The 57,671-nt window shown below is 56.6% G+C and carries 54 protein-coding genes; 49 read left to right on the forward strand and 5 right to left on the reverse strand.

From position 1 onward, the window contains the following. The 6 genes from JUE30_RS03990 to JUE30_RS04015 form a co-directional block, all read left to right on the forward strand. A partial coding sequence (locus JUE30_RS03990) for a hypothetical protein (protein WP_203623735.1) occupies positions 1 to 231 on the forward strand: 231 nt, incomplete at its 5' end. A 35-nt stretch (positions 232 to 266) separates the two neighbouring features. Then, on the forward strand, positions 267 to 1,145 hold the full coding sequence (locus JUE30_RS03995; protein ID WP_203623736.1) for an LPXTG cell wall anchor domain-containing protein: 879 nt from the start codon (positions 267 to 269) through the stop codon (positions 1,143 to 1,145). 2,006 nt (positions 1,146 to 3,151) lie between these two features. Next, a complete protein-coding gene (locus JUE30_RS04000; RefSeq protein WP_203623737.1) occupies positions 3,152 to 4,018 on the forward strand; it encodes a sortase domain-bontaining protein in 867 nt (288 codons plus the stop codon). 605 nt (positions 4,019 to 4,623) lie between these two features. After that, a complete protein-coding gene (locus tag JUE30_RS11225; protein ID WP_239061354.1) occupies positions 4,624 to 4,890 on the forward strand; it encodes a hypothetical protein in 267 nt (88 codons plus the stop codon). Between the two features lie 405 nt (positions 4,891 to 5,295). Further along, positions 5,296 to 6,594, forward strand: coding sequence for an LPXTG cell wall anchor domain-containing protein (locus JUE30_RS04010; RefSeq protein WP_203623739.1), 1,299 nt, complete (start codon positions 5,296 to 5,298; stop codon positions 6,592 to 6,594). 598 nt (positions 6,595 to 7,192) lie between these two features. Continuing rightward, positions 7,193 to 7,465, forward strand: a complete 273-nt coding sequence (locus JUE30_RS04015) for a hypothetical protein (RefSeq protein WP_203623740.1) — start codon at positions 7,193 to 7,195, stop codon at positions 7,463 to 7,465. Positions 7,466 to 7,676: 211 nt separating this feature from the next. Here the strand turns inward: JUE30_RS04015 and rpmB are convergent, their stop codons facing one another. After that, positions 7,677 to 7,862, reverse strand: coding sequence for a 50S ribosomal protein L28 (rpmB, locus tag JUE30_RS04020; RefSeq protein WP_054665539.1), 186 nt, complete (start codon positions 7,860 to 7,862; stop codon positions 7,677 to 7,679). 183 nt (positions 7,863 to 8,045) lie between these two features. On the opposite strand from rpmB, the gene JUE30_RS04025 reads away from it, so the two are divergent. The 10 genes from JUE30_RS04025 to ftsY all read left to right on the forward strand — a co-directional run bounded on the left by JUE30_RS04025 (position 8,046) and on the right by ftsY (position 22,675). Beyond that, complete coding sequence (locus JUE30_RS04025) at positions 8,046 to 8,411, forward strand: Asp23/Gls24 family envelope stress response protein (protein WP_054665536.1); 366 nt, start codon at positions 8,046 to 8,048, stop codon at positions 8,409 to 8,411. A 25-nt stretch (positions 8,412 to 8,436) separates the two neighbouring features. Next, positions 8,437 to 10,110, forward strand: coding sequence for a DAK2 domain-containing protein (locus tag JUE30_RS04030; RefSeq protein ID WP_203623741.1), 1,674 nt, complete (start codon positions 8,437 to 8,439; stop codon positions 10,108 to 10,110). A 216-nt stretch (positions 10,111 to 10,326) separates the two neighbouring features. After that, a complete protein-coding gene (recG, locus tag JUE30_RS04035; protein ID WP_203623742.1) occupies positions 10,327 to 12,366 on the forward strand; it encodes an ATP-dependent DNA helicase RecG in 2,040 nt (679 codons plus the stop codon). A gap of 27 nt (positions 12,367 to 12,393) precedes the next feature. After that, positions 12,394 to 13,398, forward strand: a complete 1,005-nt coding sequence (gene plsX, locus JUE30_RS04040; RefSeq protein ID WP_203623743.1) for a phosphate acyltransferase PlsX — start codon at positions 12,394 to 12,396, stop codon at positions 13,396 to 13,398. Positions 13,399 to 13,452: 54 nt separating this feature from the next. Next, positions 13,453 to 13,698, forward strand: a complete 246-nt coding sequence (gene acpP / locus JUE30_RS04045) for an acyl carrier protein (protein WP_125754792.1) — start codon at positions 13,453 to 13,455, stop codon at positions 13,696 to 13,698. Between the two features lie 424 nt (positions 13,699 to 14,122). Continuing rightward, positions 14,123 to 16,411: a 5-methyltetrahydropteroyltriglutamate--homocysteine S-methyltransferase gene (gene metE, locus JUE30_RS04050; protein WP_203623744.1), complete on the forward strand. Its 2,289-nt coding sequence runs from the start codon at positions 14,123 to 14,125 to the stop codon at positions 16,409 to 16,411. After that, positions 16,389 to 17,261: a methylenetetrahydrofolate reductase [NAD(P)H] gene (metF, locus tag JUE30_RS04055; protein ID WP_203623745.1), complete on the forward strand. Its 873-nt coding sequence runs from the start codon at positions 16,389 to 16,391 to the stop codon at positions 17,259 to 17,261. Before metE ends, metF begins: the two co-directional genes overlap by 23 nt. Positions 17,262 to 17,397: 136 nt before the next feature. Continuing rightward, entirely contained in the window at positions 17,398 to 18,096 is a 699-nt protein-coding gene (gene rnc / locus JUE30_RS04060; RefSeq protein ID WP_203623746.1) for a ribonuclease III, read from the forward strand. Between the two features lie 10 nt (positions 18,097 to 18,106). Next, on the forward strand, positions 18,107 to 21,670 hold the full coding sequence (smc, locus tag JUE30_RS04065; RefSeq protein WP_203623747.1) for a chromosome segregation protein SMC: 3,564 nt from the start codon (positions 18,107 to 18,109) through the stop codon (positions 21,668 to 21,670). Positions 21,671 to 21,679: 9 nt separating this feature from the next. Continuing rightward, positions 21,680 to 22,675, forward strand: a complete 996-nt coding sequence (gene ftsY / locus JUE30_RS04070) for a signal recognition particle-docking protein FtsY (RefSeq protein ID WP_203623748.1) — start codon at positions 21,680 to 21,682, stop codon at positions 22,673 to 22,675. Between the two features lie 47 nt (positions 22,676 to 22,722). Here ftsY and JUE30_RS04075 read toward each other — a convergent pair whose 3' ends face one another. Next, positions 22,723 to 23,040: a hypothetical protein gene (locus JUE30_RS04075; protein WP_203623749.1), complete on the reverse strand. Its 318-nt coding sequence runs from the start codon at positions 23,038 to 23,040 to the stop codon at positions 22,723 to 22,725. 152 nt (positions 23,041 to 23,192) lie between these two features. On the opposite strand from JUE30_RS04075, the gene JUE30_RS04080 reads away from it, so the two are divergent. Further along, complete coding sequence (locus tag JUE30_RS04080; protein ID WP_203623750.1) at positions 23,193 to 23,534, forward strand: putative DNA-binding protein; 342 nt, start codon at positions 23,193 to 23,195, stop codon at positions 23,532 to 23,534. Positions 23,535 to 23,545: 11 nt separating this feature from the next. Beyond that, the gene (gene ffh / locus JUE30_RS04085) at positions 23,546 to 24,979 is read left to right on the forward strand and encodes a signal recognition particle protein (protein ID WP_203623751.1); all 1,434 of its coding nucleotides are present in this window, start codon (positions 23,546 to 23,548) and stop codon (positions 24,977 to 24,979) included. 48 nt (positions 24,980 to 25,027) lie between these two features. Here the strand turns inward: ffh and JUE30_RS04090 are convergent, their stop codons facing one another. Continuing rightward, the gene (locus JUE30_RS04090) at positions 25,028 to 25,363 is read right to left on the reverse strand and encodes a hypothetical protein (RefSeq protein WP_203623752.1); all 336 of its coding nucleotides are present in this window, start codon (positions 25,361 to 25,363) and stop codon (positions 25,028 to 25,030) included. A gap of 210 nt (positions 25,364 to 25,573) precedes the next feature. Between JUE30_RS04090 and rpsP the strand changes: the two genes are divergently transcribed. The 13 genes from rpsP to JUE30_RS04155 all read left to right on the forward strand — a co-directional run bounded on the left by rpsP (position 25,574) and on the right by JUE30_RS04155 (position 35,686). Beyond that, a complete protein-coding gene (rpsP, locus tag JUE30_RS04095) occupies positions 25,574 to 25,849 on the forward strand; it encodes a 30S ribosomal protein S16 (protein ID WP_125754782.1) in 276 nt (91 codons plus the stop codon). Positions 25,850 to 25,859: 10 nt separating this feature from the next. Beyond that, entirely contained in the window at positions 25,860 to 26,114 is a 255-nt protein-coding gene (locus tag JUE30_RS04100) for a KH domain-containing protein (protein ID WP_125754781.1), read from the forward strand. A gap of 41 nt (positions 26,115 to 26,155) precedes the next feature. After that, a complete protein-coding gene (gene rimM / locus JUE30_RS04105) occupies positions 26,156 to 26,674 on the forward strand; it encodes a ribosome maturation factor RimM (RefSeq protein WP_203623753.1) in 519 nt (172 codons plus the stop codon). After that, complete coding sequence (gene trmD / locus JUE30_RS04110) at positions 26,664 to 27,419, forward strand: tRNA (guanosine(37)-N1)-methyltransferase TrmD (RefSeq protein ID WP_203623754.1); 756 nt, start codon at positions 26,664 to 26,666, stop codon at positions 27,417 to 27,419. Before rimM ends, trmD begins: the two co-directional genes overlap by 11 nt. Positions 27,420 to 27,772: 353 nt before the next feature. Then, positions 27,773 to 28,120 (forward strand): 50S ribosomal protein L19, encoded by a 348-nt coding sequence (rplS, locus tag JUE30_RS04115; protein ID WP_125754778.1) that lies wholly within the window; start codon positions 27,773 to 27,775, stop codon positions 28,118 to 28,120. 47 nt (positions 28,121 to 28,167) lie between these two features. Next, entirely contained in the window at positions 28,168 to 28,338 is a 171-nt protein-coding gene (locus tag JUE30_RS04120) for a hypothetical protein (RefSeq protein WP_164506125.1), read from the forward strand. 12 nt (positions 28,339 to 28,350) lie between these two features. Continuing rightward, positions 28,351 to 28,596 (forward strand): DUF896 domain-containing protein, encoded by a 246-nt coding sequence (locus tag JUE30_RS04125; protein WP_203623755.1) that lies wholly within the window; start codon positions 28,351 to 28,353, stop codon positions 28,594 to 28,596. 68 nt (positions 28,597 to 28,664) lie between these two features. After that, a complete protein-coding gene (locus tag JUE30_RS04130; protein WP_125754776.1) occupies positions 28,665 to 28,889 on the forward strand; it encodes a YneF family protein in 225 nt (74 codons plus the stop codon). A 155-nt stretch (positions 28,890 to 29,044) separates the two neighbouring features. Further along, positions 29,045 to 30,811, forward strand: a complete 1,767-nt coding sequence (locus JUE30_RS04135; RefSeq protein ID WP_203623756.1) for an ABC transporter ATP-binding protein — start codon at positions 29,045 to 29,047, stop codon at positions 30,809 to 30,811. Continuing rightward, positions 30,804 to 32,591 carry an ABC transporter ATP-binding protein gene (locus tag JUE30_RS04140; RefSeq protein WP_239061355.1) on the forward strand — a complete coding sequence of 596 codons (1,788 nt, stop codon included), beginning with the start codon at positions 30,804 to 30,806 and terminating at the stop codon, positions 32,589 to 32,591. Before JUE30_RS04135 ends, JUE30_RS04140 begins: the two co-directional genes overlap by 8 nt. A gap of 176 nt (positions 32,592 to 32,767) precedes the next feature. Continuing rightward, positions 32,768 to 34,432 (forward strand): acetolactate synthase AlsS, encoded by a 1,665-nt coding sequence (alsS, locus tag JUE30_RS04145; protein ID WP_203623757.1) that lies wholly within the window; start codon positions 32,768 to 32,770, stop codon positions 34,430 to 34,432. 12 nt (positions 34,433 to 34,444) lie between these two features. After that, entirely contained in the window at positions 34,445 to 35,149 is a 705-nt protein-coding gene (gene budA, locus JUE30_RS04150) for an acetolactate decarboxylase (RefSeq protein ID WP_203623758.1), read from the forward strand. Between the two features lie 90 nt (positions 35,150 to 35,239). Next, positions 35,240 to 35,686 (forward strand): GNAT family N-acetyltransferase, encoded by a 447-nt coding sequence (locus JUE30_RS04155; protein WP_203623759.1) that lies wholly within the window; start codon positions 35,240 to 35,242, stop codon positions 35,684 to 35,686. A 54-nt stretch (positions 35,687 to 35,740) separates the two neighbouring features. On the opposite strand, the gene JUE30_RS04160 is transcribed toward JUE30_RS04155, so the two are convergent. Both JUE30_RS04160 and JUE30_RS04165 read right to left on the reverse strand, forming a co-directional pair. Continuing rightward, a complete protein-coding gene (locus tag JUE30_RS04160) occupies positions 35,741 to 37,123 on the reverse strand; it encodes an APC family permease (protein WP_203623760.1) in 1,383 nt (460 codons plus the stop codon). Then, on the reverse strand, positions 37,120 to 37,773 hold the full coding sequence (locus tag JUE30_RS04165) for a 1-acyl-sn-glycerol-3-phosphate acyltransferase (RefSeq protein WP_203623761.1): 654 nt from the start codon (positions 37,771 to 37,773) through the stop codon (positions 37,120 to 37,122). The genes JUE30_RS04160 and JUE30_RS04165 overlap by 4 nt, the downstream gene beginning before the upstream one ends. A gap of 96 nt (positions 37,774 to 37,869) precedes the next feature. Here JUE30_RS04165 and JUE30_RS04170 point away from each other — a divergent pair, with 96 nt between their 5' ends. The 18 genes from JUE30_RS04170 to rbfA all read left to right on the forward strand — a co-directional run bounded on the left by JUE30_RS04170 (position 37,870) and on the right by rbfA (position 57,588). Further along, the gene (locus JUE30_RS04170; protein WP_203623762.1) at positions 37,870 to 38,610 is read left to right on the forward strand and encodes a tRNA1(Val) (adenine(37)-N6)-methyltransferase; all 741 of its coding nucleotides are present in this window, start codon (positions 37,870 to 37,872) and stop codon (positions 38,608 to 38,610) included. Continuing rightward, the gene (locus JUE30_RS04175; protein WP_125754768.1) at positions 38,603 to 38,887 is read left to right on the forward strand and encodes a GIY-YIG nuclease family protein; all 285 of its coding nucleotides are present in this window, start codon (positions 38,603 to 38,605) and stop codon (positions 38,885 to 38,887) included. Before JUE30_RS04170 ends, JUE30_RS04175 begins: the two co-directional genes overlap by 8 nt. Beyond that, positions 38,874 to 39,332: a GNAT family N-acetyltransferase gene (locus tag JUE30_RS04180; protein WP_164506124.1), complete on the forward strand. Its 459-nt coding sequence runs from the start codon at positions 38,874 to 38,876 to the stop codon at positions 39,330 to 39,332. The genes JUE30_RS04175 and JUE30_RS04180 overlap by 14 nt, the downstream gene beginning before the upstream one ends. 184 nt (positions 39,333 to 39,516) lie before the next feature. Beyond that, positions 39,517 to 40,320 carry a 30S ribosomal protein S2 gene (rpsB, locus tag JUE30_RS04185; RefSeq protein WP_125754766.1) on the forward strand — a complete coding sequence of 268 codons (804 nt, stop codon included), beginning with the start codon at positions 39,517 to 39,519 and terminating at the stop codon, positions 40,318 to 40,320. A 93-nt stretch (positions 40,321 to 40,413) separates the two neighbouring features. Next, positions 40,414 to 41,289, forward strand: a complete 876-nt coding sequence (gene tsf / locus JUE30_RS04190) for a translation elongation factor Ts (RefSeq protein ID WP_203623763.1) — start codon at positions 40,414 to 40,416, stop codon at positions 41,287 to 41,289. A 120-nt stretch (positions 41,290 to 41,409) separates the two neighbouring features. After that, positions 41,410 to 42,129, forward strand: a complete 720-nt coding sequence (pyrH, locus tag JUE30_RS04195; RefSeq protein ID WP_125754764.1) for a UMP kinase — start codon at positions 41,410 to 41,412, stop codon at positions 42,127 to 42,129. 2 nt (positions 42,130 to 42,131) lie between these two features. Continuing rightward, entirely contained in the window at positions 42,132 to 42,689 is a 558-nt protein-coding gene (frr, locus tag JUE30_RS04200; RefSeq protein ID WP_203623764.1) for a ribosome recycling factor, read from the forward strand. Between the two features lie 162 nt (positions 42,690 to 42,851). Beyond that, the gene (locus tag JUE30_RS04205; protein WP_239061356.1) at positions 42,852 to 43,589 is read left to right on the forward strand and encodes an isoprenyl transferase; all 738 of its coding nucleotides are present in this window, start codon (positions 42,852 to 42,854) and stop codon (positions 43,587 to 43,589) included. Between the two features lie 11 nt (positions 43,590 to 43,600). After that, a complete protein-coding gene (locus JUE30_RS04210) occupies positions 43,601 to 44,395 on the forward strand; it encodes a phosphatidate cytidylyltransferase (protein ID WP_203623766.1) in 795 nt (264 codons plus the stop codon). A gap of 26 nt (positions 44,396 to 44,421) precedes the next feature. Beyond that, on the forward strand, positions 44,422 to 45,663 hold the full coding sequence (rseP, locus tag JUE30_RS04215; RefSeq protein WP_203623767.1) for an RIP metalloprotease RseP: 1,242 nt from the start codon (positions 44,422 to 44,424) through the stop codon (positions 45,661 to 45,663). 18 nt (positions 45,664 to 45,681) lie between these two features. Further along, complete coding sequence (locus tag JUE30_RS04220; protein ID WP_203623768.1) at positions 45,682 to 47,391, forward strand: proline--tRNA ligase; 1,710 nt, start codon at positions 45,682 to 45,684, stop codon at positions 47,389 to 47,391. 142 nt (positions 47,392 to 47,533) lie between these two features. Then, positions 47,534 to 51,841 carry a PolC-type DNA polymerase III gene (locus JUE30_RS04225; protein WP_374706443.1) on the forward strand — a complete coding sequence of 1,436 codons (4,308 nt, stop codon included), beginning with the start codon at positions 47,534 to 47,536 and terminating at the stop codon, positions 51,839 to 51,841. A 174-nt stretch (positions 51,842 to 52,015) separates the two neighbouring features. Further along, positions 52,016 to 52,489 carry a ribosome maturation factor RimP gene (gene rimP, locus JUE30_RS04230; RefSeq protein WP_164506123.1) on the forward strand — a complete coding sequence of 158 codons (474 nt, stop codon included), beginning with the start codon at positions 52,016 to 52,018 and terminating at the stop codon, positions 52,487 to 52,489. A 32-nt stretch (positions 52,490 to 52,521) separates the two neighbouring features. Beyond that, positions 52,522 to 53,721, forward strand: a complete 1,200-nt coding sequence (gene nusA, locus JUE30_RS04235; RefSeq protein ID WP_203623770.1) for a transcription termination factor NusA — start codon at positions 52,522 to 52,524, stop codon at positions 53,719 to 53,721. 9 nt (positions 53,722 to 53,730) lie between these two features. After that, a complete protein-coding gene (rnpM, locus tag JUE30_RS04240; RefSeq protein WP_125754756.1) occupies positions 53,731 to 54,030 on the forward strand; it encodes an RNase P modulator RnpM in 300 nt (99 codons plus the stop codon). Next, the gene (locus JUE30_RS04245; protein ID WP_203623771.1) at positions 54,027 to 54,326 is read left to right on the forward strand and encodes a ribosomal L7Ae/L30e/S12e/Gadd45 family protein; all 300 of its coding nucleotides are present in this window, start codon (positions 54,027 to 54,029) and stop codon (positions 54,324 to 54,326) included. The genes rnpM and JUE30_RS04245 overlap by 4 nt, the downstream gene beginning before the upstream one ends. Before the next feature lie 24 nt (positions 54,327 to 54,350). Then, positions 54,351 to 57,209, forward strand: coding sequence for a translation initiation factor IF-2 (gene infB, locus JUE30_RS04250; RefSeq protein ID WP_203623772.1), 2,859 nt, complete (start codon positions 54,351 to 54,353; stop codon positions 57,207 to 57,209). A 25-nt stretch (positions 57,210 to 57,234) separates the two neighbouring features. Continuing rightward, the gene (gene rbfA / locus JUE30_RS04255) at positions 57,235 to 57,588 is read left to right on the forward strand and encodes a 30S ribosome-binding factor RbfA (protein WP_203623773.1); all 354 of its coding nucleotides are present in this window, start codon (positions 57,235 to 57,237) and stop codon (positions 57,586 to 57,588) included. Positions 57,589 to 57,671: the final 83 nt, after the last annotated feature.

Genomic DNA, 57,671 nt, shown 5'->3' on the forward strand with positions numbered 1-57,671 from the left:
TCCATTTCTAATTTCTTTGGTCGGAGAGCAGACAAGGGACAGTGTAATGTCCTCTTTGTGTGCTCAGACATAAAAATGGTATATAAAAAGGAGTTTCGAGGCAAGATGCCTTTCAACTCCAAATATCGTAGCGCCACTTTTCACAGCTGGCATCAGCTGCAGCTGAAAAGGCTGCGCAGAATGATGTCACAAGCAAGCAACAAGCTGCGTTTGCTGCTACTGGTGCTCTGAATAGTGCTAAGTACAAGCTTGCAGCTGCTAACACTGTGGCTGCTAAGGCTGCAGCACAAAAGGAAGTCGACGTTGCGGCCAATGCCCAGAAAGCTGCCGTTGATGCTTATAATGCTGCACAAGCAGCATTCACTGCTGCAAAGTCAGCTGTGAAGAATGCTCAGACTACCGGGGCAAACGATCAGAAGTTTGGTGACACTGGTCACTACACCACGAAGAACAGTTCCGTAGCAACTCAGGACAATGACATTAAGTTTGGTGGCTCAGGTCACTACACCACAAAGAACAGTTCTGCGGCAACTCAGGACAACGACATTAAGTTTGGTGGCTCTGGCCATTACACCACAAAGAACAGTTCTGCGGCAACTCAGGACAACGACATCAAGTTTGGTGGCTCTGGCCATTACACAAATGTTCCAGCCATCGACACTAATGCCCCACTGTCACACCGTACCCGTCCTAGCTCCGCTGACGTAAACTTCTCGACTCAGTCTTCTGCTGAAGCTGAGAAGGCTGCTAATCTGTCACACCGTACTCGTGTAAACTCACAGGACGTCAACTTCTCGACCCGCGAATCCGAAGGCCGTCGTGAAGCAGCTTCTGTTCTTTCACACCGTACACGTCTTAACTCACAGGACTTCAACTTCTCCACGATTGCTTCTGACAACGCTGCTAAGGCAGCTGCTGACAAGGCTGCGGGGAGCAAGGATAACGGCGCTAAGGTAACACCAGTTGACAACAAGACAACCGGCACCAAGACAACTGGCGTTGCTACAAAGACTTCTGCTTCTGCTGGTAAGGCTTCTCTGCCAAAGACCGGTGACAGCAACAATGTTGTTGCTGCTGGTGTTGGTGCCGTTGCCGTTCTCGGCGCATTGTTCGGCTTGGCCGGCGATCGTCGCAAGCGTGCTTAAGTTTTAAAATCTACAGCTTTTAGAGCTACTCAACCCTGAGTATCATCAGGTGCAGATTCATCAGATTCATACATCTATCACCCCTGATAGGTTGTGAGAAGACTCTCCGAGATTTCGGTCTCGGGGAGTTTTTGTGTTCCACGGTAATTGTGTTTCAGACGATGGCGGGCCCACCTCGTCTTGTTGAGTCATTGCGCGAATGGTTTTGGCTGCTGGTGATCATCAACAGGGAGTCACCAAATTTTTCGTGCTGAGTCGTATTTCTTGCGAGTGTGATTAACAGCCCTTAGAATTGGCAATTGGGTGGGGGAAGGGTTGTTAGTTCGCTACCTCAGCCCTTCCCGCCGCTCCGCTCAAAGGGGGTGATGATCACCGAAAACAAAGCGTCGGCTGCATCATCCAAGTGGCCGGCAATGAAACAAGCCAGTTGGCGTCCAGCTTGACTACTGTTGGATGTCACTTGTGGGTCTCACGGATTCGAGACCCACATCAAAATCTGTGTGCAGCCCATGAATGAGCAATTCCCCCAAGAATCGCTATTCATGCAAGAAGGACGTCCACGGCTTGTTTCACCATTCTGATCGGAGATACGAAGACCTTGACCGGCATCGGTACAATGCCGGTCAGGGTCTTTTTGTTTGGGAAGGATGTCTGGCTTGTCTGATGGTCTGAAGGGATTGTCAGCCGAAGCTCAGGAGTCAGAGATTTCGGGGCTGCGCGGCTGGCACAGCAGGTGGCTGGCTGACCGGACATGTGGTGATTGCGATCAAGTCCCCAAGCGAGGGTGCCATGATCAACATCGATTGAAAGCGGCTAATCGTCACAGTAGCGGGGGCGTCTGCAAAATGTTTAGGGCCATTTCTGCGTTGACGGCGGAATCTCTTAACGGCCGAGTTGATGATGGGTGGTTGTCGGTTGAAGCCTGACTTCGGACAACAAGGGGGTGATTGTCAGTCGAATTGGCGGCCGAAAGCAGAATATTTGCGAAATGCGACGAAAAGATTGAAAAAGCCTGTTATTGGACAAAAATAACAGTTTTGTCCAGCCAACTCATGCGAGCGTAATCCGTTCATGGGTCCATGCTGAGTCAGACACTGAAGGAGCTTGAAGGAACGCTAAGGGTGAGAAAGCTAGCAGATCGTCACTGATTCGACACTCAGAAGTGTTTTAAAGGTGGTTGATTGTGGCACGGCGGGCAATATCAGGGAATTAGACGCTGGTTGACTTGGAACTAAGCGAGGTATGGCGATTGTTTAGACACAGGGAGTGGATAGCGGCTGTCGGTTGTGAAAGTAGCGCCCCTGAATGTTTGGCTCGGCCCGGGTTCCCAATCCTGATAGATTCCCACGGCGTGTGATCGCGCAACTTTGCGCCCGCTGAAGCTGGCCGACTGAGCGGCAAGAACAGGCAACTATCCTTGACGTTCTTTGTTCGCCGGAATTGATTTGCGCCTTGGTGAGATCTGTCCAGACGGGGGTAAAAATAACAGCTGAGGGAAACGTTATTTACTGAAAACGGCCTCGCCTGTTTTAGCTTGCTGGTATTATTTTACCCTGAATGGTGTACCATCACTTTCCGCTATTGCCTTTTTCCCAGAAAAGCGGTGATTGACCCTTGATTACTGTAATCCTTTATTCATCAGGTGCTTAGCGCTTTCACCCTAGCCTTTCAGAACGGTTTTGTATAATGCTAATACCCCAATTTTTTCACCCCACTCTTCGTCAATTCTGATATTTGCCGCCGAAATATTTTCTGAAAATGTTCTTGCGCTTTTCTGCAAATCCCTGTATATTGGTCAGGTTGTCAAAAACACGGAAACAAATGGTTATCGGTTTTTCGAGTGAGTAGACAGGTTAATTGTTTCACGTGACCATTTGGGTCATATCGGAGTTGTAAGTCAGTAATAGCGGTAGGACGATCTCTGCTGGGAAAAGAAGAGAACGTCAGCATTTGACCGCGCATTATGTAGGAGACCGGGGGGCTTCCTGCAGGTTAGGGGAATCTTTTTGAAAATCAATATGAAATTCTTGTCTCTTGGTGCCGCTGTCGTGATTGCGGGGGGCTTTGGTGCGGTGAACATCGTGACCAATGCAAGCAATGGCGATGTGGTTGACGCGTTAGAGCTGTCGACTACTGGCCACGGCAAAAGTGCCGCAGCGAGTGCCAGTGCTCACAGGGCAATGCCTGCTTCCAGCAAGCAGGTCTCGGTCGCTGCAGCCAAGGACAAGAAGACGGCGCACCAGGCTGCAGCTAAGGCCGCTAGTGCTAAGGGTGCCAGTGCGAAGCCAGCGACCGTAAAGCCGGCGACGCCTAGCACCACTGCCGCCAAGCCAGTTGCGGCTGCTCAGTCGCATCCGGCTGCACCAGTGCGTCACGTCGCAGCCCCAGTCCAGCACACGGCGGCACCAACTGCCGCTCAAAGCGCTGCGGCCAAGGCGGCCAGTATTCGTGCCACCACTGGGGAAACCTATGTGGGGACGATTTCTGGGTTGGGCCATTCGACGGTCGTCGTTCAAGGCAGCCGCAGCCGCACGAAGGCGCCTGCGCAGGCCGGCATGGCTATGACCTGGGGTGGGGCAACTCACATGACCACCACGGATGGTTTGACCTCTGAGATCGCGGGCCACGCGAAGAGCAACACTTTTTCCTGGATCATGGGCCTCGGCATTGGCAGCCGCGTCTCTGTGACTGATGCCAATGGCCAGTCGCGGACTTACACGGTATACATGACCGATGACGTCAACGATGAGAGCTATTCCGTCAAGAACGGCGCAGACCGCTTGAACGCGATCCTCAGCCCGAACCAGGGCGAAGCCGTTGTCTTGCAGACCTGCATCTCACAGACGGTAAACCGGCTAGTCTGGGCCCACTAAGGACTTGGTCGACGCTGTCTCAAAACTCAAAATAGGATATGTTATCAGCCAACTTAAATCCCGTTAATGCTTACTCGCAAAAAACTCTTCGAGAATAACTTCTCGAGGAGTTTTTTGCTTTTACTAGATGTATGCGCCCGTGGAAAGGCGCTGGGCGGGCATCTGCGGATCGAGGCTGAGTTTGTGAAGAGCCTGAATTTGAAATATATTTGAGTCAGATATGCACATTACCTGACTTTTTCGGTGTTTGATTGTACAGTATAGGTTGAGTGTATGACAATTAGCGTCAACGACGAACAGTTGAACTAGGTGTGAGCTGCAGATGCGGTAATTGTGGTCGCTGTGGGGGGGCCGCTTGATGGAATCATCCTAGTCGGGATTATAGATAAGAGGGGAATGCAATGGGCAGAGCGATTGACATCACCGGTCGGCGGTTTGGCCGGCTGGTCGCCTTGCGAATGACGGGGCATTCGCAAAGTGGTAATGCGTTGTGGTTGTGTCAGTGTGACTGTGGCAATCAGATTGTGACGGATTCGAACCATCTGCGGCACGGACTGGTGAGAAGTTGTGGGTGTCTGCGGCGAGAGCGTTCCCGGGAGAATATCTTGACCAATCTGAAGACCTTAGTCAGGATGAAGTTTGGGTCACCGACGCCTTACGACCCAGAGAAACCGATCCGCATGAATTCCCGCAACGTCTCCGGGGTGACCGGTGTCAGCTGGGATGCGGTCGCCAACCGCTGGTTCGCCCGGTTGATGGTGGGCGGAAAGCTGGTTTTGAACAAGGCCTTTGCGACCTTCGGCGACGCGGTTGCCGCGCGGCGGGCCGCGGAAGCCAGCTATCACGTTGCGCCGCGCAAGCCACGGCATTAGGCTGATAGGCCAAAAATTAGATTCGTGTGATTAGCTGATAAGAGAAAAATAATTTACTCTCCGGAACTCAAGCAGGCGAAATAAAGCTTGGGGGCTGGGGAGTTTTTGCTGGTATCAGTGAATTTATAGGCTGAGCGGGGATTGCATGCTTAATGGGACGTGAGGACAACGTTATTCGCATAATTTATTGATTGCGGCCAGGAATTTCTCATTCAGATGGAGAATTGATTATCCTGAGTGACCGGCCGCATTTTTATACTTACTTTTTCATGGTTTCAATCATCATTTCTCCCCGATATACTCATTGGGACAGGTGATGCAAAATAAAGACTGTCGTATATGCCTGTCAACAGAAGTATGACGCGACTTGTACCGACGAGTTATCACTTTATAGGGGGAATTTTGATGAAAAATCGTTCCAACACGCTGAAAGCCGCTCGTTCCAATAAGGCCTGGTTCGCCGCTGGGGTCGTTGCAGCTGGCTTGTTCAGCGTCTCTGCGATTGGGAGCACAACTGTCTCGGCTGCGACGCTTGCGCAAGCCTCTGCGGCAAATACGCTTGCGGCGCCGAACCAGACAGGTAAGGTACAAGCCGACCTTGACGCTTACGCCAAGGGTATGCAGATTGGAAGGACTGGTGCGATCTCGCTCCCGGCCCACTTTACGAATGGTCAACGCGCCGACTACATTGAGGCCATCACGGCCGGGTTCAAGGCCGGCCAGCTGATGCACCAACACAAGCTGAACCACATTGACACGATTGCCGAGACGCCGAACAAGTCGACTCAGGCCTCAGATGACGCCGCAGCCAAGGCCAACAACGATGTCAATAATCAGAATCCGACCGATCCAACAGGTAAGGTCAGTGAAGATCTTGACGCTTACGCCAAGGGGATGCAGATCGGCAAGACTGGCGCGGCTTCTTTGCCGGCTCACTTTACCGATGGTCAGCGTGCCGACTACATTGAAGCAATCACTGCCGGGTTTAAGGCCGGCCAGCTGATGCACCAAAGCAAGCTGAACCACATTGACACGATTGCCGAGACACCAAACATGTCGACTCAGGCTTCAGATGACGCCGCAGCCAAGGCCAACAATGATGTCAATAATCAGAATCCGACCAACCCGACCGGCAAAACCGAGGAGGACCTTGATGCCTACAACAGAGGGCTGCAGATCGGCAAGACCGGCGCAGCCTCGCTGCCAGCCCATTTTACGGATGGAAAAAGCGCGGACTACATCGAAGCAATTAAAGCCGGGTTCAAGGCCGGCCAACTGATGCACCAAAGCAAGCTGAATCACATTGACACGATTGCCGAGACCCCGAACAAGTCGACAGAAGCCTCTAACGCGATGGAACAGGCGGTCAACAGCAATCTGAACAAGATGGAAAACCTGCCGAACCTGTCGACCTTAGCCTCTGAGAAGGCCCGTTCAGAAGCGGAAAAGAACGGCGAGGACGGGGCAGAGGAGCCTGATTTTCCGGCCGCGCTGATCATGCCAGCTGCGGACATCACCACGCCGCGGCCGACCCCTGCACCAAAGCCAGGTCAACAGTCTCGCCAACCAGGCAAGAAGACCGCAAGCCAGCGGGTTTTACCGCACACTGGCGAAGCGTCAAACGTGGCCGCTGCTGGGCTGGGCGTCTTCGCGACACTAGGGGCACTGTTGGGCCTGAGCGGGATTGGCCGCAAGCGCGCCTAACTGAAAGAATTTCATGGCCCTCAAGTGCTTTCAACTCTCTGACATGTCCGCTTCGGTGGGCATGTTTTTTGCTGTGAGGCGGGCCGCAAAAATATTGTAAAATATTAGCGAGAAAAATAGTTGACAGCGGTTTCATTGCGTGCAATACTAACTATGGATGACGAGTGGGTAGGGAAGGAACAACCCCATCAGCACTACTCGCCGACTACCGGGCGATCCGACCGTACCAGGGTTGACCCGGCATGCTGAGCCGCCAGCTGGTTGGCTATGAAGACCCTATTCGAATATAGGGGGTCCTTTCAGGACGCATGGCAGGATGCTGCTATCACTTTCCTAACTTAATAAAGAGACTCGAAGCGGCAACGCAACGGGGATAGCAGGCAGGGGCAACCCTGCAATAAAAAGCCACCGGGGCAACCACGGTGGCAGGGGACACCATTTCGAATAGAATGGTGTTCTTTGCGTGCCTTTTTTCGTCTGCGCCGCATTTGACCGCCAATCATTGATCAATTAATTAGGTCAGTTATGCCCGTTTTGAACTATATTCGGCATTTTGACTGTAAACTGATGATGATTAATGATCCAAGGAAGGGGCCCCATGATGAGTGCGCCATTAGACATTACTGGAGAACGTTATGGCCGGCTAGTCGTGCTTGAGCGAGCCGGGCATAGTTCAAATGGTAATCTGCACTGGCTGTGCCAGTGTGACTGCGGCAACCAGACGGTCGTGGATTCATATCGGCTGCGGCACGGCGGCGTGCGCAGTTGTGGATGCTTGCGCCGCGAACAGTCGCGGAAGAACATTCTGGCCAATCCCAAAACGGCGGCCAAGATGCGCCGTGGTGACGCCCACAAGAAGCGCATGGGCTAATGGCGGCCGCGCCTGACCCTCAGGCCCGTCAGCTAGACGCCCGAGAGGAAAAAGCAATTTAGCTCACTTCGAATCATGAGTTGAGCCGTTATTTTAGCATGTCCAGTCACCTGGCATGCTTTTTTTGGCGACGCAAAAGCCCCACTCGCATGACACGAGCAGGGCTGAGCGGACAAAAAAAGCGCCACATGGACGCGATTTTTAATTGGGATTAAACCCGGGTCACTTTACCTGACTTGAGGGCACGAGCTGAAACCCAAACGCGCTTCGGCTTGCCATCGATCAAGATGCGGACCTTCTGAAGATTGGCCTTCCAGGCACGACGGCTTGAGTTCAAAGCGTGTGAACGCTTGTTGCCAAAAGTCGTGTGACGGCCGGTAATGACGTCTTTTGCCATAACGAGGGACCTCCTTTGCAATCGCATGTTGCGATTTTTTTCACTCATCTAATTTATCATACGGCCGGGCCGAATACAAGGGCTAGCAAGGAAAATTACTTGACAGCTGCCGCCTTCCTTTCAAATAATGGGTTGCTATGCTAAACTATTTGGGAAATACCTAGTCAAATAGGAGGTTATCGCATGGCGGTAAAAATCAAGACCAAGTATGGCACCATCGATATTTCGAACAATGTCATCGCAACGGTCGTCGGCGGTGCAGCCACTGATATTTATGGCATCGTCGGCATGGCTTCGCGCAACCAGATCCGCGATAATTTGAATGATATTTTAAACCGGGAAAACTACGCCCGCGGGGTCGTCGTTCGCCAGGCGGACAACGGCGTCACGATTGAAGTCAACATCATCGTCGGTTACGGCACCAAGATCTCGGAGGTCTGCCGCAACGTCCAGGAGAAGGTCAAGTATAACCTGGAAACCATGCTCGGGGTCACCACTAATGAAGTGACGGTCATCGTGCAGGGCGTACGGGTGTTGGCTAACGACTAGCAGCGGCGCGAGGAGGACTGAACAGGTGGAAGTCACAGAAATTACAGCAGCGAAGTTCCAGGACATGATCCGCGTCGCTGCACATCGCATTAAACAAAACGCAGAATTCGTCAACTCACTGAACGTGTTCCCGGTGCCGGATGGCGACACGGGGACCAACATGACGCTGACCTTCCAAAGCGGTGCGAAGGCCGTGCTGGAAAGCGATAGTCAAAGCGTTGGCGAGTTGGCGCAGCATCTGGGCAAAGGGTTGCTCATGGGGGCACGGGGCAACTCAGGCGTCATTTCTTCGCAACTGTTCCGCGGGTTTGCCAAGAACGTCGAGAAAAAGTCGACGCTGTCAGCGCAGGACCTGGCGGATGCTTTTGCCGCCGGGGTCGAAACGGCGTACAAAGCCGTCATGAAGCCGGTCGAAGGGACGATTCTGACCGTTGCGCGTGAGGCGGCCAAGGCCGGCCTCAAGTCTGCGGCGTCAACTGATGATGCAGTCGTCGTGATGGCGGCTGTCACCAAGGCGGCCAAGCGCGCGCTGGCAAAAACGCCGGAGCTGCTGGCAGTGCTGAAGGAAGTCGGCGTCGTTGATTCCGGTGGCCAAGGGCTGGTCTTCTTATATGAAGGCTTCAGCGAAGGGCTCTCCGGCGAAGCGGCCGACGACGCCTATGTGCCGGACGAAGAAGAGATGGACGAAATGGTCAACGCCACGCACCACCAAGGCGCCCAAACCCAGCTCAATCCGGATGACATCGTCTATGGCTACTGCACGGAAATGATGGTCGAACTTGGCAAGGGGGATAACCCGAAGTCGTTTGACTATGAAGCCTTCCGCAATTACCTGAACACGCTGGGGGACTCCACCCTGGTCGTGGCCGATGACGAAGTGGTCAAGGTGCACGTGCACACGGAGCACCCGGGGACCGTTTTCCGTTACGGCCAGCAATACGGGACGTTGGCGAAGATCAAGGTCGACAACATGCGGCTTCAGCACGAGTCAATCATTGAGCGCGAAGAAGCGATTCAGCAGGACGACAAGCCGCAGCCGCTGGCAGAAATCGGCGTCGTCGCCATCGCGGCCGGCTCTGGGCTCGGCGACTTGTTCAAGAGTCTGGGCGTCACCACCGTGCTGAGCGGCGGGCAGACGATGAATCCAAGCACCAACGACATTTTGGACGCAATCACCAAGGCCCACGCCAAGAACGTGATCGTGCTGCCGGATAACTCTAATATTTTCATGGCAGCTGATGAGGCGGCCAAGGCGGCGGAGGTCAACGTGGCAATCGTCAAATCCAAGACGATCAACCAGGGGATGACCGCGATGCTCGGGTTCAACCCGGACGCGCCGCTGGCAGAAAACCAGGAGCAGATGACCGAAGAGCTCGCAAATGTGGTTTCCGGCTCGGTGACCCAGTCGATTCGCGACACGGTGATTGACGGCCTCGAAATTAAAAAGGATGACTGGATGGGCATCATTGATAACAAGATCAAGGTGTCCGAAAAGAATCGCCAGCAGGCGGCTATCGACATGATTGAAGCCATGCTGGACGAAGATTCCGAAATCATCACGCTGATCATCGGTGAGGACGGCAGCGGGGAAGAGGCCGACGCCATTTCCAAAGCCATCACAGAGGCGCACGAGGACCTGGAAGTCGAAATCCACGAAGGCGACCAACCCGTTTATCCATATTTGGTTTCAGTTGAGTAGTTTGATGCAGACCGGAGACCACGTCCGGTCTGTTTTTGTTCAAGGTGCAAAGGGTTCGCGCACTTAGGGGGACAGCTAGCCTAGCTCAAGGCATTGCCAGCGTCTTTTGCTGGCGAGGCCTTGAGCGTAGCTAGATGCTCCCCCGTTGCGAACCCGTGCCCGATTACGCCAAGCCGCAGCCCGATTCCGTCGCCTGTTCAGAAAGGAGGGAACCCCATGTCACTAACCGATCCAGTCACCGTCCTGCCCGGCGTTGGCCCCAAGCGTCAAGCAGCACTGGCCAGCTTAGGCCTGGAAACAGTCGGTGATGTGCTGTTTTATTTTCCCTTCCGTTACGATGATCTCCAGGTCAAAGATTTGGCTGAGGCGGCGGACCAAGAAAAGCTGACCATCAAGGGCGTCGTCGTGGCGCCGGCGGTGGTGGCCCGGTTTGGGGCGCACAAGAACCGGGTGAACGTGCGCTTGCAGGTCGACCGCAGCGTGGTGATGGTCACCTTCTTCAACCAGCCGTGGCTCAAGGACAAGTTTGAGCAGGGCAGCGAGGCGGCCATCTACGGCAAGTGGGACGCCAAGCGCCACACGATGACCGGGATGAAGGTGCTGGCTACGCAAACGCAGGACGCGCCATCGCTGGCCGGCATCTATCCGGTCAACAAGAACATTCGTCAAAGCACGCTGGTCCAGCTGGTCAAAGACGCCTGGGCGCGCGATGCCGACAACATTCAAGACGTCGTGCCCAGCGCGGTGCGGGCCAAGTTCAAGCTGATGTCGGACCGCGAAATCGTCCACGGCATGCATTTTCCCGATACACCGCTTGAGGCCAAGGCCGCCAGGCGCAGTGCCGTGTTCCGCGAATTTTTCCTGTTCGAAACCCAGATTCAAGCGCTGCGCGAGGATAACCAAGGTGAGGCCAACGGGCTGGCGATTCCTTACGACAACCAGGCACTGCGGGGGCTGATCAAGACGCTGCCGTTTGAGCTCACCACTGCCCAGAAGCGGGTGGTCAACGAGATCTGTGCTGACATGCGTTCGCCGCACCACATGAACCGCCTGCTGCAAGGCGACGTTGGGTCAGGGAAAACCATCGTGGCGGCCATCGTCATGTACGCCGCGGTCACGGCGCGCTACCAGGCGGCGCTGATGGTGCCGACCGAAGTGCTGGCCGAGCAGCATTACGCCAAGCTGACGAAGCTGTTCGCCGATTTTCCCGTCAAGATCTCGCTGCTGACCGGCGCGACAACCGTGGCGGCGCGCAAAACCATCAAGGCCGATCTGGCCAGTGGGGCGTCCGACATTGTCATTGGCACGCACGCGCTGATTCAAAAGGATGTCGACTTCGCGAACCTCGGGCTGGTCATCATCGACGAACAGCACCGCTTTGGGGTCAACCAGCGCAAAATTCTCCAAGAAAAGGGCCTGAAGCCGGATCTGCTGGCGATGACGGCCACGCCGATTCCCCGGACGCTGGCCATTACGGCGTACGGTGAAATGGACGTGTCCACAATCGACGAGCTGCCGGCAGGCCGCCAGCCGATCACGACCACCTGGGTCCGCAAGAATCAGCTGCGCGAGGCGCTTTCGCGAATCAGCACGGAACTTGCCGCTGGTCACCAGGTGTTTGCCATCACGCCGCTGATCGCCGAATCGGAGAAAATCGATCTGCAAAACGCCGAGCAGCTCTACGAGGACCTGAACAAGGCCTTTGGGGCCAAGTACCAGGTTGCACTGCTCCATGGTCAGATGAAAAACGACGAAAAAGATGACATTATGCGCCGCTTCAGTCAAAATGAGATTCAGGTGCTGGTGTCGACCACGGTCGTTGAAGTCGGGGTCGATGTGCCGAACGCGACGGTAATGATGATTTTTGATGCCGACCGGTTCGGGCTGGCCCAGCTGCATCAGCTGCGGGGCCGAGTCGGGCGAGGCAAGTCTGCCGCGTACTGTATTTTGGTGGCAGACCCGAAAAATGACGCTGGCGTTGAACGCATGACCGTCATGACGGAAACCACTGACGGCTTTAAGATCGCTGAAAAGGACTTGGAACTGCGCGGGTCGGGTGATATTTTCGGTGAGGCGCAAAGTGGGCTGCCGGAATTCAAGATCGCCGACCCGGTTGCGGACTACGCGACCTTGAATGCGGCGCAGCAAACGGCGGTGGGCCTGTTCAAGGCGGACCCGACGCTTTCGGCGCCCGAGTTTGCCCCGCTGCGCGCGTATCTGGCACGGCGCCAGCAGGCAGTCGGCAGCTTGGATTAAGAACAGTGTGAAGAGGAGATTAAAACGATGAAAATTGCTATCGATGCGATGGGCGGCGATCACGCCCCTGAGGTTGTGATTCAAGGGGTTGAACAGGCCCGCGACGAGCTTCAAGACGTCGACTTTCTGCTTTACGGGGACGAGAACAAGATTCGGCCCCTGCTGAAAAACGATTCTCACGTGACGATTATTCACACCACTGAGAAGGTCAACTCCGACGATGAGCCGGTGCGCGCGATTCGCAGCAAGAAGCAGGCCTCCATGGTCCTGGCTGCCCAGGCCGTCAAAAGCGGTGAGGCCGACGCGATGATCTCGCTGGGCTCAACTGGGGCGCTGCTCGCTGCCGGCCTGTTCATTGTGGGCCGCATCAAGGGCATCGACCGGCCTGGCCTGATGCCGACTTTGCCGACCACGGACGGCGCGGGTTTTGTGATGCTTGACGTCGGCGCCAATGCCGAGAACCGGGCGTCACAACTGGTTCAGTACGCGGTTATGGGCGACTTTTACGCGCGGGATCTGCGCGGGCTGAAAAATCCCAAGGTCGGCCTGCTGAACAACGGCACCGAAGCCAATAAAGGCAATGAGCTGCATCAGGAGACTTACAAGCTGCTCAGTGCGCTGGATGGGATCAATTTTGTCGGCAACGTCGAATCTGACTCGATTCTCAAGCACACGGCAGACGTCGTGGTGACTGACGGCTTCACCGGCAACGCGGTGCTCAAGACCATCGAGGGCTCTGCGCGCACCATTTTGGGGCTGGTCAAGCACGCCATCATGGATAACGGCGTGAAGGCGAAGCTCGGCGGGCTGCTGCTGAAGGATGGCATTCAGTCCGTGGCCAGCACGTTTGACGTGTCCAGTTACGGTGGGGCTGTCTTGCTGGGGCTCAAGGCCCCGGTGGTCAAGGCGCACGGCGGTGCGGATGCCAAGGCGGTTTACTACACGGTCAAGCAGGTCAAGCAAATGGTGGAAACCGGCACGGTCCAGAAAGTGGTCGATTACTTCCAGGCCCATCCAGCGACCAAGGCGTGACAAAGCACCCCAAATCAGGTATGCTAAATTGCGTGAAAATCAAGGAGGCGCACTATGTCAGAGCAGGAAGTATTTGATAAAATCGCCGGGCTGATCGAGGACCACTTCCAGGTCCCGGCGGCCAAGGTCACCAAAGAGTTGAATTTTAAGACCGACCTCGATGCCGACTCAATTGATTCCGTTGAGTTTGTGCTTGAGCTCGAGGATACCTTTGGGGCCGAGATCCCAGACGAGGATGCCGAAAACATTCAAACCGTCGGGGATGCGGTGCAGTACGTACTCGATCACCAAAATAAGTAAGCAACCGATGACCACCTGGCAGGCCCGCGCTCACCAGGTGGTTTTTTAGTGCCGAAGTTCATGGTTTTTTAATTTTCGCTGGGTTTATTGTTGACAGGGTCTTGCATTCAGGGTTAGAATTTTCACAACATTAAAACGCGATTAAAAGATGAGTAACCGACGAGTCTGGGACAGAAAGCCGCAGGGGATGAGAAGCGGTGCAGGCAACTCGGCGAAGATGGTCTTTGCTGCCGCGGCCGGCTGAGCAAAAGCAAAGTTGGTCTGGGTGCGCCCATTACAGCGCCGAGTCTCACCGCAAGGTCGGACTGATCGAGGCGGCTGGCGTGAGTCAGTCGTGTATACAAGGTGGTAACGCAGCCAAGCTGCCCTTGCACTCTCTAGGAGTGTGGGGGCGGCTTTTTTTATCGCAAAAAGGAGCAAAATCATGACAACAACAATTATTGGTTATCCGCGCATCGGGGCCCACCGTGAGCTCAAGTTTGCGACCCAGCACTATTTCAAGCAGCGCATCTCCGCCGAGGAGCTGCAGGACACGGCGAAAAAGCTGCGTCAGGCCAACTGGGCAACCATCAAGCAGGCGGGGATCGACCAAGTGCCGACCGGTGACTTTTCATTCTTCGACACCACGCTGGACACGGCCTTTCTGCTGAACATCGTGCCAAAGCGTTACCAGGACCTGAAGCTGGCGCCCTTGGACGAGTACTTTGCGCTGGCCCGCGGCTACCAAGGCGCAGCGGGCGACGTCAAGGCGCTGTCCATGAAGAAGTGGTTCAACACGAACTACCATTACCTGGTGCCTGAATTTGACCGGGACACCCAGATCAAGGTGCGCGACTGGCAGCTGTTTGCTCAATTCAAGGAAGCCAAGGAGCAAGGCATCAACGCGCGACCAACGCTCGTGGGGCCGTACACGCTGCTGCACCTGAGCCGCTTTCTCGATGGCAAACAGCCAGCGGACTTTGTGGACGCGCTGGCGGCGGCGTACGCCGAAATCATCAGCCGGCTGGTCGGCGAAGGGGCCGAGTGGATCCAGCTGGATGAGCCGGCGCTGGTGTTTGACCAAACGGACGCGGACCGAGCCCTGTTCAAGCAGCTTTACACGGCAATTCTGGCGCAAAAAGGGTCGGCGAAGATCCTGCTGCAGACGTACTTTGGCGACGTCACCGATTCCTACCAGAATCTGACCAGCCTGGCCTTTGATGGGTTGGGCCTGGACTTCATCGAAGGGAAGGTCAACTTGGACCTGCTGACGACGCAAGGGTTCCCGAAGGACAAGGTGCTGTTTGCCGGGGTGATCAACGGCAAAAACATCTGGCGCACCAACTACGATAAGACGCTGACGTTGCTGTCTCAGCTGGACGAGGTGGCCGACCAGATCGTGCTGTCGACCTCGACGTCGCTGCTGCACGTGCCGTACACCACCAAGAACGAGACGAAAATCGACCCGGCGGAACTGCGCTACCTGGCGTTTGCTGAAGAAAAGCTGACCGAGCTGCGCGAGCTGGACGAGGCGCGGAAGGCCAAGCGCGACACGCCGGCGGTGCTGACGAACCGCCACCTGTTTGCTACGCCGCGCTACGATGAAGACCCGGCCATCAACGCCAAAATTGCGGCCTTGAAGCCTGAGGATTACAAACGGCTGCCGGCACGCAAGGAGCGCCTGGCGATTCAGGCCAAGGAGTTCAACCTACCGATTTTGCCGACCACGACGATTGGGTCATTTCCGCAGACGGCGGCGGTGCGCAAGAATCGCGCCGAGTTCCGCAAGGGCAACATCACGGAAGAAGAATACACCGCCTTCAACCACAAGGAAGAACGGCGCTGGCTGAAGATTCAAGAGGACCTCGGACTGGACGTGCTGGTTCACGGCGAATTTGAACGCAATGACATGGTCGAATACTTTGGCGATAACCTCAAGGGCTTCCGCTTCACCGAAAACGGGTGGGTGCAGTCTTACGGCACCCGCGGGGTCAAGCCGCCGATCATTTGGGGCGACGTGGTGCGCACGCATCCGATTACCGTGGCGGAGTCCGTGTACGCCCAGAGCCAGACGGACAAGCCGGTGAAGGGGATGCTGACCGGGCCGGTGACGATTCTCAACTGGTCGTTCCCGCGCGAGGATGTCTCGCCTAAGGTTTCCACGGAGCAAATCGCACTGGCGCTTCAAGGCGAAGTGCTGGATCTGGAAAAACATGGCATCAAGATCATCCAAATCGATGAGCCGGCCTTGCGGGAAAACCTGCCGCTGCGCAAAAAGGACTGGAACAGTAAGTACCTCGACTGGGCCGTGCCGGCATTCCGGCTGGTCGGCGCGAAGGTGCAGCCAGGGACGCAGATTCACACCCACATGTGCTACTCCGAATTTGGCGACATCATCGAGGCCATTGACGCGCTGGATGCGGATGTGATCAGCTTTGAAGCCGCCCGTGCCGATATGACGCTGCTGGATGTGTTGCACGACGTCCACTTTGAGACCCACGTCGGCCCTGGCGTTTACGACATTCACTCGCTGCGCGTGCCGTCCAAGGACGAAATCGTCAAGATCATTCACGAGATTCTCCGGCGCATTCCTAAGGAGAACGTCTGGATCAATCCTGACTGTGGTTTGAAGACCCGCGAGGAGCCCGAAACGGTCGCGAGCCTGCGCAACATGGTCGAGGCGACCAAACAGGTACGAGAGGAGCTCGCGCATGAAAGTCAACCGACTGTTTAATGATCATCAGGTCTTGTCCTTCGAGCTGTTTCCGCCGCGCCGCCGGAACACTGATGATGACTACCGCCGCATTGATGACACCATCAGTGCCGTTTCCGAGCTGAACCCGGATTTTGTTTCGGTGACGCTTCACACCGGGGCCAAAGATCAGCGCCGCGTGACGCTGGAACTGGCTGACCGGATCCAGCAACAGTACGGCCTGCCGGCGGTTGCGCATCTGCCTGCGGTGCAGCTGACGACGGCCGAGGTTGACAGCCTGCTGGATGACTTCAAGGCGGCTGGCATTGAAAATATTTTGGCCTTGCGCGGCGATATTCCTGATGGCGGCCGGGTCGCCAACGATTTTCCGCATGCCAGTGACCTGATCACGCACATTCACGAGTACGGCGACTTTAACGTCGTCGCGGCCTGTTACCCCGAGACACATCCCGAGGCGACCAGCCCCGAGGCCGATCTGCGCCACCTGAAGGAAAAAGTGGACGCTGGGGCCTCACAGCTGATCTCGCAGCTGTTCTTCGATAACCACGTCTTTTACGACTTTGTGGCGCGGGCGCGGGCCGCGGGCATCCAAGTGCCCATCGAGGCCGGGATTATGCCAGTGCTCAGTCAGCACCAGATCGACACGATGGCCTTGACCTGCGGGGTCAGCTTGCCGGAAAAGTTTCTCAGCATGATGAAACACTACGAGGGGCGCCCCGAAGCCATGCGTGACGCCGGCATTGCCTACGCCATCGATCAAATCGTTGACCTGATGGTGCACGGGGTCGATGGCATCCACCTTTACACCATGGACAACCCGACGGTCGCCAAGCGCATTGTTGAGGCGACGCGGTCCCTGGTGCGTCAGTAATTTAGCTTAAACGGCACGCTTGCACACAGCAGGCGTGTCTTTTAAGCTCATCCGCGTCATTGGGCGGCTGGTGTTAGACCCAGTCGTTCTGTATAATGGATTAGAGTATGTTTAGCCAAATTACAGGAGGTCAACAATGGTCGCATCTGAGTTCGTCAGTGAGTTACGCCAGCGGTACGAAATCGAGTTCAAAGACTTGAGCCTGCTCGACGAAGCGTTTACGCATTCGTCCTACGTCAACGAGCATAAGGAGCTCGGCCTCAAGGACAACGAGCGGCTCGAATTTCTCGGGGATGCCGTGCTTGAGCTGACGGTCTCAGATTACTTGTACCGGAAGTTTCCAGACCTGCCGGAAGGCGACCTGACGCGGATGCGTTCGGCGGCAGTCCGCACGCGCGCGTTTTCAGGCTTTTCCAAAGAAGCGCACTTTGACCGCTACATTAAGCTGGGCAAGGGCGAGGAGCGCGCCGGGGCCCGCAAGCGGTTGACCTTGCTGGAAGACCTGTTTGAAGCCTTTAACGGCGCCTTGTACCTGGACCAGGGCCGTGAAGCCAACATTAAGTTTGCCAAACAGATCATTTTTCCTAAAATTGACGCCGGCGAGTTCTCAGCCGACATGGATCACAAAACCGCGCTGCAGGAGTATGTCCAGCAGGATGGGGAAGTCGACATCGAATACCACTTGCTGGCGGAAACCGGCCCGGCGCACGCGCGGCAGTTCCAAGTGGACGTTGCGGTTGACGGCACCGTGCTCGGTTCTGGTGTGGGTAAGAATAAAAAAGCGGCGGAGCAGGCCGCGGCCGACGATGCGTTGACCAAGCTTCGCGCAAAGTGAGTGAAAGTGCATGCAGTTAAGACATCTGACAATCAACGGCTTCAAATCGTTCGCGGATAAAACCGAGATCGATTTTGTGTCCGGGTTGACCGGCATCGTTGGCCCAAACGGCTCCGGTAAAAGCAACATCACCGAGGCCATTCGCTGGGCACTCGGCGAACAAAGTGCGAAGTCTTTGCGCGGCGAGAAAATGGGCGACGTGATTTTTGCCGGCACCGCCACCCGGCCGCCGCTCAACCGCGCCGAAGTGACGATGACGTTCGATAATTCAGACGGCTATTTGCCGAAGCAGCCGGCCGCGGTCACAGTGACCCGGCGGCTTTTTCGTGATGGCGAATCGGATTTTCTGATCAACAATCAAAATGTCCGGCTCAAGGACATCGTTGACCTATTCATGGATTCGGGTCTGGGCAAGGAGAGTTTCTCGTTCATTTCTCAGGGCCGCGTCGAGGCCATTTTTAATTCCAAACCAGAGGACCGGCGCGGCATTCTTGAAGAAGCCGCCGGCGTTTTGAAGTACAAACAGCAAAAAACCAAGGCCCAGGCGGAGCTCAAGGAAACGCAGGACAATCTGGATCGCATCAACGACATCGTGTCCGAGTTGCACAAGCAAGTCACGCCTTTGGCCGAGCAGGCCTCACTGGCCCGCGACTACGAACGCCAGACGAAAGACTACCAGCGTATTCATAAAGAAATCCTGGCACTAGAGATCCAGCAGCTGGCTGATGAGCAGACCAAGACGCAAGGGGAAGCTAAGGTTACCAAGGAGACCGTGGCCGCGCTGACCGCCAAGGCCAAGCACCTCGAGGGCCAGTCGGAAACCCTGACGGCGACTGATCAGGAGCTGGACGCCAAGCTGACCAAGCTGAACGATTCGCTGCTGTCTCAATCGATGAAGCTGGAAAGTCTCACCGGGGAGGTCAACGTGTCGTCAGAGCGCGCTAATAACGCGCAGGAGACGCTGAAGGATCTGCAGGCGCAGTTGGCGCAGGCGCAAACTGACCTGGCCGACGCGAAACAGCGCGTGGCAAATCTGACGCGAACTCAGACCGAACAAGCGGCGCAGCGCAAGCAGTTAGCCGAAAAGTTGACGGCTGCCCGCGCCGGCGCACAGTCCCCTGAAGCACTGGCCAAGCAGCTCGATGAAGCCCAGGCAAAGTACATTGACCTTCTGCGGCAGCAGGCGGATACGAAGAATGCCCTGGCGGCCGCGCAAAAGGATCAGCAGGTGGCGCAGAACCAAAGCGCCGCCGACCGGGCGCGGCTTTCCGAGCTTAACAAGCGCCAGCAGGCTCAGCAGGAGACCGTCGATCAGCTGATCGGGCAAGTGGCCAAACTGACCGCGGCCAGCGAAGATGCGCGCACTAAAGCGGCCGCCGCGCATGAACAAGCGGAAACCGTTCAGCAGGCGTTTGCGGACGCCCAAGACCGCCTCAACCAGGCGACCACCCTGTACCAACGCGCCAACTCGCGTTATGAGACCCTGCAGGAGCTGAAAGATGATTACGCCGGATTCTATTCCGGCGTGCGCGCCGTGCTGAAAAACAAGGCGCAGCTCGAAGGCGTCATCGGCGCTGTGGCCGAGCTGCTGGCAGTGCCAAGCAAGTACCAGCAGGCCTTTGATGTCGCATTGGGTGGCAGCTTGCAGGCGATCGTGACGACCACTGAGCAGGCTGCCAAGCAGGCCATCACGTACCTGAAGCAGACGCGCGCCGGGCGGGCGACCTTTTTGCCGACCGCTGTGATCCGGCCGCGGAACCTGCCGGCGAGTGTTGCCACCGAACTGGCCGGCCAGCCTGGGTTTATCGGCATCGGTGTCGAGCTGGTGCGTTTCCGGCCCGAAGTGGCGCCGGTCATGGCAAACCTGCTCGGCAGCCTGATTGTCGCCGAGACCTTGGACGCCGGGATCAAACTGGCTAATTTGACGCATCATCGCTACCGCATTGTGACGCTTGACGGTGATATTCTGACTCCCGGCGGCGCCTTGACCGGTGGCCAGACGCGCAAGCAAGGCGTATCGCCGCTGGCGCGCACCCAGGAGGTCACGCAGTTGCACGCGCAGCTGCGGCAGATGAAAGATGCTTTGGCCAAGCAAACCGACTTAGTGAATGGCCTGCAAGCCAAGCTGACGACAGCCCAGACTGCAGCCACGGAAGCCGACCGCGCGGTCAATCAGGCGCTGGCGGATCTTTCCGCCCAAAAAGCCCAGCTGGATGCCCAGCAGGCTAGTTTGACCCAGCTTGACCGGCAGCGCCAAGCCGCTAAGTTGGCAACCGGGACCGCAGACGATTATGATCAAAAGATCGAGACGTTGACCGGTCAGGCGGAAGCAGTGGACAAGGCGTTGACCGAGACGCAAGATCAAATCGACCGCACCAAGGCGCAGCAAAGCCAGGCCGAGGCCAGTGCGGCTGAGATCCAAGCAAAAGTCAACGACTTGCAGACGCAACTGGCGGTGCTTAAAAGCACGGCCGAAACCACCAAGACCCAACTGGCGCAGTGGCAAGATCAAGTGCAAACCAGTACCCAATCCTTGGCTCAGCTGAAGGAACGGATCGCCAAAATTCAGCAGGCGGCTGAGGAAAGTGCGACTGACAAGCAGACCCGCACGCAGACCATCGCGCAGTTGAAAGTCAGCACCAAGGCGCTGCGCGAGGAGCAAGACAAACTGACCAAGGAAAAAGCCGCCAATCGCGGCAAACTCAGCAGTGTGTCGGCCGAAATCACGACGACCTACACCCAGCAGCACACGGCGATGGCACAGGCCGAACAGCAAAGTGCCTCGCTTTCGCGCATCAAGGTCAATCTGGATAATCGGCTGGCCACATTGTCGGAAGATTACCAACTCACTTATGAAGCGGCCCTGAAGGCCACAACCAGCAAGGCGGCAGAACTGCCGCAGCTGAAGTCGCAGCTCAAGCTGTTAAAGCGCGGGCTGGACGAGTTGGGACCAGTTAATCCGAATGCCATCACGGAGTACGAAAACGTGAAGGAACGCTTTGACTTTCTGACGAAGCAGCAGGACGACTTGATCGCCGCGAAAACCCAGCTGGAAGCCACGATGGGTGAGCTGGACGAAGAGGTCAAAAGCCGCTTTAAAGACATGTACGAGGCCACCAACGCCGCCTTTGAAACCATTTTTCCGCAGATGTTTGGCGGCGGCGAGGCGCACCTGACCCTGACCGATCCAGACGACTTACTTAACACCGGCATTGAGATCTCGGCGCAGCCGCCTGGCAAGAAGCTGACGCGGCTGTCCCTGCTGTCTGGTGGGGAGCGCGCGCTGACGGCCATTGTGCTGTTGTTCGCGATTCTGAAGGTGCGGCCGGTGCCATTTTCCATTTTGGATGAAGTTGAGGCCAGCCTCGACGACGTTAACGTCGATCGGTTCGGCCACTTCTTGCGCGATTATAGTTCGGACACGCAGTTCATTGTCATCACGCACCGGCGCGGCACCATGCTCGCGGCCAACATGCTGTATGGCGTGACGATGCAAGAATCCGGTGTGTCCAAGATGGTCGCCGTGTCCTTGGATCAGGTTCAAGATGAAAATACCGAGCCAGTTTCAAAATAGGAGGCAGTCATGGGATTATTCGATTCGCTGAAGAAAGCATTCGGCGGCGGCCAGCAGGAAACCGCTGAAGAAGAAAAGTACGACGCTGGGCTGGAGAAAAGCCGCAGCACGTTCGGCGAAAAGCTGAACGCGCTGTTTGCCAATTTTCGCACGGTCGATGAGGACTTCTTCGATGACCTCGAGGAAATGCTGATCGGCGCCGATGTCGGCTTCGAAACCGCCGAAAAACTCACTGATGAACTGCGCGATGAGGTCAAGCTCAAGAACGCCAAGAGCAAAGATGAAGTCTCCCAAGTCATCGTGCAAAAACTCGTCGACATCTACGGCGAGGCAGGCGAAGGCGAAGATAACTCGCTGCACTACGCCGAATCCGGGCCGACCGTCTTCTTGTTTGTTGGCGTCAACGGTGCCGGCAAAACGACGACCATCGGCAAACTCGCCCACCAGCTGCAGCAGGATGGCAAAAAGGTTCTGCTGGCGGCCGGTGACACGTTCCGGGCTGGAGCAATCCAGCAGCTGCAGGAATGGGGCAAGCGCGACGAGGTGCCGGTCGTGGCGACAGAACCCGGCGGTGATCCCGCCGCGGTGGTGTTCGATGCGGTGAAGCGCGCCAAGGACCAAAACTTCGACGTGCTGCTGGTCGACACCGCCGGCCGCCTGCAGAACAAGGTTAACCTGATGAAGGAGCTCGACAAGATCAAGCGGGTGATCGTGCGTGAGCTGCCAGATGCGCCACAAGAGGTGCTGCTGGTGCTTGATGCCACCACCGGTCAGAACGCGCTGAGCCAGGCCAAGGAGTTCAACCAGACCACCAAGATCTCCGGCATTGTCCTGACCAAGCTCGATGGTTCTGGCAAGGGCGGCATCGTGCTGGCGATTCGCAACTCGCTCCACGTGCCAGTCAAGCTGGTTGGCCTGGGCGAAAAAATGGACGACTTGCAGGTGTTTGATCCAAACAAGTTCGTGTATGGGTTGTTCAAGGGCCTGATCAAGGAAGAAAATTAGCATAAAAAAACCGCTGTGAGTTTCACAGCGGTTTTGTGTTCAGCAGACTATGCGGTAGCCGCTTCCTTCTTCTCGCGGCCCAAGATGAGCTGCAGGACGATCAGGACGACATAGGCGATCAGGATGTAGCCGAGCCACGGCCCAATCTTAACGGAGCTGTCAAACCAGTACTTCTGCCAGGCGGTGTTGCTCATCACCCACAGGAAGATGGCACCGAGCAGCGCGCCGATCGCGTTGAGAATCGCGAAGAACCACAGATTCCCGTTTTCATGGTTGTGCAGATAAATGCCGGAAAAGACAATGTTCCAGAGGAACCAGCCGCAGAACGCGGCCACGATGCCCCAGTACAGAATGGTTGCAACCATAATTATTCCCTCCAATTCATTACCTCTCTAGTTTACCACGATGGAAGCGGAATTTTGACCTTTTGTTCCGAATCGCCAAGTGCGGCTGCCTGCATTGACGCGGCCGCGGCTGACCGGTATTCTGTTATAAGGAAGAAAAGGCGGGACAACTAATGGAAATTGAGAAGAATAACCGCATGAATTCGCTGTTTGAATTTTACGGGGCGCTGTTGACCGACAAGCAGCATTCGTACCTGGAGCTGTACTACGGCGACGATTACTCGCTGGGCGAGATTGCGACCGAGTTCGACGTGTCGCGCCAAGCCGTGTACGACAACATTCGCCGCACCGAGGCGAGCCTGGAGGAATACGAAAGCAAGCTTCACCTGCTGGCTAATTTTCAGGCGCAAAACGAGGCCGTTGGCGACTTGGTGCGCTATGTGAAAAGTAAGTATCCCGGCGATTCGAAACTGAATGAGTTATTGGCCCGTGTCGCTGACCAAGCTGCGCGGTAGGAGGCAAATTTATGGCATTTGAAGGATTATCAGAACGCCTGCAAAAGGCCCTTTCTGGCCTGCGGCGCAAAGGTAAGGTATTGGAGCAAGACGTGCGCGACACCATGCGCGAGATTCGTTTGGCGCTGCTTGAAGCCGACGTCAATTTTGGCGTCGTCAAGGACTTCGTTAAGAACGTCCGCGAAAAGGCCCTGGGCGCCGAAGTGCTCGACAGCCTGACGCCGGCTCAGCAGATCATCAAGATCGTCAACGACGAGCTGACTAAGACAATGGGCGAGGCGGCCGTGCCGCTGAACAAGTCCGCGCACATTCCGACGGTCATCATGATGGTCGGGCTGCAAGGGGCCGGGAAAACCACCACGGTCGGGAAGCTGTCCAAGTACCTGATGGATAACGAAAAGGCGCGGCCGCTGCTGATTGCGGCTGACGTCTACCGCCCGGCTGCGATCGACCAGTTGAAGGTCATCGGCGAGCAGCTCAGCGTGCCGGTCTTTGACATGGGCACGGACACCGATCCAGTTGAAATCGTTCGCCAAGGGCTCGCGCAGGCCGCGCTGCAAAAGAATGATTACGTGCTGATCGATACTGCCGGCCGCCTGCAGATCGACGAGCAGCTGATGACCGAACTGGCGAACATCAAGGATCTGGCGCATCCCGACGAGATCCTTTTGGTCGTGGATTCCATGACTGGGCAGGCCGCCACCGACGTTGCCAAGGGCTTTAACGAGCGCCTCGACATCACCGGAGTCGTGCTGACCAAACTCGATGGTGATACCCGCGGTGGGGCGGCGCTGTCGATCCGGGCCGTCACTGGCAAACCGATCAAGTTTGTCGGTCAAGGCGAAAAGATGGATGCGCTCGATGTCTTCTATCCGGCCCGGATGGCCAACCGGATCCTGGGCATGGGCGACATGATGACCCTGATCGACAAGGCGCAGAAGAACTACGACGAGAAGCAGGCGCAAGAAGTCGCCGAGAAGATCAAGGAAAACACGTTTGACTTCAACGACTTCATCGACCAGATGGACCAGGTCACCAATATGGGTTCCATGGATGAGATTATGAAAATGATCCCGGGGCTGGCGAATAACCCGGCCATGAAGAACTTCCATGTGGATCCTAAGGACATCGCGCACCAAAAGGCCATTGTGTACTCCATGACCCCGCAGGAACGCGAAGACCCTGACCTGCTGAACCCGTCGCGGCGCCGGCGCATTGCCGCCGGTTCCGGCGTGCCGATCGTCAAGGTCAACCAGATGATCAAGCAGTTCAACCAGGCCAAAAAGATGATGAATCAGATGTACAAAGGCAACTTCTCCGGCATGGAAGGCATGATGGGCAATGGCATTCAGGGCCGTCTAGGCAAGATGGCCATGAACAAGATGGTGCGCAAGCAAAAGAAAAACAAAAAAAAGCGCCTGAAGACCAAGCACTTCCACTCCTAATTAGACCAAAATCGCGCCATGGATTGATCTCCATGGCGCGATTTGATTTTACTGCATCAGGTAAAGGGCGAGCACGATCGCATTGGCCAGCCCGGCGATCAGGGGCCCGTATGTTTTGAACTTGCTGACGTGCTGGCCGATCATGGCGTCGAAGAGTTGCACGCAGGTCATCGCCACCGCAATGGCCGCCAGGTATTCGGGACTGCGGAAGATGAGCAGGCCCAGCGTGGCAATGGCTAAGGCGCCGCTTCGCGCCAGTGCGTAGCGCGCGTTGAGCCCGTCTGCGGCGTAACTCGCTTTGCTTTGCCGATAAGCGGCGATGGCAAAGCCGAGGCTCACTGCCGCACTAATGGCGGTGATGATGGCGCAGAGTTGATATAACATGGAAGGACTCCTATCCGGTGCGGTTTTGTCCCAGCTTAACATAGCCCCGGGATTTAGAACAGCCATTGGGAACTCCCCCTTAGTCGACTCAAGAATGACCCGGCAGTCTTTTCTCAAGGCCATTTTGAGGATGTAAAGAAAAAACTCTTTACACGTCAAGTATTCTTTGCTATGATTTTGAAGTTGAGAAATTTACAGGAGGTGTACTTAATGGCAGTAAAAATTCGTTTGAAGCGGATGGGTTCCAAGCTTAAGCCTTTCTATCGCGTTGTCATCGCGGACTCACGGTCCCCACGTGATGGTCGGTTTATCGAATCCGTTGGCTACTACAACCCACTCTCAGACCCAGTTGATTTGAAGCTGGACGACGACGAGATCTTGGCATGGTTGCAGAAGGGCGCTCAGCCTTCCGACACAGTGCGCACCTTGCTTGCTAAGCACGGCATCATGCAGAAGTATCACGAAGCTCGTTTCACCAAGAAGTAGGCGTTAATCAGTGGACATCACAGCGCTGATCAAAGCAATCGTGACGCCATTAGTCACACATCCAGACGCCATTGAGATTACGCGGCACGAAACTGCCGAGTACATGGCGTTCGATTTGAGCGTTGACCCGGACGATGTTGGTCGAGTCATCGGCAAAGGCGGCCGGGTCGCGCAGGCGATCCGCACCATTGTCTATGCGGTCAAATCCCCGTACGACAAGCGCGTGCGGCTGAACATTTTGGATGCCTCGCATTCAGAAGCGTAAAAAGATCGGCGGATGCCGGTCTTTTTTGATAAGGAGGAATTATGGCAGAGTTATACACGGTCGGTAAAATCGTTAACACGCATGGCATCAAGGGCGAGCTGAAGGTCATGCCCGTCACCGATTTTCCGGAGCAGCGCTTCGCCCCTGGCAGCCAGCTGGTCATTGAAGCCAAAACGCCGCTGACGGTCACGGTGGCCGGCGCGCGCAAGCAAAAGGCGATGTACCTGCTGAAGCTCAAGGAGTTCGACGACATCAATGACGTTGAGCGCTTTAAGGGGCTGGCCCTTGGCGTGGCCGATGCGGACGTGCAAGATCTTTCTGAAGGCGAATACTACTACCACGACATTATCGGGCTGACCGTGATCGACCAAACAGGCGCCACGCTCGGTCAGGTCAGCGAGATCCTCAGCCCTGGCGCGAATGACGTTTGGGTGATTCCGCGGCCGGGCAAGCCAGACGTCCTGCTGCCGTTTCTGAAGAGCGTGGTGCTGCGCATCGATCTGGATGCCAAAGTGGCTCACGTAGACGTGCCAGAGGGGTTGATCGACGATGCGGATTGATGTGCTAAGCATTTTTCCGGACATGTTTGCGCCGCTGACGCAAAGCATGATCGGCAAGGCCTTGGAAAAGGACCTGCTGCAGTTTAAGGTGACCGATTTTCGCCAGTACTCCCATGACAAGCACCACCATGTTGACGATACCCCGTACGGCGGCGGGGCGGGCATGCTGCTGAAGCCGGAGCCGATCTTTGAGGCGATGGATGACATCAACGCGGCTCACCCGGGCAACAAACGGGTCATCCTGCTCGATCCAGCAGGTAAAACGTTCAACCAAAGCGAGGCTAAAAAGCTCGCCAAGGAGGATCACCTGGTCTTCATCTGCGGCCACTACGAGGGTTACGACGAGCGCATCCGCAGTCTGGTGACCGACGAGTATAGCCTGGGTGACTTCATCCTGACCGGCGGCGAACTGCCGGCGATGGTGATGATCGATGCCATTGCACGGCTGCTGCCAGGGGTGCTGGGCAACGCGGAAAGCGCCCCGACCGACAGTTTTGAGAACAACCTCTTGGAGTACCCAGAATACACGCGTCCGCCAAGCTTCCGCGGCATGGACGTCCCGTTCGTCCTGCAAAACGGCGACCACGGCAAAATCGATGACTGGCGCCTGAAGGAATCCCTCCGCCGCACCTTGCAGCGCCGGCCAGACCTGCTGGAGCACGCTGACCTCGACAAAAAGGCGCAAAAGCTCTTGCGTGAGGTAAAGCGCGAGGAGCGAACCAAGTATACAGACGAGCCAGACTAAGTATTGTTCGGATAAGTTGAGTTTGAAACTGGCTGGAGTAGGCAAGGCTGAGGGGCGGAGAGAAAAATGGCTCAGCAGTGAAAAAATTGTTGGCGGTTTACCGCCTACAATTTGCCTCGACTGAGAGACTCGCTTGCGAGGCTCGAAGCGGGGCCACTGCTCTAGCTTCGCGTCGCCAGCCATTTTTCTCGGAGCCTCTCAGGCGCAGCCCACGGCCTTAACTCTAGGCTCGTCAACATTTTTTCTTTACACCGCTAGGCCACTATGCTAGAATTACAACTTGTGATAACTCACATAACAACGATGTTCCGCTGGGCGGGATGCTTAAGAATGTCGACAAAGGAGCAGTTCTGATGAACCCATTAATTGAAGAAATCACCAAGTCCCAGCTGCGCACCGATATCCCAGACTTTCGGCCTGGCGACACGGTTCGCGTTCACGCGAAGATCGTCGAAGGCGACCGCGAACGTGTTCAGCTGTTTGAAGGCGTTGTAATCAAGCGCCGCGGCGTTGGCGTTAGTGCAACGTACACCGTTCGTAAGATTTCGAACGGCGTCGGCGTTGAGCGGACGTTCCCACTTCACACCCCACGTGTGGAGAAGATCGACGTTGTCCGTCACGGCCAAGTCCGTCGGGCAAAGCTTTACTACCTGCGGGCACTCCGTGGGAAGGCTGCGCGGATCAAAGAGAAGCGCCGTTAATCCGAGAAGGCCGCAGTTGCGGCCTTTTTTGATGCCGCGGAGGAACTATGGAAAAAATCATCACTGTCATTTACTATCAACAAGCCACGACTTTTCGGCTGATCAAGGCCTTCTCCTCGCCATCGCGCGCGGCGGATTACCTGCACATGATCCAGCAGGCCCCGTTCCCCGGTGAGGAGCCGAGTGGCTATCAGCAGCAGATCCTGCATCTGAATTAAGAGGTGAGCAGCATGGCACAACAACCACAAGAACGCATTGACCGGATCAACGAGCTGGCCCACAAGGCGAAGGCTGAGGGGTTGACCGACGAGGAAAAAGCGGAGCGCAAACAGCTGCGTGAAGCCTACCTGCGTGATTTTCGCGCCGGGTTTGCCGACCAACTTGAGACGACCCAGTTTTTCGATAAGCAAGGGCATGAAATTACGCCCAAGAAGGTCCGCGAGCTGCAAAGAAAACGCGGGTTGCGTAAAGATTAGGCTTTCAATCAATCCAAGCGTTTTGTACAATGAGAGAGTTGAATCTCACATGAAGGGGGGAATTTGAGATGATGTTCGCAATTGGGCTGGTCGTTGGCCTTTTGGCCGGCGCCGTAGCCGGGTTCTTCGGGGCCCGCGCATATATGAAGAAATATTTCCAAGACAATCCTCCTGTCAATGAGGAAATGCTGCAGAGCATGATGATGTCGATGGGGCAAAAGCCATCCCAGAAGAAACTCAACCAGATGATGGCGCAGATGAAGCAGCAACAGAAGAAAGCCAACAAGAAGTAGGCTTTGGCGTCAGACTTGGAAACGGTCCGGTCAATTTTTGACTGGCCGTTTTTCTTTTGGCGCGCGGCCGCGATTTCTCACGGATTCACTTGCAAATTCTTATCATTTAATCATATAATTTTCAGACAGTGCGTTTTTGAGGAGGGCTGCTTGTAATGGGTATTTTTAAGAAATTGGGTTGGTATTTTAAAGAGGAATGGCGAAGGTATTTATTCGGGGTGGTCTTCCTTCTACTGGTTGCCTTGGTCAACTTGATCCCGCCGCGCGTGATCGGCAGCCTGATCGATTTGATGGATGGGCACCAATTGACGTCCGCGAAGCTGTTCTTCATGCTGGGGCTGCTGGTGTTTGCCGGCGTCGGCCAGTATGTGTTCCGCTACGGCTGGCGCACGGCGATTTGGGGCGGTGCAGCCAAGCTCGAAAAAACCTTGCGTTCTCGTTTGTTCTGGCACTTCATGAAAATGGATGCCACGTTCTACCAGCGCCACCGCACTGGGGACCTCATGGCCCACGCGACCAACGACTTGAACGCGATTCAAAACGTCGCCGGGGCCGGAATCTTGACCTTATTTGATTCGATCATTACCGGCTCGACCACCATCGTCGCCATGATCATGTTCGTCGACTGGCGCCTGACGCTGCTCGCAATTTTGCCGATGCCGCTTCTGGCCATCATGGCCCGCAAGCTCGGCATGCGCCTGCATCGCGAGTTCTCGCGGTCCCAGGCCGCCTTTTCGCGCCTGAACGACAAGACCCAGGAGTCGATTTCTGGGATCAAGGTCATCAAGACGTTTGGTCAGGATAAAGAAGATACCGAAGACTTCGACAAGATCGTTGACAAAACCATCAGCATCAACAAGCGGGTCAACTTCATCGATTCGTTGTTCGACCCCACCACCAGCTTGATCATGGGCATCACGTATATCATCACTATTATTTATGGTGGCAATTTGGTCATGAGCTCAGCCATCACCATTGGCCAGCTGGTTTCGTTTGTGTCTTATGTCTCTGCGCTGGTGTGGCCGATGTTTGCCATTGGCCGGCTGTTCAACGTGCTGGAGCGCGGGAACGCCTCCTATGACCGCGTGGCGAGTCTGCTGCGCGAAAAGAGTGCCATCATCGAGGCCCCGGACGCGATTTCGACGCCGGCGCACGGCGACCTGCGGTTCAAGGTCAACAAGTTTAGCTACCCGGATGACGATCACGCAACACTGGTCAACGTCCACTTTACTTTGCCGGAAGGGGAGACCCTCGGGATTGTCGGCCGCGTCGGCGCCGGCAAGAGCACGATTTTCAAGCTGCTGCTGCGCGAGTTTGACAACTACGACGGCGAGATCGACTTCGGCGGCCACAACATCAAGGAATACACGCTTGATGCGCTGCTGGATTCGATTGGCTACGTGCCGCAGGATAACTTCCTGTTCTCCACGACCGTTGCCGACAACATTCGCTTCTCCTCGTTTGATAAGCAGCAGGAAGAAGTGGAAGAAGCTGCCCGCGAAAGTGCCGTGCACAACGACATCCTCGACTTCACCGAAGGGTATGGCACCCTGGTTGGCGAGCGTGGGGTCAGCCTGTCAGGCGGGCAAAAGCAGCGTCTGGCGATTGCCCGGGCGGTCATTACGACGCCGGAGCTCTTGATCCTCGATGATTCACTGTCTGCGGTCGACGCGAAGACGGAAGCCGAGATCCTGCACAACCTGAAGCAGGAGCGGCAAAACAAGACGACCATCATTGCAGCCCAGCGGCTGAGCTCGGTCATGCACGCCAACCAGATTCTGGTTCTGGCAGACGGCCACGTGATTGAGCGCGGCACGCATGAGGAGCTGCTGAAGAACGACGGCTGGTACGCCGAGATGTGGGCCAAGCAGGAGCTGCAAGGCGAAATCGAAACCAAGATTGAAGGTGAGACCCTTGGCTAAATATCAAAGTGCATGGTCCAAGAGCATTCCGGTGCGCGAGCAGGTCCACATTTTTGGCCGCTTGATGAGCTACACCAAGAAGTACTGGAAGCAGTTCACCGGCGCGCTGGTCGGCGCGGCTTTGCTGGCGGGCATGAACATCGCCTTGCCGTATGTGCTGCAGGTCTTCATGGATAAGTACCTGACCAACAAGAGCGCCACGGTCCAGATCATCCTGATTTTTGCGGTCGTTTACGCGTTTGGGACGGTCATGAAAGGGCTGTTTCAGTTCCTGCAGAACTTCGCCTTTCAAATGGGCGCCGAGCGCGGCCTGGAGGACGTTCGCCGGGCGCTGTTCAAAAAGCTGCACACGCTGGGGATGCGGTACTTCGACCAGGTCCCGGCCGGGTCGATCGTCAGCCGCGTCACCAACGACACGATGACGCTGGCCGATTTTTGGAACGTCATTTTGTCTGTGATCGTCGGCATGTTCTCGGTGATTTCCAGCTTTATCGCGATGTGGACGCTCAGCCCCCGCATCGCGCTGTACGTGCTGGCCTTCATGCCGCTGCTGATTTTTGCCATTTGGTATTACAGTCAGTACAGCTCGAAGGTTTACCGCCACATGCGCGAGAAGCTGTCTGAGCTGAACACTAAACTGAACGAGTCGATCGAAGGCATCGGCATCATTCAGCAGTTCCGGCAGGAAAACCGGATCACCAAGGAATTTGAAACCACCAACAACGATTACTTGGAGACCCGCAACGCGATGATCAAGACCAATTCGCTGCTGCTGTCGCCGATCATCAACCTGCTGTACAGCTTGGGGCTGGTTGTTGTGCTGTGGGCGTTTGGCGCGATGTCAATGGACGTCGTGGTCAAAGCCGGGGTCGTTTACGCGTTCACGCAGTATGTCGCGAACTTCTTCAACCCGATGACGAACATGATGGATTCGCTGTCCTCGCTGCAGGACGGGATCGTAGCGGGCAGCCGGATTTTCCATATTTTGGATGAAACGGAGTACGCGCCGGCGCAGAATCCTGGCGCCAGCGCCACCATCACGCAGGGCAAAATCGAGTTTCGGCACGTGTCCTTTGCCTATGATGGCAAGCATGACATCCTGCACGACATCAGCTTCGTCGCCAATCCCGGCGAAACCGTCGCGCTGGTCGGGCACACCGGGTCCGGGAAGAGCTCGATCATTAACGTGATGATGCGCTTCTACGAGTTCGGCACTGGGGAGATCCTGATCGATGACAAGGACATCCGCGAGTATCCAATGACAGAGCTGAGGCAGAAGCTGGGTCTGGTCCTGCAGGATTCGTTCATGTTCTATGGGGACATCTCCTCAAACATTCGGCTGTTTAACGAAAACATCACCGATGAGCAGGTCGAGGCGGCGGCTAAGTTCGTGCAGGCCGACTCCTTTATCGAGAAGTTGGCGAACAAGTACCACGCCCGCGTGATTGAAGGCGGGGCGCAGTTCTCCAGTGGCGAACGCCAACTCTTGTCGTTTGCTCGGACCATTGTGACTGATCCAAAGATTCTGGTACTGGATGAAGCCACCGCGAATATCGATACGGAAACCGAAGCCCTGATTCAGGAGGGGCTGCGGCGGCTGCGCAAGGGCCGGACCTCAATTGCCATCGCGCACCGCTTGTCAACGATTCAAGACGCCAACTTGATCCTGGTGCTTGACGCCGGTCGCATCATTGAACGGGGCACACATGAGGAACTGCTGGCCAAGCACGGCCGGTACTACGATATGTATGAGCTGCAAAACGGTTCGAAGACGGAATAGAATAAGGGTGCTGCGATTAGTCGCGGCACCCTTTTGTTTTTGCCAAGTTGCACAGATACAAAATAAAAATGTCACACGCTAACACTGATAGTACAGTATTCCAGAAAAATTTGCTTTTCATTATGAAACAGATGTGATATTGTTTGAAACAGACATTTTGAAAGGAAGTCTTCGCCATGTCCAAACGTTTTGGGGCCGACCTTGTCGTCGAAAGCCTGATCAATCATCATGTTCCCTTTGTTTTCGGGATTCCCGGTGCGAAAATCGACCGCGTGTTTGAGCGGTTGGAACACCCAGTCGCACAGGACACCCCCAAGCTGATCGTGACGCGCCACGAACAAAACGCGGCCTTCATGGCAGCGGCAGTCGGCCGGATGACCGGCGACCCTGGCGTGGTGTTGACCACTTCCGGGCCCGGGGCGGCGAACCTGGCGACCGGCCTGGTCACCGCAACGGCCGAAGGTGATTCCGTATTGGCACTGTCCGGTCAGGTTCAGCGCAAGGATCTGCTGCGCTCCGCCCACCAAAGCATGCGCAACGCGGAGATGTTTGCGCCAATCACCAAGTACTCGGCGGAAGTCCAGGACGTCGACAACATTTCCGAACTGATGGCCAACGCCTGGCGCACGGCGGCATCCGGTAAGCAAGGGGCCAGTTTCATCTCGATTCCGCAGGACGTGACGGATGCGGAAACAGAGAAGTCGGCACTGGCCGTTAGTGAAAAACCGAAGCTTGGTCCGGCGTCGCTCAACGACATGGTCGATTTGGCGCGGCGCATCAAGGAAGCCGAGCTGCCGGTGCTGCTGCTGGGCATGCGCGCGTCTGCCCAAGACGTCACCGATTCGGTGCGCGATTTGCTGAAGACGGCGGCCATTCCGGTCGTCGAGACCTTCCAAGGCGCGGGCATTGTGTCACACGACCAGGAGGCCAACTTCTTCGGCCGCGTGGGTTTGTTCCGCAACCAACCGGGCGACCAGCTGCTTCAGCGCAGCGACTTAGTGGTCGCCATCGGGTATGACCCGGTCGAGTACGAGCCGCGTAACTGGAACGCCGATGGCAAGGCTTCAATCGTGGTTATCGACTCACAGGAAAGCGAACTTGATCAGCATTTTCAGCCGATCGAGGAACTAGTCGGCGACATTTCCCAGACCCTTGAGCTGCTGATCCCGCAGGTGCGCGGCTATCATGTCGCACCGGGCTCCCAGCGCTACTTGGAGGACCTTCAGGGGCAGCTGAAGGCCAGTGATGTGCCGCCGGTCGAAACCGGCAACCGCGTGCACCCGCTGAGCATTGTCGCCGCGCTGCAGGCTCGCGTCACGGATCACATGACAGTGACCGTCGATGTTGGCTCGCATTACATCTGGATGGCGCGGCACTTCCGCAGCTACGAACCGCGCCGCCTGCTTTTCTCAAATGGGATGCAGACGCTGGGGGTCGCGCTGCCATGGGCCATCGCTGCGACGCTGGTGCGGCCCGGCGAAAAGGCCGTCTCAGTGTCCGGTGACGGTGGTTTTCTCTTCTCGGCCATGGAGCTGGAAACAGCCGTGCGCCTGCACGCCAACCTGGTTCACGTGATCTGGAACGACGGGCATTACGACATGGTCAAGTTTCAGGAGGAAATGAAGTACGGCCAGGCGGCAGGTGTCGATTTTGGTCCCGTGGACTTTGTGAAGTACGCCGAAAGTTTCGGGGCTAAGGGGCTGCGCGTCGAGCGGCCGGATCAGCTCGGCGCTGTCCTGGATGAGGCATTTGCGACAGATGGCCCAGTGATCGTCGATATCCCTGTCGACTACGCGGACAACCCCAAGCTGGGTGAAGCCATGCTGGCCGATCAATTCTAAGGAGACGTCGTCATGAAAACAGATATTTTGTATCAGCACGGCACGCTTGGGGTGCTGGTGCCCGGATTATTAAACGGGACCCAGAAGCTCAGCGAACTCTTGAACCATGGTGACTTTGGCATCGGCACACTGACCGGCTTGAATGGGGAACTGATCATCTTAGCCGGGACTGTGTACCAGGTGCAGGCTTCGGGGCAAGTCGTCGTCATCACTGATGGGGAGGTCCCGTTCGCCAATGTCCATTTTGCGGCGTTCGGCGTCTCAAGCCCGGTGACGGCCGAAACCGCTCAAGCGGCCGAGGCGACCATGCTGAGTCAAATCGGCACGCGCAACCTGTTTGCCGCGGTATCGCTGCATGGGACTTTTGACCACATGACGACTCGCGCGGTCAAGGCCCAGCACCGCCCATTCCCAGGGCTGGCCGCCACTGCGGCAGATCAGGCCGTGTTCAGCCGCGACCAGGTGACCGGCACCTTGATGGGGTACTGGTCACCGCAGCTGTACGCGGGGATGGCCTCACCAGGGTTCCACCTGCATTTTCTCAGCGACGCCCATGACTTCGGCGGGCATGTGCTCGATTTTGCCGGTGCCGCCGGCGATCTGGCAACGCAGGTCTTCAGTGATGTGCAGCTGCACCTGCCAACTGCCGATCGGGAATTCCTGCAGGCCGATCTCGACGGGGATTTGCTTGCAGACATCACTAAAGCTGAACACTAATTGGTCAAAACCATCAACTCGTCAGTTGGTGGTTTTTGCTTTTGGCGCCGGGTTCAGGTATAAGGGAGTTAAACAAAGGAGGGCATGCCGATGATTCGAGTTGCGACTGTCGCTGATCTGCCAAAGGTGGTCAGCCTGTTTCATGATTATTACCAGACCAGCACGGTGCCCCATGAATTTGACGACGACCGGATGCTTGGGTTTCTCAAGGAGCGCCTGGCCAACCAGCAAGCCGGGCTGCTGGTGGCCGAACAAGGCGGTCAGGTGGTGGGCTTTGCGCTGCTGTACGTGACCCAGAATACGCGGGATTTGGCGCCACAAGTGATCATCAACGATGTGTTCGTGGCTGCGCAGTTTCGCAGGCACGGCATCGCGCGCCAGCTGATGACCGCTAGTTTTGTCTGGGGCCGTCAGCACGGCGCCAAACACGTGAGTTGGCAGACTCGCACCACGAATGCGGCCGCCCAGCCGCTGTATGATCAGCTGGGTCAGCGGGAAAGCGGCTGGATTCATTACGACCGCGATTTGACCGACTAAAAACGCCCGCCAACGAATTGGCGGACGCATGCGGCGCAGTGAAAGCTGCGCTATTTATTTGCCATGGCGGTAGCCGTAGCCGAAGTAGATCAGAAGACCAACGCCGAACCAGGCCAGGCTCATCAGCCAGGTTTCTTTTGATAGCTGGCTCATCAAAAGGAGGCAGAACAGAAACGAGACGATCGGGATGACCGGGTACCCGGGGACCTTGAACCCCGGGTTGTGGATCTGCTCGTGCTTGCGCAGCGGCAGGATGCCGAGGCTGACAATGGCAAAGGCAATCAGGGTCCCGATGTTAACCAAATTGACGAGCTGGGTCAGCGGCACCAAGCCGCCGAGCACTGCGATGATCAGGGTGACGGTGGTCAGGGCGTGGCGCGGCAGCTGCTGCTGGACCTCGCCGAACCACTTGGGCAGCAGGCCATCGCGGCCAATCGCGTACACCAGGCGCGAGCTTGAGTAGATCATGGTGACCATCATCGTGAACATGCCGGCCAGCGCGCCGATGGCAATGATCCCGGCCAGCTGCGGCTGATGAATGAAGTTCAGCGCAAAGGATACCGGGTCGGCCACGTTGAGGTGGGTGTACTTGACCATGCCAGTCAGCACAATGGCGACCAGCACGTACAGCACGGTGGCGATGATCAGCGTGCCAATGATGCCGCGCGGCAGCGTTTTTTGCGGCTTTTTCACCTCAGGGGCACTGGCGGAGACGGCATCAAAGCCCAGATAGGCGAAAAACACGAGCGAGGCGCCGGCCAAGATGCCCTTGACGCCAAACGGCATAAACGGGTGCCAGTTGACCGGCTTGATGTAAAAGGCCCCGACGATGACGAAAATGCCGATGATGAGAAGCTTAACCAGGACCATCGCGCGGTTGACGGCCATTGAGGTATTCATGCCGCGTGACAGCATGCCGCCGATCAGCAGAATGACCAGCACCGCAATGAGGTTAATGTAGGTGCCATGAGCCGGGTCAAAGGCGCCGCTGAGCGCCTGGGGCAGGTGCCAGCCAAAGCCGCTGATGAGGCTGGCAAAGTAGGCGGAGAAGCTGGTTGACACCGCGGCCACCGCCAGCATGTACTCGAGGATCAGCGCCCAGCCGATCACCCAGCCCACCAGCTGGCCGAACACAATGCTGCCGTATGCGTAGGCGGAGCCGGCCACGGGCAAAGCCGAGGCAAACTCGGCGTAGCACATCGCCGCCAGAGAGCAGACCACCGCGGCCAAAACAAAGGCCAGCGTGATGGCTGGCCCACTAGTCGTCGCGGCGACCGTGCCTGGTAAAATGAAGATCCCGGTGCCAATCACGGCCCCGATGCCCAAGGCGATCAGGTCTCGGGTGGTCAGCGTGCGCGCCAGCTGGTGGTCAGCATTCAGGGTACTTTCCACATCCGGCTTGTGCGTGATGCGCTGCCAAAAACTCGGTTTATTCATTTGACCTTGCCAGCCTCCTTTTCGGCTAAGTACTTCTTTTGATCCGGCACGTACTTGAAGGTCGGGTCGATGGCCTTGTCAATGGCGTCAAAGGATTGCTGCATCTGCTCGCCGACTTGCGCGGTCAATTCATCCGTCACGCGGCCACTAGGGACCGTGATGGGGTCCCCAAACCGCACCGTGATCCGCTTGCGCAGAAAAATGTGCGAGAACTTGACCGGGCCTTGGTAGACCGCCGGCACGATAGGCACTTTCGCCAACTTGGCGATCAGCACCGCGCCGCCCTTGAGCTGCTGCGAGTAGCGGGAGCCTGATGGGAAAATCATCACCGCGAGCTTGCCTTCTTTTAGTGTCCGCACCGGGACCTTGATGGTACTTGGCCCGGGATTAGCGCGGTTGACCGGAAAAGCGTTGGCATGGTTCATGATCCAGCGTAAAATAGGATTCTTGAAGAGTTCTTCTTTGGCCATGAACGAGAACTTGCGCGGGCTGCCGGCCAAGGCGAAGAAGATCGGGTCCCACCAGGTCCGGTGGGGGCCGACGAGCACGTATGGCCCATCTGGCAGCACCTGTTTATTTTCATAATGCGTGTTGCCGTTGATCAGCAGGACAAGGACCCGCACGACCCAGCGGATGAATGAATAAAACATGAAGTTCATTCCTTCCATAAAATGCCGCTTGCGGCTAGGATATTGTTCGATAAATTATACCACAAACACTTAAGGGCGTTAGCAGGAGGCGCAGGCATGAGTGAAGTCACATTGGAACCAGACGAACGGATCGACGTGCTGCAAGGCGTGGGCATTCGCATCATCCAAAGCCCATGCGTCTTTGCCTTTTCACTGGACGCGGTGCTGCTGGCGGGGTTTGCGCAGGTCAAACGCCGCAGCCGCGTGGTGGATTTGGCGGCCGGCAACGGCGCGGTGGGCCTGTTCGTTGCGCGCCGGACAACCAATCAGGTGACGCTGATCGAGCTGCAGCCTAGGCTCGCCGACATGGCGCAGCGCAGTGTGCAGCTCAACGACCTGAGAAACGTTGACGTGCACCAGCGCGACCTCAAAGACGCCGCGCAAATCGTGCCCAAAGATTCGGTCGACGTGGTGACCTGCAATCCCCCATACTTCAAGGTGACCGATCAGTCGCTGACCAACCCGAACGACCACCTGGCGCTGGCCCGCCACGAGCTGACCACCAACTTCCACACCGTCTGTGAAACTGCGGCGGGACTGCTGAAGTATCAGGGCAAGGCGTTTTTCGTGCACCGACCGGAGCGGCTTGAAGAATTGCTCTCAACCATGGCGGCCGCGGACCTTGCCCCTAAGCGCGTGCGGTTCATTCACCCCAAGGCGGACCGCGAGGCTAACATGGTACTGCTGGAAGGGATTCGTTCTGGCAAGCCGGCGGGGATGCGAATTTTGCCGCCGCTGGTGGTCTACGGGCCAGATGGGCAATATGGGGAAGAGGTGCAGCACTTACTTTATGGCTAAATACTTTTTCTACGTCCTGCTGTGCGCCGACGGGACGTTTTACGGCGGCTACTCGACGGATGTGACTGCGCGGGTGGCGACGCATAATGCAGGTAAGGGGGCCAAGTACACCAAAGCGCGCCGCCCTGTCCGCCTGCTTTATTCGGAGGGGTTTGCGGATGAACATGATGCGCTTTCGGCCGAGTGGCACTTTAAGCACCAGAGCCGCGCGGCCAAAGAAGCGTTTTTAAGCGCGCATGATGTTCATTGGGAGGAGTCTGACGATGGCCACGCTTAAAATTGTGCCAGTGACTCCGAAGAATGCGCCGCTTGCAATCGCGCTGACCGTCGATCCCAGCCAGCGCCAAATGATTGAAACCAATGCGCAGTCGCTTTCAGAAGTCCAGCAGGACCGGCGCTTTGACTGGCATCCATTTCTATTGGTCGCTGACGACACCCCAGTGGGGTTCGCAATGATTGGCGCCTACAATCGGGAAGAACGTTACATCTGGCTGGACCGGTTCATGATTGCCGCGCCGTATCAAAGGCAAGGGCTGGGCAGCCGCTTCTTGGAGCTGCTCAAAAGATTGATCAGCCGGCAGTGGGATGTGGTGGACATCGTGCTCAGCTATGATCAGGCCAATCTTGTCGCAGCTCGCTTGTATCAAGCACATGGGTTTGTGCCGGTAGAAATGAAAGACGGCAATGATCCGATGGCGGTTTACCATGTCGCACAACCATGAGCGCCGCGCACAAAGAGACTTTTGCCGAATTAAGTTGCACCGCGCCGGCTTTCTCTGTATAATATTTTAAGTGTGAAAAACACACAACCCACATCAGGGGAAGATCGTGGTGCCGGTGCTTCGGGAGAAGTGGCACAGCGAGTTGACGCCTCTGAGAGGAATAAAACCATATGGAGGACTACACATGTCTGTATTAAGCATGAAGCAACTGCTTGAAGCTGGTGTCCACTTCGGTCACCAGACCCGTCGCTGGAATCCAAAGATGAAGCCATTCATCTTCACGGAACGCAACGGGATTTACATTATCGACCTGCAGAAGACGGTCAAGATGATCGACGATGCCTACAACTTCGTCAAGGAAGAGGCCGCTGACAACGGTGTGTTCCTGTTCGTCGGCACCAAGAAGCAGGCACAGGATGCCATCCAAGAAGAGGCCACTCGCGCCGGCCAGTACTACGTCAACCACCGTTGGCTTGGCGGCACGCTGACCAACTGGAACACCATCCAGACGCGGATCAAGCGCCTCAAGGACATCAAGAAGATGGCCACCGATGGCACCTTCGACAAGCTGCCGAAGAAGGAAGTTTCCCTGCTCAAGAAGTCTCAGGCCAAGCTTGAGAAGTTCCTCGGCGGGATCGAAGACATGCCTCGCATCCCAGACGTGATCTTCATCGTTGACCCACGCAAGGAAAAGATCGCCGTTCAGGAAGCACAAAAGCTGAACATCCCGATCGTTGCGATGGTAGATACGAACTCTGATCCGGACGACATCGATGTCATCATTCCTTCTAACGATGACGCGATCCGGGCCGTTCGCCTGATCACCGCGACGATGGCAGATGCCATCATCGAAGGCAAGCAGGGCGAAGATCAGGCTGAAGACGCCGATGCTGACCAACAGCCAGCAGACGACGCCCCGAAGGCCGATTCGATCGAAGACATCGTGAACGCCGTTGAAGGCGACAACACGAAGCCTGACGCCGAATAATTAAATCGTCAGTTAGACTCAGCCGTCTGTGCTTTGCAGCAATTGCAGGCGCAGGCGGCTTTTTTAAAACAAATTTTAGGAGGAATTCAAGAAATGGCTATTACCGCAAAGCAAGTCAAGGAACTGCGTGACCGTACTCAGGTCGGCATGATGGATGCGAAAAAGGCGCTGGTTGCTGCCGATGGCGACATGGACAAGGCGATCGACGTCCTGCGCGAAAAGGGCTTGGCCAAGGCTGCGAAAAAGGCGGGCAACATCGCCGCCGAAGGTCTGACTGCCATTACCGTTGACGGCAACGCCGCAGCCATCATCGAAGTCAACTCAGAAACCGACTTTGTAGCGTCCAACGACAAGTTCCAGAACCTGGTGAACGGTGTTGCCAAGGCCATTGCTGCCGGCAAGCCGGCCGACATGGATGCCGCTCTTAAGCTGGACGTTGACGGCCAGACCGTTGACGAAGCAGCCAAGGCGCTGACCGCAGTCATCGGCGAAAAGATCGACCTGCGCCGCTTCACGGTGGTTGAAAAGAACGACGGCGACCACTTCGGTGCCTACCTGCACAACGGCGGCCAAGTCGCAGCGCTGGTCACCATCGAAGGCGGCGACGACGAAACGGCCCACGACATTGCGATGCACGTGGCGGCCATCAACCCGCAGTACCTGGATCGCACCCAGGTGCCGGCCGATGAGCTGAAGAAGCAAACCGACCTCTTCACCAAGGAAACCGTTGACGAAGGCAAGCCGGAAAAAATCGTGCCGCGGATCGTTGAAGGCCGCGTGAACAAGTGGCTGTCTGAGATCTCACTGGTCGACCAGGAATTCGTCAAGGACTCCGACAAGACCGTTGCCGAATACGCGAAGAGCAAGGGCGCAACCGTCAAGGGCTTTGTCCGCTACGAAGTCGGCGAAGGCATCGAAAAGAAGCAAGATAACTTCGTTGATGAAGTCATGGGTCAAATCAAGGACTAGTTTCTTTTATGGGTCACGCCTAGTGCGTGGCCTTTTTTCGACTGCAGGTCGTGCTCGTTAGGGCAAGGCCCGGCCTGGTATGGTAAACTAGTAACAGCAATTCAAGAAGGGACAACACTCATGATCAAATACAAACGCATTGTACTGAAAGTTTCCGGCGAGGCGCTTGGCGGCGAAACCGGTGCGGGAATACAGCCCCCGGTCATTAAGCTGATCGCCGAGCAGATCAAGCAGGTTCACGACATGGGCGTGCAGATCGCCATCGTTTGCGGCGGTGGCAACATCTGGCGCGGCGAGACTGGTGCGGCCATGGGCATGGAACGGGCGCAGGCAGACTACATGGGGATGCTGGCCACGGTGATGAACGGACTGGCCCTCCAAGACAGTTTGGAAAACCTTGGGGTGCCAACGCGCGTGCAGACCAGCATCGAGATGCGCCAAATTGCTGAGCCGTACATTCGGCGGAAGGCGGTTCGGCACCTGGAAAAAGGCCGCGTCGTCATTTTCGCCGGGGGCACCGGGAACCCATACTTCAGCACCGACACGACGGCGGCCCTGCGCGCTGCCGAAATCGGCGCTGACGCCATCCTGATGGCGAAAAACGGGGTCGACGGGGTCTACTCTGCGGATCCGAACAAGGATGCGAGCGCGAAGAAGTTTGATCACCTCAGTCACATGGACATCATTACCAAAGGGCTGAACGTGATGGATTCCACCGCCAGCACCTTGTCGATGGACAATGACATCCCGCTGGTCGTGTTTAATTTGAATGATCCAGACAACATCAAGAAGGTCGTTGAAGGTGCACACATTGGCACAACGATCCAAGGAAAGGACTAATCATGGCGAACCAAATTATTGATGACGCCAAGGCGTCAATGAAGAAGTCTGAAGAAGCACTGTCTCGCCAGCTCGGTACCATTCGGGCTGGGCGCGCCAATGCCAGTCTGCTCAACCGGATCGAGGTTGAGTACTACGGCACCAAGACGCCGCTCAACCAGATCGCCGCGATCACGGTGCCAGAAGCCCGGGTCTTGCTGGTGACGCCTTACGATAAATTTAGTTTGAAGGATATCGAGGCCGCGCTGAACGCGTCTGACCTGGGCATCAACCCGGCCAACGACGGGAATGCCATCCGGCTGGTCGTGCCGCAGCTCACCGGTGAGCGCCGTGCGGAGATTGCCAAGGAAGTTGGCAAGTTCCAGGAAGAAGCCAAGATCGCGATCCGCAACATTCGGCGCGACGCCTTGGACAAGCTGAAGAAGCAGGAAAAGGCCGGCGACATCACCGAAGATGACCTGCACCGCGGTGAAAAGGACGTGCAAAAGGTGACCGACGATTCCGCCAAGCGGATCGAAGCCATCGCAGCCGAAAAAGAAGAAGAAATCAAGGAAGGCTAATCACCGGCCTTTGCCCGCGGGTTTGCCGCGGGTTTTTCAATGTCGACTAAGCGCACCACTGCCGGTGCAGGTGGCGGGTTGCAACCTGGCCGGCTTTTTTGACCGCGGGATTTCTGCTACAATACGTGAGATGTGACTAGTTTCACGATGGAGGACTTTTTGTTGGCAAATCAACCACTTGATCCCACGCGGATTCCGGCGCACGTCGCCATCATCATGGATGGCAACGGGCGCTGGGCCAAGGCCAGACACCTGCCGCGCGTGGCGGGTCATAAGCAAGGCATGGAGGTCGTCAAAACGATCACCAAGGCGGCAAGTCGCCTCGGGGTCAAAGTGTTGACGCTTTATGCTTTTTCAACGGAGAACTGGAAGCGCCCAACCAGCGAGGTGTCCTACTTAATGCGCCTGCCGGTGGATTTCTTCGGCACGTTTATGCCGGAGCTGATCGCCGAAAACGTGCGCGTGCAGGTGATGGGCGAGCTGGATGCCCTGCCCGCAAAGACGCGTAAAGCGGCGAAAGACGCGATGGCTGACACGGCGCAAAATACCGGGATGATCCTGAACTTTGCGCTGAACTACGGCGCCCGCGACGAGCTGGTGCAAGCTGCTCGCACCATGGCTCAGGAAGCTAAAAGCGGTCAGCTTGACCCGGAGCAGATCGACGCACAGGTGGTTGCCGATCATCTGATGACGCGCCACCTGGGGGCCTTGGCCGATCCCGACCTGCTGATTCGCAGCAGTGGCGAAGAGCGGTTATCCAACTTTTTGCTGTGGCAGTTGGCCTATTCCGAGCTGGTGTTCACCGATACGTACTGGCCTGACTTCACTGGGGCTGTCCTCGAACGATGCATCGCGGAATACCAGGCACGTGACCGCCGCTTTGGCGGGTTGAAAAGTTAACGGAGGGTGTTATGAAACAACGAATCATTACCGCAGTCGTCGCGCTGATCATCTTTATTCCGATTCTCATCCTTGGCGGTTGGTGGATCGAACTAGCTGGGTGTGCGCTGGCGGTCATCGCACTGTCAGAAGTGTTCATCATGCGCAAGAAAATCATTGTCTCGTTTGATTTTCTCATTTCGGCGCTGGGCGTGTTGGCAGTGGCGGTGCCGGACAGCATGCTCAAGTGGCTGCCGGCGTACATCTCCCGCCTCGACATCATCTACCTGTTTGTGGTCCTGCTGCTGTTAAACACGGTAGCCAGCAAGAACAAAACCAGCTATGACGACGTCGCCGTGTCTGCCTTGTCGATTTTTTACATTGGGACAGGCTTTCACTACTTCATCATGCTGCGCAACGATCCGAACGGCGGGCTTGATACCTTGTTGTTCGCGATGCTGATCGTGTGGCTGACGGACTCCGGTGCGTATTTCTGCGGCCGGGCGTTCGGCAAGCACAAGCTCTGGCCGGCCATCAGCCCCAATAAAACCTGGGAAGGCAGCATCGGCGGCAACGTGACGGCGCTGATCTTCGCGGCGATTTACCTGAACTTTTTCCCGCAGGCGTACAGCTTCTGGCCGATGATGGGCATCGCGCTGGCACTGTCGATTATCGGCAGTCTTGGCGATTTGATTGAGTCGGCGCTGAAACGTTACTACGGCGTTAAGGACTCGGGCAAGATTCTGCCGGGTCACGGCGGTATTTTGGATCGGTTCGACAGCATGCTGCTCGTGATGCCGATGATTCACTTCTTTGGCATTCTTTAACCGCAGTCGCACAGTAAGGAGCGTCTGTGACAACAATTATTGAATTCTTGGTCGTCTTTGTGATTCTTGTGCTTGTGCACGAATTTGGACACTTCATTTTTGCCAAGTGGTCCGGCATTTTAGTGCGAGAATTTTCCATTGGCATGGGCCCCAAGCTGGTCGCTTGGCACAAGAATCACACGACGTACACGCTCCGCCTGCTGCCTTTGGGCGGTTATGTCCGCATGGCGGGCTGGCAGGACGAAGACGACGAGATCAAGCCAGGCACCATGCTCGCCATTGAGGTCAACGACCAAAACGTCGTTGAGCGGATCAACCTGTCGAGCAAAACCACGCTCCAAGGCGGCATCCCGGTCCAAGTCGACAAGGTAGATCTGCAGCATGACCTGACCGTTGTCGGTTACGAAAACGGCGATGAGTCCGAGCTGAAAACCTGGTCCGTCGATCACGACGCGACCATCATCGAGGAAGACGGCACCGAGGTCATTATCGCCCCGGATGACGTGCAGTTCCAAAATGCCAAGCTCTGGAAACGCATGCTGGTCAATTTTGCCGGGCCAATGAATAATTTTCTGCTGGCAATCGTGGTGTTCATCGGCGTGGCGCTGGTCAACGGCGTCGCGGTGACCAACACCAACCAAATCGGCAAAATCGAACCGAATTCACCGGCCGCGGCCGCAGGGCTGAAGGCTGATTCGCGCATCGTGTCGATCGGCGGCGATAAGATCGCGGCGTTTGACGATATTCAAGGTGCCGTGGCCCAGTACCGCGGGCGCACCACCACGCTGGTGGCGACTAAGGCGGGGAAGACGCAGAAGCTGATGATTCGGCCCACCAGCGACGGGACCATCGGGGTTTACGCCAAAACGACTAAGGCCCCCATGGCGGCGATCGAGTCCGGCTTCACCACGACCTGGGCTTATGTCACCGGGATTTTCCATGTTCTGGCGCAAATGGTCACGGGGCATTTCTCCCTGAACCAGCTTGCGGGCCCGGTCGGCATCTACACGATGACGGCCACCGCGGCCAAGGGCGGGCCGATGAGCCTGATCCTGTTTTTAGGCGGCCTGTCGGTCAACCTGGGGATCATGAACCTGATTCCGATCCCCGTGCTCGACGGCGGCAAACTTGTACTCAACCTGCTTGAAGCCATTCGGCGCAAGCCGCTCAAGCAGGAGCACGAAGGCGTGATCACATTGATCGGCGCCGGGCTGATGTTCGCGTTGATCATTGCGGTGACCATCAACGACATCATGCGCAGTTTTTAAACCCTTTGGAGGAAAGTCATGAAACAATCTCGAATGTTTATTCCCACTGAAAAAGAAGTCCCCAGTACTGCTGAGGCCAAATCGCACCAGATGATGTTGCGCTCCGGCTTCATCCGCCAGGTGGCGGCCGGGGCGTATGCCTACCTGCCGTTGGCGGAGCGAGTCTTGCAAAAAATTGAGGCCGTGATCGACGACGAAATGAGCAAGATTTCCGCCGTCAAAATGCAGATGCCAAGTTTGCTGCCGGTTGAGCTCTGGCAAGAATCCGGCCGCTACGAAACTTACGGGCCAAATCTGTTCAAGCTGAAGGATCGCCACGACCGCGACTTCATTTTGGGCCCGACGCACGAGGAGACCTTCACGGACCTGGTTCGCAACGATTTGAACTCCTACAAGAAGATGCCGCTGGTGCTGTACCAAATCCAGACCAAGTACCGCGATGAGGATCGCCCACGCTACGGCCTGCTGCGTTCGCGTGAGTTCATCATGGAGGACGTTTATTCCTTCACCGCGAACACCGAGGATCTGGACACCATTTATACCCAGATGGAAAAGGCCTACACCAACGTGTTCAACCGGTTGGGGTTAAACTTCCGCGCGATTGTCGGCGACGGTGGCGCGATGGGCGGCAAAGATTCCAAAGAGTTTTCGGCCATCGCGGATATCGGTGAGGATACGATTGTTTATTCTGATTCATCCGATTATGCGGCTAACTTGGAAATGGCCACCAGCATGAATGTGCCGGCCACCACGCACGAAGACGCCGCCCCGCTGGCCCCGGTTGACACGAAGGACGCCAAAACCATCACCGAGGTCGCCGAGTTCCTGAAGGTGCCGGCAAGCAAGCTGATCAAGGCGGTCTTGTTCATCGCCGACGAAAAGCCGGTGCTGGCACTGGTTCGCGGTGACTACGAAGTCAACGACGTCAAGCTCAAGAACCTGCTGAACGCGGATTACCTCGACATGGCCACCCCAGAGCAGGTGCAGCAGTACATGCACGCCGAAATCGGCAACATCGGGCCGGTCAACGCGCCGGAGGATGTTCAGGTCATTGCCGATAACAGTTTGACGGGACTCGTCAACCTGGTCGCCGGGGCGAACAAGGCCAACACCCACTTGATCAACGTCAACCTTGGGCGCGACTTCACCGCTGACCAAACGGCGGACATTCGCTTTGTTAAGGAAGGCGAAGTGTCGCCTGATGGCCAAGGCGTGCTGAAGTTCACCAAAGGTATCGAAATCGGTCATATCTTCAAGCTTGGGACCCGGTACACTGAGGCGATGGGGGCCAACTTCCTCGATGAGAACGGCCGCGCTAAGCCGATCATCATGGGCTCCTACGGTATCGGCGTGTCCCGGCTGCTGTCGGCCATCGCTGAGCAGACGTTGGACGAGCACGGCCTGGTTTGGCCGCGGGCCGTTGCGCCATTTGACGTGCATGTCGTGCCCGTCAACTTGAAAAAGCAGGCGCAGGCCGATCTGACGGCTAAGATCACGAAGCAGCTGGAAGATGAAGGCTTCGCGGTGCTGGTCGATGACCGCAACGAGCGGCCAGGGGTCAAGTTTGCGGATTCCGACCTCATCGGGATTCCCGTGCGCGTCACTGTCGGTAAGAAAGCCGAGGATGGCATTGTCGAGCTGAAGTTGCGCAAGTCAGGTGAGACCCTTGAGGTCAAGTCCGAGGAGCTGATTTCCTCGCTCAAGATCCTGCTTGACCACGCAGAATAAAATAATCTCCAGCAAGCGGCGCCGAGTCCGACTCGGCGCCGCTTTTGCGTTCTGTGCCGCCTTGTTTGCACCGCGCATTCGGGGTAACATTGTTTCATCATCAAAAAGGGAGTGGCTTTTTTTGGCGCTATCAAAAGCAGAAATGTTTCAAAAGCTGATCGAGCAGGCACACTTGCCTGACCCGGTCAGACAAGACCCTGCCCTGGCCAGCGCGACGGTCGAGGCCGTGACCATTCACAGCCGCTCTAAACGTTACGAGTTTGTGCTCGGCACGGCGGCGCTGCTGCCTTATGCCGTGTTTATTCAGCTGGATTCGCATATTAAGTCCGCGTTTAAGGGGATCGCCGAGGCCAGCATTCGCGTGCAGCCGCAAACGGTCGACCTGCAGGCCAAATTTTTGTCCGCATACTGGTCCTACGTGGTGGCCAACGCGCAAATCGAGTCGGCCATCGTCGCGGAGACCTGCATGAACCAAACCCCGCAGTTCGAGGACGGCAAAGTCACGCTGCTGGCGGAAAACGAGCCGGTACGCCAGTTTTTGATTCAGCAGGGCCTGGGCAAACTGGCCGAAGCCTACGCACAGGTCGGCCTGCCCGGCGTGACCGTGGACGCGGCCGTTGATGCCAGCGAGTCGGAAGCCAACCTGGCGGCCTTTAAGGCGCAAAAGGCCGAGGAAGCCGCCGCAATGGCCAAGCGGGCGCAAGCAGTCGTGGCCCAGCGCGAGCAAAATCCAGCGCCCAGCGGCCCGGTTCAGCTGGGCCGCGGTTTGAAGAATAACGAGACGCCAACGCAGATGGTCGCGATCACCCAGGAGGAGAACTCCGTTTTGATCGAGGGCTACGTGTTTGACGTTGAGGTTCGCCAGCTGCGCTCCAAGCGGTCGCTTTTGATCGCGAAAGTGACAGACTACACCTCGAGTTTTATCGTGAAGAAATTCAGCAACGGTGCCGATGATGAAGCGGCGTTCGGCCAGATCAAGGTCGGCATGTGGCTGAAGATTCGCGGCAGCGTGCAGGAGGACACCTATTCCCGTGAGCTGACCGTCATGGCCCGCGACATGGTGGAAGTGCACCATGATCTGCCGCAGGAAACGGCAGAAGGCGAAAAGCGCGTTGAGCTGCATTTGCACACCAACATGAGTCAAATGGACGCCTTGCCAAGCATCAGCGCCTATGTCGAGCGCGCCAAGGCCTGGGGCCAGACTGCCATTGCCGTGACCGATCACGCCGGGCTGCAGGCCTATCCCGAGGCCCACACTGCGGCGACTCAGGCCAAGCTCAAAATGCTTTACGGCGTCGAGATCAACCTGGTCGACGACGGGGCACCAGTGGCGTACAACGCCGATGCACCGCGAAGCCTCGCGGATGCCACGTACGTGGTGTTCGATATTGAAACCACCGGGCTGTCTGCGGTGTACGACAAAGTGATCGAAGTCGCCGCCGTCAAGATGAAAGACGGAAAGGTTATCGACTCGTTTGAAGAGCTGATCGACCCGGGGTTTGCGCTGTCTGAATTCACCATCAACCTGACCCACATCACCGACGAGATGGTGCGCGGCTCCAAGACTGAGGCCGAGGTGCTGAAGCTGTTCCGGCAGTTTTGCGCCGGCACCATCATGAGCGGCCACAATGTGACATTCGATGTCGGCTTTTTGAACAAAGGCTACGAGCGCTTGGGCGAGGAACCGATTCAAAACCCCGTGATCGATACGTTGGAGCTGTCGCGGATGCTGCACCCGGAGCGCAAGAACCACAAACTCGACACGCTGACTAAGGCCTACAAGATTCCACTGAATCATCACCACCGGGCCAACGCGGATGCCGAGGCGACCGGGTACCTGCTGTACGCGCTGGAAAAAGAGGCGCTGAAAAAGTACGACATTGAGCAGCTGAATCAGCTAAACTCGCGTATCGGCGAAGACGAGGCCTACAAGCAAAGCCGGCCGACCCATGCGATCGTGTTTGCGAAGACTCAGGCTGGGCTCAAGAACCTTTTTAAGCTGGTCAGCCAGTCCAACATTGATTACTACTACCGGCTGCCGCGGGTGCCGCGGTCTGCCCTGCAAAAGCTCCGCGAGGGTCTGCTGGTCGGGTCGGCCTGCGACTCCGGTGAAGTCTTTATCGCGGCGATGCAAAAAGGCGCCGCTGAAGCCGCCAACAAGGCGAAGTTCTACGATTACCTGGAAGTGCAGCCGCTTGCCAACTACCAGCCGCTGATCGATGGCGGCCTGGTTCAAGGCCAGGCGCACCTGCAGGAAATTTTGAAGACCATCATCAAAATTGGGCAAGACCAAGGCAAGTTAGTGGTCGCCACCGGCGATGCCCACTACCTAGACAAAAACGATGCCATTTACCGCAAGATTTTGATTCACAGCCAAGGCGGGGCCAACCCGCTGAACCGTCACGAGCTGCCGGATGTGCACTTCCGCTCCACGCAGGAGATGCTGGACGCCTTCGCCTGGCTCAAAGATGACCAGTTGGCTCACCAGCTGGTCGTGGAGAACACCCACAAGGTGGCGGATCTGATCGATGGGGACATCACCCCAGTCAAGGACCAGCTTTACACGCCGAAGATCCCAGGGGTGGAAGAGCACCTGCGCGCCGATGTGATGAACACCGCGCATCAGATGTACGGGGATCCATTGCCTGAAATTGTGCAGGCACGGCTGGACAAGGAACTCAAAAGTATTATCGGTAACGGGTTCTCAGTGATTTACAACATTGCCCAGCAGCTCGTGCTTAAGTCCAACAAGGACGGCTACCTGGTTGGCTCCCGTGGGTCCGTCGGCTCCAGTTTGGCGGCCACAATGTCTGGCATCACGGAAATCAACCCGCTGCCGCCGCATTACCGCTGCCCCAAGTGTCAGTATTCCGAGTTCTACACCAAGGGCGAGTACGGCTCAGGCTTTGATTTGCCAGACAAGGCCTGCCCCAAGTGCGGGACCAACATGATCAAAGATGGTCAGGATATTCCGTTTGAAACCTTCCTGGGCTTCAAAGGGGACAAGGTGCCTGATATCGATCTGAACTTCTCCGGGGACTATCAGCCAATCGCCCATAACTACATTAAGGTGCGGTTTGGCGAGGACCACGCGTTTCGCGCTGGGACCATCGGCACGGTGGCGGATAAAACGGCTTACGGCTATGTCAAAGCCTATGAGCGCGACACCGGCCAGATGCTCCGCGGAGCGGAAATCGATCGCCTGGCTAAAGGCGCCACCGGCGTTAAGCGGACGACGGGCCAGCACCCGGCGGGGATTCTGATTGTGCCGGAAGACATGGATATTTACGACTTTTCGCCGATCCAGTACCCAGCGGACGATCAAAGCGCCGCATGGAAGACCACCCACTTTGATTTTCACTCGATTCATGACAACATCCTCAAAATGGATGTGCTGGGGCACGATGACCCGACCATGATCCGCATGCTGCAGGACCTCTCCGGGGTCGACCCGAAGAGTATCCCGATGGATGACCCCGGCGTGATGTCGCTGTTTTCCAGCCCCGACATATTAGGGGTGACCCCAGAGCAGATCAATTCGAAAACCGGGACGCTGGGCGTGCCGGAATTCGGGACGCGCTTTGTGCGGGGGATGCTCGAGGAGACGCACCCCAAGAAATTCTCCGAGCTGCTTCAGATCTCCGGCCTGTCCCACGGCACCGACGTGTGGCTGGGCAACGCCGAGGAGCTGATCCAAAACGGCACGGTGACGATCAAGGAAGTCATCGGTTGTCGTGACAACATCATGATGGATCTGATTCACTGGGGAATGGACGACTCTCTAGCGTTTAACATTATGGAGCACGTCAGAAAGGGCCGCGGGATCCCGGATGACTGGCAACAGGCCATGCGCGACAACCCGAAGGTGCCGGATTGGTACATCGATTCCTGCCTGAAGATCAAGTACATGTTCCCGAAGGCCCACGCGGCCGCGTACGATTTGATGGGGCTGCGCATCGCTTGGTTCAAGGTTTACTTCCCGCTGGTGTACTATGCGTCTTACTTCTCGGTGCGCGCCGAAGACTTCGACCTGGTGGCGATGAGCCACGGCAAGGAGGCCACCAAGGCCGCCATCAAGGCCATCACTGACCAGGGCAACGACGCCTCGGCGAAGGACAAGACGTTGCTGACGGTGCTGGAGCTGGCCAATGAGTGCCTGGAGCGCGGCTTCACCATTAAGATGGTCGACATTAACCAATCCGACGCGCATGATTTCCTGATCGTGGATGATCACACGCTGCTGGCGCCGTTCCGCGCCGTTCCGGGGTTAGGCGACAACGTGGCCAAGCAGATCGTTGCGGCCCGCGAGGAGAAGCCGTTCCTGTCCAAGGAAGACCTGGCGAACCGCGGTAAGGTCTCAAAGACCCTGATCGATTACATGACTGAAAATCATGTGCTCGACACGCTGCCTGATGAAAACCAGCTGTCACTGTTCGACTCGATGTTCTAGTCCCATGGGAGCCGCCGCGATTCACTGTTGCATTGGAAAGGGTTTTATGCTAGATTATCCATAGTAGTTAAATCCTTTGAGGAGGAGTGAGCAGAGATGCTCACTCCTTTTCTTAGGAGAGGTAACGGGGGCCGAATTGGCCGCCAGCACAACAACCTAAAAGGGGGGAAAGACTTGAGCACGGTTGTCGAGACAGTGAAACAAATCGTTGATCCGATCCTTGAAGCCAACCATTTCGACCTGAGCGATATCGAGTTTGTTAAGGAAGGCGGCAGCTGGTACTTGCGGGTCTACATTGATAAGCCGGGTGGCATCACGCTTAACGAGTGTGTGATGGTCTCAGAGGCCTTGTCCGAGAAATTGGACGCCATGGACCCTGATCCCATTCCGCAGGCCTACTTCTTGGAGGTTTCCTCACCAGGTGCCGAGCGGCCGCTGAAAACTGACCAGGACTTTAAAAACGCGGTTGGTGAATACATTCATATCTCCTTGTTCACGAAGCTCAACGGTAAGAAAGTGTTCGAAGGCACCTTGAAGGCGCTGGATGACGACACCCTGACCTTGGAGCTGAAGGATAAGGCGCGCAGGTTCGAGCAGGCATTCGATCGCCAGACGATCGCCAACGCCCGCCTGGCCATCGAATTTTAAGCGGCAATCCCGCTGGCAAAGGAAGGAACAACATGTCAAAGGAAATGATTGAAGCCCTTGACGCCCTCGAGACCGAAAAAGGCGTCAAAAAAGAAGTTGTGATTGAGGCGCTTGAAGACGCGCTGGCCTCGGCGTACAAGCGTAATTACGATCAGGCACAAAACGTCGACGTCGAGTTCGACAAGGACCAAGGCGACATCCACGTGTACGCGGTCAAGGAAGTCACTGAGGAAGTGTTCGACTCTCGGCTGGAAGTCAGTCTGAAGGACGCGTTGGCCATCAACAAGGCTTACGAGGTCGGTGACAAGATCAAGTTCGAAGTCACCCAGAAAGACTTTGGCCGCATTGCGGCGCAAACCGCTAAGCAGGTCATTATGCAGCGGGTGCGCGAGGCCGAGCGCGGCATTATCTACGATGAGTACTCGCAGTACGAAAACGAGATCATGACTGGCGAAGTTGAGCGGCGCGATAACAAATTCATTTACGTGAACTTGGGTAAAATCGAGGCCGTGCTGGGCCGCGGCGATCAGATGCCGAACGAGCAGTACGAGCCCCACGATCGCATCAAGGTGTTCGTGTCCAAGGTTGAAAACTCAAGCAAGGGCCCGCAGGTCTTTGTTTCCCGCACCAACCCTGGGCTGGTCAAGCGCCTGTTTGAACAGGAAGTGCCAGAAATTTTCGACGGCACGGTGGAAATCGCCGGAATCGCGCGTGAGGCTGGCGATCGCACCAAGATCGCCGTGCGCTCGACGAACCCGTCTGTCGATCCGGTCGGCACCACGGTTGGCCCTCGCGGTGCCCGCGTTCAGGCCGTGGTCAATGAGTTGTCCGGCGAGAACATGGATGTCGTGCAGTACGAGGAAGACCCGGTGGATTACATCGCCAACGCCTTGAACCCGGCGCAGGTCATCGCCGTTCAATTCAACGATGAAGACAACGACCGGTCCTGCACGGTCATCGTGCCCGACTACCAGCTGTCTTTGGCCATCGGCAAGAAAGGGCAAAATGCCCGGCTTGCCGCCAAGCTCACCGGTTACAAGATCGACATCAAGGCCGAATCTGACGTTGAATTTGTCGATGATGACGAGCTTGAGGAAAACGACGAGCAAATCGAAGAGACCCAGGCGGATCAGTCTGGTGCTGACGCGCCGGCTGAAGACGAGGCGGCCGCTGCGCCAGCACCTGAGGACTCAGATGCAAAAGCCGCAGACGACGCGGCCGAAACCAAGTAGGAGGCAGCCATGAAAAAGCGCAAGATCCCGATGCGCAAGGACCTGCTGTCGGGAGAGATGTTTCCGAAAAAGTCCCTAGTGCGCATCGTACGGCAAGCGGATCAAACCGTTGCCATCGATCCCACCGGTAAAGCTCAGGGCCGCGGCGCGTACGTGGCTCTGGATCCTGCGGCCGTCAAGAAGGCCCAAAGCAAACACATCATCGAAAAGGCGTTTGACGTCAAAGTGGCCGATAGTTTTTACGATGAGTTGTACGCCTACGTCGACCACCAGAAGGCTCGCCAAGAGCTGTTCGGCGACCAGGCATGAACAAGCAGCAAGCGCTAAACTTGCTGGGGCTGGCGCAACGGGCCAACCGGCTAACGGCCGGTGAAGGCTTTGTGCTGGCGGCGATTCGGGACCAAAGTGCCAAGCTGGTCCTCGTCGCCTCTGACGCCTCAGCGAACACCAGAAAAAAGTTTTCCGATAAAGGCAGCTTCTACCAGGTCCCAGTCAACTTAACCTTGACGAGCCTGGAGCTGAGTTCTGCGATCGGCCGTAAGCGGTCCGTGATTGCGGTGCAAGATCGCGGCTTTGCAGAGAAGCTGGTCAAGCTGCTCACCTAATGAATAGACAGGGAGCGTGAAGAAATGGGCAAACAACGAGTTTATGAATTTGCCAAAACGCTCGGCATCCCGAGTAAAACCGTGATCGACGCGGCCAAAGCTCAGGGCATCGAGCTCAAGAACCACATGTCAACGTTGGACGATCAGCAGGAAGCTGCTTTGAAGTCCGCGCTGAAGGGCCAGTCCGCCAAGGCGGCAAAACCTGCCGCAAAGGCGAAAGCCGAGGCTAAGCCGGCAGCCAAGACGCCAGCGGCCAAGCCGGCCGCAAAGCCTGCAGCTAAAGCTGAGGCCAAGCCTGAAGCCAGCGCTGAATCTAAGCCAACTGCCAAGCCAGCAGCGGGCGCTAAGCCAGCCGCTGATCAGTCAGCAGAAGCCAAGAAGGTGCCAGGGACTCACCACATGCCGCAAAAGACGGCAGATGGCAAGACCCTGATCTCCAAGTCTGCGATTCGCCGGCCGCACAACACCCAGGCTAACGCCCGCGGTGGCCGGTTCAACCGCAACGACAACCGGGGCGGCCAAGGGCAACCGGCCGGCCAGCAGGCTGCTGGCAATCGCGGCGGCAACCGGTCGAATGAGAGTCGCGGCGGTTACAACAATAATCGTTCGACTGATAACCGCAACGATAACCGGCGCAGCGGCAACAACCGCAACGATAACCGGCGCGGCGGCGATCGCTTCTTGAACCAAACCAGCGCCAGTCCGATGCCGCGTGCCGGTCGCCGGACTCAGGCCAATGGGAATCCGCGGCCAGTGGCTGGCAACGACGAGAAGTTCATCAAGCAGCTGGAAGAAAAGCGCCAGCAGGATAAGGCGAAAGCTGCAGCCAAGCGCGAAACCGAAAAGGCGCTCGAAAAAGTCGCCGAGGAAAAGCCAATCGCGGCCGCCTATACGGCCCCAGTGCCGCCTGCCGCTGAAAAGCCGGCAAAGCCAAATGACAATCGGCGCACTGCGGATCACAGCAGCAACGACAATCGCGGCCGCAACAACTTCCGCAACAGCCGCGGCGGTTACAACAATAACCGCGGCGGATTTGGTAACTCGAATCGGCGCAACAAGAAGAACAAGCGCAGACAGCAGACGCAACCCAAGAAAGAAATGCCACAGCGCAAGGAGCGGCCATTGCCAGAAAAACTCATCTACACTGTTGGAATGAACGCCCAGGATCTGGGCAAGATCCTGCACCGCGAGCCAGCCGAGATCATCAAGAAGCTGTTCATGTTGGGTGTGATGGTTAACCAAAACCAGAGCCTCGACAAGGACACCATCGAACTGGTCGCGACCGATTACGGCATTGACGCTGAACAAAAGGTTGAGGAAGATATTACCGACCTCGACAAGATGTACAACGCCGAAGTCACCAACAAGGACACCCAGACGCCGCGGCCACCAGTGGTCACCATCATGGGCCACGTTGACCATGGTAAAACCACCTTGCTTGATCGTTTGCGTCACACCCATGTGACCGAAGGCGAAGCAGGCGGGATCACGCAGCACATCGGGGCTTACCAAGTGAAGCTCAAGGATCGTCTGATCACGTTCCTGGACACCCCAGGGCACGCGGCCTTCACCAACATGCGGGCGCGTGGCGCGGATATCACCGATATCATCGTGCTGGTCGTGGCGGCCGATGATGGGGTCATGCCTCAGACCATCGAAGCCATTAATCACGCCAAGGCGGCGAACGCGCCGATGATCGTTGCCATCAACAAGATCGATAAGCCGGGTGCAAATCCGCAGCGCGTCACCGAAGAGCTGATGAAGTACGATCTGGTCCCTGAAGACTACGGTGGTGACACCATCTTCGTCAACATTTCCGCCAAGTTCGGCAAGAACATCGACGAGCTGCTGGAAATGATTTTGCTGGAAGCGGACGTACTGGAGCTCAAGGCTAACCCTGACCAAAAGGCCATCGGGACCGTTATTGAAGCTCGCCTGGACAAAGGACGTGGCCCTGTTGCTACGGTGCTGGTCCAGGAAGGTACCCTGCACGTCGGCGACCCGATCGTCGTCGGCCACACCTTTGGCCGCGTGCGGACCATGACCAACGATCATGGCCGCCACGTCAAGGATGCTGTGCCAGCGATGCCAGTTGAGATCACCGGTTTGAACGACGTGCCGCAGTCTGCGGACAAGTTTGTCGTCTTTGACGATGAAAAAACCGCCCGCGCGGCCGGCGAAAAGCGGGCCCAACAGGCACAAGAACAGGAACGTCAACAGACGCATCACGTCACCCTCGACAACCTGTTTGAAACCATGAAGGAAGGCCAACTCAAAGAAGTTGACATCATCATCAAGGCGGATGTGCAGGGTTCGGTCGAAGCGCTGGCCGGCAGCTTGAAGAAGATCGAGGTCAAGGGCGTCCGGGTGAACATCATTCACCAAGCCGTTGGGGCGATCAACGAAAGTGATGTCACCTTGGCTTCCGCTTCCAACGCGGTCATCATTGGCTTCAACGTGCGGCCAACGCCGCAAGCGAAGGCTCAGGCCGATGCCGATGATGTGGATATCCGCTTGCACCGCGTCATCTACAAGGCCATCGAGGAAGTCGAGTCTGCGATGAAGGGGATGCTGGAGCCGACTTACGAAGAGAAGGTCACCGGCAACATCACCGTGCGCGAGACCATTCCGGTGTCCAAGATTGGGACGGTGGTCGGCGGCTACGTCGACAGCGGCTTCATTCGCCGCGACTCCAAGGTCCGCCTGATCCGCGACGGCATCGTGAAGTACGAAGGCGAACTGGGCTCCTTGCGCCGGTTCAAGGATGACGTGAAGGAAGTCCGTCAGGGCTTTGAACTCGGTTTGACCATCGATGGTTACAACGACATCAAGGTCGATGATCAGATCGAGGCGTACACGATGGAAGAGGTTCCGGTCAAGTAACCTCAGGCCATCTGAAGAGGCACACATGAAACATCGCATAGGCCGCGTGGAGACCCAGATCCAGCGTGAAATCGATGACATTTTGTTAAAAGATGTCAACGACCCGCGGGTTCGGGCAGTCACGATCACCGGCGTGAAGTTGACTGGCGACCTCCAAGAGGCCACCGTCTACTTCAGCATTTTATCTGACGATCCCAAGGCGCTCGCAGACGCCCAAACTGGCCTGGATAAGGCCAAAGGGCTCATTCGCAGTGAGGTCGGTCAGCGCATTAAGCTCTTCAAGGTGCCGACCTTGACGTTCAAGCAGGATACGTCGGTTCAATACGGCGCGCACATTGACGAGCTGCTCAACGAAGTGAAACACGAAGGCCTCGAGTAAAGGCTGTGCGGCCCACCAGCGATGGTGGGCCGTTTTTTTGCAAGGTGTGTAGGGGTCGCGGTTTTAGCCCGATGATTAGCCGC

It is taken from the genome of Lacticaseibacillus sp. 866-1, assembly GCF_016861825.1.
Classification (GTDB): Bacteria; Bacillota; Bacilli; order Lactobacillales; family Lactobacillaceae; genus Lacticaseibacillus.

Excerpts from the sequence above, each read along its gene's own strand:
- rpsB (WP_125754766.1), top strand. The coding sequence starts at position 39,517 with ATGTCTGTATTAAGCATGAAGCAACTGCTTGAAGCTGGTGTCCACTTC.
- recG (WP_203623742.1), top strand. The coding sequence starts at position 10,327 with ATGTCACTAACCGATCCAGTCACCGTCCTGCCCGGCGTTGGCCCCAAG.
- smc (WP_203623747.1), top strand. The coding sequence starts at position 18,107 with ATGCAGTTAAGACATCTGACAATCAACGGCTTCAAATCGTTCGCGGAT.
- ffh (WP_203623751.1), top strand. The coding sequence starts at position 23,546 with ATGGCATTTGAAGGATTATCAGAACGCCTGCAAAAGGCCCTTTCTGGC.
- rbfA (WP_203623773.1), top strand. The coding sequence starts at position 57,235 with ATGAAACATCGCATAGGCCGCGTGGAGACCCAGATCCAGCGTGAAATC.
- trmD (WP_203623754.1), top strand. The coding sequence starts at position 26,664 with ATGCGGATTGATGTGCTAAGCATTTTTCCGGACATGTTTGCGCCGCTG.
- infB (WP_203623772.1), top strand. The coding sequence starts at position 54,351 with ATGGGCAAACAACGAGTTTATGAATTTGCCAAAACGCTCGGCATCCCG.
- JUE30_RS04010 (WP_203623739.1), top strand. The coding sequence starts at position 5,296 with ATGAAAAATCGTTCCAACACGCTGAAAGCCGCTCGTTCCAATAAGGCC.
- JUE30_RS04180 (WP_164506124.1), top strand. The coding sequence starts at position 38,874 with ATGGCCACGCTTAAAATTGTGCCAGTGACTCCGAAGAATGCGCCGCTT.
- JUE30_RS04025 (WP_054665536.1), top strand. The coding sequence starts at position 8,046 with ATGGCGGTAAAAATCAAGACCAAGTATGGCACCATCGATATTTCGAAC.
- ftsY (WP_203623748.1), top strand. The coding sequence starts at position 21,680 with ATGGGATTATTCGATTCGCTGAAGAAAGCATTCGGCGGCGGCCAGCAG.
- JUE30_RS04165 (WP_203623761.1), bottom strand. The coding sequence starts at position 37,773 with ATGTTTTATTCATTCATCCGCTGGGTCGTGCGGGTCCTTGTCCTGCTG.
- JUE30_RS04220 (WP_203623768.1), top strand. The coding sequence starts at position 45,682 with ATGAAACAATCTCGAATGTTTATTCCCACTGAAAAAGAAGTCCCCAGT.
- nusA (WP_203623770.1), top strand. The coding sequence starts at position 52,522 with ATGTCAAAGGAAATGATTGAAGCCCTTGACGCCCTCGAGACCGAAAAA.
- JUE30_RS04245 (WP_203623771.1), top strand. The coding sequence starts at position 54,027 with ATGAACAAGCAGCAAGCGCTAAACTTGCTGGGGCTGGCGCAACGGGCC.
- metE (WP_203623744.1), top strand. The coding sequence starts at position 14,123 with ATGACAACAACAATTATTGGTTATCCGCGCATCGGGGCCCACCGTGAG.
- JUE30_RS04015 (WP_203623740.1), top strand. The coding sequence starts at position 7,193 with ATGATGAGTGCGCCATTAGACATTACTGGAGAACGTTATGGCCGGCTA.
- JUE30_RS04225 (WP_374706443.1), top strand. The coding sequence starts at position 47,534 with ATGTTTCAAAAGCTGATCGAGCAGGCACACTTGCCTGACCCGGTCAGA.
- JUE30_RS04210 (WP_203623766.1), top strand. The coding sequence starts at position 43,601 with ATGAAACAACGAATCATTACCGCAGTCGTCGCGCTGATCATCTTTATT.
- metF (WP_203623745.1), top strand. The coding sequence starts at position 16,389 with ATGAAAGTCAACCGACTGTTTAATGATCATCAGGTCTTGTCCTTCGAG.
- JUE30_RS04130 (WP_125754776.1), top strand. The coding sequence starts at position 28,665 with ATGATGTTCGCAATTGGGCTGGTCGTTGGCCTTTTGGCCGGCGCCGTA.
- JUE30_RS04170 (WP_203623762.1), top strand. The coding sequence starts at position 37,870 with ATGAGTGAAGTCACATTGGAACCAGACGAACGGATCGACGTGCTGCAA.
- rpmB (WP_054665539.1), bottom strand. The coding sequence starts at position 7,862 with ATGGCAAAAGACGTCATTACCGGCCGTCACACGACTTTTGGCAACAAG.
- JUE30_RS04135 (WP_203623756.1), top strand. The coding sequence starts at position 29,045 with ATGGGTATTTTTAAGAAATTGGGTTGGTATTTTAAAGAGGAATGGCGA.
- JUE30_RS04080 (WP_203623750.1), top strand. The coding sequence starts at position 23,193 with ATGGAAATTGAGAAGAATAACCGCATGAATTCGCTGTTTGAATTTTAC.
- acpP (WP_125754792.1), top strand. The coding sequence starts at position 13,453 with ATGTCAGAGCAGGAAGTATTTGATAAAATCGCCGGGCTGATCGAGGAC.
- budA (WP_203623758.1), top strand. The coding sequence starts at position 34,445 with ATGAAAACAGATATTTTGTATCAGCACGGCACGCTTGGGGTGCTGGTG.
- plsX (WP_203623743.1), top strand. The coding sequence starts at position 12,394 with ATGAAAATTGCTATCGATGCGATGGGCGGCGATCACGCCCCTGAGGTT.
- pyrH (WP_125754764.1), top strand. The coding sequence starts at position 41,410 with ATGATCAAATACAAACGCATTGTACTGAAAGTTTCCGGCGAGGCGCTT.
- rpsP (WP_125754782.1), top strand. The coding sequence starts at position 25,574 with ATGGCAGTAAAAATTCGTTTGAAGCGGATGGGTTCCAAGCTTAAGCCT.
- JUE30_RS04075 (WP_203623749.1), bottom strand. The coding sequence starts at position 23,040 with ATGGTTGCAACCATTCTGTACTGGGGCATCGTGGCCGCGTTCTGCGGC.
- JUE30_RS04125 (WP_203623755.1), top strand. The coding sequence starts at position 28,351 with ATGGCACAACAACCACAAGAACGCATTGACCGGATCAACGAGCTGGCC.
- rimM (WP_203623753.1), top strand. The coding sequence starts at position 26,156 with ATGGCAGAGTTATACACGGTCGGTAAAATCGTTAACACGCATGGCATC.
- rnc (WP_203623746.1), top strand. The coding sequence starts at position 17,398 with ATGGTCGCATCTGAGTTCGTCAGTGAGTTACGCCAGCGGTACGAAATC.
- JUE30_RS04175 (WP_125754768.1), top strand. The coding sequence starts at position 38,603 with ATGGCTAAATACTTTTTCTACGTCCTGCTGTGCGCCGACGGGACGTTT.
- JUE30_RS04160 (WP_203623760.1), bottom strand. The coding sequence starts at position 37,123 with ATGAATAAACCGAGTTTTTGGCAGCGCATCACGCACAAGCCGGATGTG.
- rnpM (WP_125754756.1), top strand. The coding sequence starts at position 53,731 with ATGAAAAAGCGCAAGATCCCGATGCGCAAGGACCTGCTGTCGGGAGAG.
- rplS (WP_125754778.1), top strand. The coding sequence starts at position 27,773 with ATGAACCCATTAATTGAAGAAATCACCAAGTCCCAGCTGCGCACCGAT.
- JUE30_RS04090 (WP_203623752.1), bottom strand. The coding sequence starts at position 25,363 with ATGTTATATCAACTCTGCGCCATCATCACCGCCATTAGTGCGGCAGTG.
- tsf (WP_203623763.1), top strand. The coding sequence starts at position 40,414 with ATGGCTATTACCGCAAAGCAAGTCAAGGAACTGCGTGACCGTACTCAG.
- alsS (WP_203623757.1), top strand. The coding sequence starts at position 32,768 with ATGTCCAAACGTTTTGGGGCCGACCTTGTCGTCGAAAGCCTGATCAAT.
- frr (WP_203623764.1), top strand. The coding sequence starts at position 42,132 with ATGGCGAACCAAATTATTGATGACGCCAAGGCGTCAATGAAGAAGTCT.
- JUE30_RS04120 (WP_164506125.1), top strand. The coding sequence starts at position 28,168 with ATGGAAAAAATCATCACTGTCATTTACTATCAACAAGCCACGACTTTT.
- JUE30_RS04155 (WP_203623759.1), top strand. The coding sequence starts at position 35,240 with ATGATTCGAGTTGCGACTGTCGCTGATCTGCCAAAGGTGGTCAGCCTG.